The sequence below is a fragment of the Pseudoalteromonas sp. SR43-3 genome (assembly GCF_014163875.1).
GTDB lineage: Bacteria > Pseudomonadota > Gammaproteobacteria > Enterobacterales > Alteromonadaceae > Pseudoalteromonas > Pseudoalteromonas distincta.
This window is the reverse complement of the sequence record NZ_JACJEC010000011.1, coordinates 1-57,671: the sequence shown is the minus strand read 5'-3', so window position 1 is coordinate 57,671 and position 57,671 is coordinate 1. Positions and strand designations below refer to the sequence as shown.

Below are 57,671 nucleotides of genomic sequence, written 5' to 3'. Positions count from 1 at the left end.
AGATGAGCAAGGTGGTTACACTGAAAAAGCGGCACGCGTTCAGTTTTTATATGAAGGCGATGATTTTACTGCTTTATTAAACTATCACACACGTGACTTAGATGGCTCACCAATTGCCTTTCGTGCAAATGTAATTAAAGCGGGTACTAATGAGCTAGTAGATAACTACGAAAATGATGTTGTTTATCAAGATGCGGCATCTCGCTCTACTCAACAAGTAGAATCGGAAGGTGCAAGCTTAAAGCTTGAGTGGGAACTTAAAAACCACACAATCACTTCTATTTCTGCATGGGAAAGTGCTGAAATTTATTCTCGCGCTGACATCGACGGCGGTTATGGTGCTTCTTATATTCCAGATTTCATGGGACCCGGTTTTATCCCTTTCTCTTCAGAAAGTGCTGATGGCATTCCAGATCACGACCAGTTGACGCAAGAGCTACGTTTATCTAGTAACTTTGATGGTGACTTAAATTATCAAGTAGGTGTATTTTACTTTGATGAAGAGCTAACGATTGAAAACTTCAGCTACGATACATTCTCAACACCTAATGCTGGTGCTTTAAATGGTTATGTTCGCCAACAACAAGACACAACTGCATGGGCTGTATTTGGTTCTGTAGATTATACTTTTTCAGATGATTTAAAAGTAACAGCGGGCCTTCGTTATTCTGATGATGATAAAGATTTTGTAGCTGATCGTACACTTAGCCCAATTGGTGGCGGTGCATTACTTGTAGAGCGTGATGTTAGTGACGACCATGTTAGCTGGGATTTATCTGCAAACTATAAAGTAAACGATGATGTTAACTGGTACGGCCGTGTAGCAAACAGCTTCCGCGCACCTAGTTTACAAGGTCGTATTTTATTTGGTGATGACGTTACAACAGCTGAGTCAGAAACGGTAACATCGTACGAGACAGGTATTAAATCAGACGTGCTAGACGGCCAAGGCCGTGTAAATGCAACTGTATTTTACTACACGATGGACGACCAACAGCTTACTGCTGTAGGCGGTGGTGCTAACTTTAACCGTTTAGTTAATGCTGATAAAACGACTGGCTATGGTTTTGAGTTAGACTCGCAGTGGGTATTAAGCGATGAGTTTAATGCAACGTTTAACTTAAGCTACAATAAAACAGAAATTAAAGATAACGATTTAGCTGTCGCTGTTTGTGCTCAATGTACTGTAACTGACCCAATTAATGGTTCTGGTCTTGCTGTACTTGATGGTAATAGCTTACCGCATGCTCCTGAGTGGATCTCTAACTTTACGCTTCGCTACACTAAAGAACTTGCCGATGGTAATTTCTTCGCAAGCGGTGATATTTCTTATCGTAGTAAAATCAATATGTTCCTTTACGAATCAGTAGAGTTTGAAGGTAAAGAGCTTATTGAAACAGGTCTTCGTACAGGTTACACATGGTCTGAAGGCGATTACGAATACGAAGTTGCTGCGTTTGTTCGTAACTTATTTGACGAGCAACAAGTTATTGGCGCTGTAGATTTCAATAACAATACAGGTATTGTTAACGAAGAGCGTTATGTTGGTGCTGAATTTAAAGTTAACTTCTTCTAGAGATAACCTTAAATTATATTAATTTTTAAAAGCCTGCCTTGTGCAGGCTTTTATGTTTTTATAAAGCTGGTAAAGTAGCGTTAATTAATTTAAAGAGATAAAAAGATGGCTGGATTTTGGAATTACCGTGTAATTTTTTGTGAAGCAACGAAAGACGAAGCAGCGCAATATCAAATACATGAAGTAGAATATAACCTAAATGGTAAAGTAACTAACTGGTCAGAAACTGGCGCAGCCCCTTTTGGAACAACCTTAGATGAGTTGAAAGATGACTCTGAGCGTTTAAAAACTGCATTTGATAAACCAGTACTTAAAGTTGTACGTAAAACGCGTGGCTACGAGCTTGTTGATGTTGAAACGGGTGAGGAAGCAACGGGTGAGCCGCCAGCAGGCTTAACGCAATAACTGTATTTATATAAAAGGTGCTTAAGGCGCCTTTTTTATTGTTAAAATTTAGCACAAGTTAAATAAGGAATGAGGATGACTTTAAAAGCAATATTATTTGATATGGATGGCACATTAGTTGATTCAGAAAGCATGCACTTTGTATGCTGGAGTAAATTACTTAAACCCTACGGTGTTAGTTATTTAGAAAATGATTTTTGTCAGCGCTTTTCGGGACGGCCCACTTTAGAAGCCGCAATCGAAATTAAGCAAGAGCATAACTTATCGGTAAGTGCACAGTTTTTAGCAGATGAAAAATACCGTTTATTTGGTGAATATGTAGTAACACATTTACCGCCACTGATGCCATTTACAGAGCAAACATTGAAAGCTGTAAAAGCGAGTGGCTTAAAAATGGCGCTAGTAACAGGCAGTGCTAAAAGTGAAGCTATGCCAATACTGAAAGGCTTAGGGTTTTATGAGCTGTTTGATACGGTGGTTACAAAAGATGATGTAACTAATCCTAAACCTGCAGGGGATCCGTATTTACTGGCACTTGAGCAGATAAATATACAACCTGGCAATGCAATTGCTGTTGAGGATACTTACACAGGGGTAACAGCTGCTAATAATGCTTTGTTACGTGTGATAGCCATTGCCAATAGCCATACTAAAGATCACGACTTTAGCCAAGCTACCTATCAAATGAGCAACTTAGATGAGTTTTGGCAATGGGCGCAATCTCAACTATAGTTTAAGCCAACTTTTACGTGCTTGGATGCGCCAATGTTTACTATTAAACACCTGCTTTTAATTGTTATTGTACTTTTTACGCAATGCATAAGTGCAGCACAACCGTCTGTTTTACTGGCTAAAGTATATGACGAAACGAAGCATTATGATGTAAGTAAATATTTAGTCAGTGAAAAATATGATGGCGTAAGAGCTATCTGGACCGGCACGCAGTTTGTCACTCGTAAGGGTAATATTATGAATGCGCCAAGTTGGTTTACAGCGCCATTGCCAAATGTATGGCTTGATGGTGAGCTGTGGACTAAACGTGAGCACTTTTCTGCGCTTAGTGGCATAGTCAGAACTAAAAAACCTAATAATCATGATTGGCAAACTATTACTTATAAAGTATTTGATATGCCAGATAAAAATCTGCCTTTTAGCACTCGCTATAAAAACTATAATGAGCTTATTACTAGCCTAAACTCGCCGCACATTAGTGCTGTAGTTCAATATAGCTTTACAAATAATGAGCAGCTTACAGAGTATTTTGAGAACATAACTAAGCAGGGCGGCGAGGGCGTAATGCTTCATTTGGCCAGCGCGAAGCACAGCAATGGAAGAAGTAATGCATTACTAAAATTAAAACCTTATTTAGATGCAGAAGCGGTTGTAATTGCGCACTTACCAGGCAAAGGTAAATATCAAGGTATGTTAGGGGCATTAAGGGTAAAAACAGCGCAGGGACAGGTATTTTCTATTGGTACTGGGTTTAATGATGCACAGCGCTCCATACCACCGGAGATTGGTAGTACTGTAACGTACCGATTTCATGGCTTAACAAAAAATGGGTTACCGCGTTTTGCCAGTTTTTTACGGGTCAGAGATAGTTTATAACATTTATAAATTTTACAAAGTGTGCTAAATTGCGCGGCCTTTTTGGTAATGTGTGGTGAAGTATGTTTGTAGGTTTTGATTACGGTAGTTCTAATTGTGCTATGGGTGTAATGAGCGAGGGTAATGTTCAATTAGTACCGCTAGAGCAAGGAAAACATTACTTACCGTCTACACTTTACACTCATCACAGCGCGTTGGTTGTTGATTTTGTTGCTAAGCATTTACATGGCACAGCCCATGAGCATGACTTTTTAACGCAGCGCCAAGCATTATTAAATACCTTACCTCGTATTAAGTCAGACCTTGATTTACAACCTTCAGATGAAACCCTATTTATTGGTCGTGAAGCGATTAGCGAGTACGTGCAGTTTCCTGAAGAAGGCTATTTTGTTAAGTCTCCTAAATCATTTTTTGGTGCAACAGGTTTAAAGCAAGGTCAAATTAACTTTTTTGAAGATATCGCAACCGCGATGATCTTAAAAATTAAGCAACGCGCTGAGCTCTCTTTAGGTAAAACACTTACACAAACAGTAATTGGTCGCCCGGTAAACTTTCAAGCTGTGGGTGGCGAGCAATCAAATCAACAAGCGGTCGGTATTTTAGAGCGTGCTGCTAAACGTGCTGGTTTTAAAGACGTAGAGTTTTTATATGAGCCACTTGCTGCGGGTATCGACTACGAGAGTGATTTAACTCAGGATCAAAAAGTACTCGTTATTGATATTGGTGGTGGTACAAGTGACTGCTCATTTGTACAAATGGGCCCAAGCTTTAGAGGAAATAGCCAGCGCGATAGCGATTTTTTATCTCACAGTGGTAAACGTGTTGGCGGAAACGATTTAGATATTGCTTTGAGCTTTCATGGTTTAATGCCGTTATTGGGTTTAGGCAGTACGTTTAAATCAGGTCTACCTTTGCCTAATCAAGCGTTTTGGCAAGCGTGTAAAATTAACGATGTAAACTTACAAAGCCAATTTTATAGTGAAAGCCATACCCGAGAGCTAAACGCACAATTACGTGATGTAAGTGCACCTGAGCTTTATAAGCGCTTAATACATTTACAGCAAAACAAGCAAGGCCATCAGTTAGTGCAACAAGGTGAAGCGGCTAAAATAGCACTTTCGTCTGCTAGTGTGTTTGATTGTGATTTAAGCTTTTTAGATAGTGGGCTGAATAAAAATGTATCTGTAAGCGATTTAGCTGTTGCCGTTGAGAGTAGTATTAGCCAAATAGTTACTTTAGCAAAACAAGCAATCAGCGACGCTGCGACCACGCCAGACATTATTTACTTAACAGGCGGTAGTGCACAGTCACCATTGATTAAAGCGGCTTTAAGTGAGCACTTAGGCGATATAAAGATGGTTAACGGGGATCACTTTGGTAGTGTAACCGCTGGCCTGACTAAATGGGCCAGCATGCTTTATAAATAACCTAGATTACAATTGAGGTTTAAAGATCTATTTGTCGGGTTGCGAGGTATTTTTCGTAATCTGGCAATGTGCGTTCAAGCTCTACGTCCATAAGCGGTGAGCTTAATAACATATCTGCACTCACTTCATTACACGCCACCGGAATATTCCAAACAGCTGCTAAACGCAGCAGCGCTTTAACATCAGGGTCATGAGGCTGTGATGCTAATGGGTCCCAAAAAAATATTAAAACATGTATCTCATGTTCTGCTATTTTAGCGCCAAGTTGTTGATCGCCGCCCATAGGACCACTTAAAAGCTGAACTACATCAAGCCCCGTAGTTTTTTGAATTAAATGCCCCGTAGTACCTGTGCCATATAAAGTGTGCTTACTTAGTATTTCTTTGTGCTTTTCACACCATAATTTTAGTGCTGCTTTTTTACCATCGTGTGCCACTAAAGCAATATTTTTTTGTGCGGGAAGAGATTGTGTTTTTTGTTCCATGCTAATTCTTTTTATTGATGAACCTAAACTCGGAAGAATAAATCTCTTAACCAAAGTGCAGGTTAGTTAAAATAATAGATTGATAGCAAGGGCAATAAATACAATGCCAGTGATCCTATCAATCCAAAGTTGGCTATTTGGGTTACGTCTAAAAAACTGTGCAATTTTGTCGCCAAAATAAATATACGTGCAGTCAATCGGAAAAGCAAAAAGAGGGTAAAGTAAGCCAAAAAATGCGAGCTGAAAAGTAGCCGATGAAAGCGTTGGATCTACAAATTGTGGAATAAATGCAATAAAGAATAATGCTACTTTAGGGTTTAATACTTCAGTCATCATGGCCTGAAACATGACATTACTTTTTTTACTGGTACTTATATGCGGTTTATCGGTTTGCTTGTCATCAGGTGTCGGCTCTGGCTGCTTTAGCGTGCCTTTAATCATCATAAACCCTAAATAGCATAAGTATGCTGCGCCTGCATATTGCACTGCGGCATAGGCACTAGGGGAAGCTTTCAGTACTGCGCTTAGGCCTACAACAGCAAATAGCGTATGAACAACCCCACCTAATGCAAAACCAAAAGCACTTTGCATACCAGCACTTCGACCATTAGCAAATGTTTGCGCCATCAAAAATGCATTTGATGGCCCAGGCGCTACTGCCATTAAAAAACTGGCTAATAAAAATGAGACTAGAAAGTCAGGATTGATCATTGAGTACTTTTAGCCGGGTGTAAAGTATGTGCTTTTTTACTCATTAAAATAAGCCAAAGCGGAACTAGTAATAACAAGTGAAAAGCAATCAACCATGGTGTGCTTAGCCCTAAATATTGGGTTAAAACAACAAGTATACTTGCGCCACTCATTTGCATAGCACCGAGTAATGCAGAGGCTGTGCCTGCTTGTTTAGGAAAGCTAGACAGAGACATTCCTGCAGCAGAGCCTAAACTTAAAGCAAACCCTAATGCAGCAATTAAGATAGGTAGCATAAGCGCAAATGCTGTTTCTATATGACTCAAGGCTAGCATTAAAATGCCTGAGAAAACCAGTACACTCACACCGACACGCAAAGCACGTTGGCTATTTCGTTTAATGTAGGTAGGTAAAATAAAACTTGCGACAATACTTATTACGGCATTTAACGTAAACCAAAAAGTAAAGTCGGCTACGGTGCCGCCTAAATGTGTAATAAGCCAGCCTGGTGCGAGCGTTACATACACTAATATGGCTGACATTGAGACCATACAAATTAGGCTATTAAACAAAAATACCGGTGTTTTAATAATCGGTGTAAAGCGACGTAAATCTAAAATATGCCCCTGATAATGACTATCAGCAGGACGAGTTTCTCTAAAAAAGAATAGGGTAACAATAAGGCCCAAAATAGCAAACGCGGTTAAAAACATAAAGTTCATACGCCAGCCAAACTGTACGGTAAGCCAAGCCCCTAAAATAGGTGCCATTGCCGGAATAAAGCACACAATCCCGTTAAGGTAGGTAATCATTTGTCCGCTTCGTTCACTGCCATATTTATCACGCACTATCGCAAATGCGACAACAAATGTGGCACACGCTCCAAATCCCTGAAAAGCACGTGCTATTAGTAATATCTCAAAAGAAGGCGAGTAGTATGCGAGTAATGCAGAGCTTGCATATAAACTAATGCCCACTATAGCCACTGGCTTTCGGCCAAATTTATCAGCTAAAGGACCTGCAATTAATTGGCCTAAACCCACTGTTAGCATAAAAATAGCAACGGTTTGCTGTACTTGTTGTTCAGTAACTGCAAATTGTTCTGCAATAGTAGGAAAAGCGGGTAAGTAAATATCGATTGCCATAGGGCAAAATATAACGAGTAACGCTAAGATAAGTAACAAAGTCATATTAGGTTTAGCGGGCTGTGTTTGCATTGAGTCTCCTTTTGTCGAGTATTTTAGGTGGGCACTCATAAAAAAGAAAGGGCTTATGACCCCTGCATAGGTCGTCATTCTTACTTTTTGATTGGATTAAGCGAAAAAGCCAGCATAAATGCACTTTTTAAAACTGGTCTGATGTGTTAATTTAAAAAAGTAACTGTTGATGGAAAATAATAATGAGTAATAAATCTGCACTTGTACAAACATGGCATAAATTTAAGCGCCTACCTTTTGGGAATTGGCTTTTTACTAAAGCTGTTTGCTTTAAAGCGCCATATTTTGGTTCGATGAAACCTTACGTACTCGATTTGAGAGAGGGCCATTGTAGTGCGGTGGTTAAAAATCGTCGCAGCGTTCATAATCATATTGGAACTATTCATGCTATTGCGCAGTGTAACTTAGCTGAATTGTGTGCAGGTGTAATGGTTGATGCAACAGTGCCAGTTAAAACGCATCGTTGGATCCCAAAAGGGATGACAGTTAGGTATTTGGCTAAAGTAGATACAGATGTACGAGCAGTCGCTGAAATTGATTTACCACATAAGTGGATTGATAAAGAAGACTTAGTAGTACCGGTTAAACTGTATAATACCCGCAATGAGCTTGTTTTCACTGCAGATATTACTATGTACATTACTGAGAAAAATTAATTTACGTAAAGCTAATTTGACTTAGCTTTTATCAGCGGCTTGTTTATTTACAAATGATAAGTCGCTGCCATCTTCTTTCAATAATGCTTTAACTTCTTTTGCGGGTTTTAGTTCTTTCGAAATTAGTTCCGGCTCTTCTTTTTCAAAGCGTTGCTTTAAACTGCCTTCAATTACTGCGCCTGCATCAATACTCAATGTATCGTGAAATACATCGCCATGAACATGAGCGCCACTTTGTACTTTTACTTCACTGGCATTAATTGACCCAATAACTTTACCTTTAACAATAACGCTTTTAGCTTCAACAATACCTTCAACAACTCCCGCTGAGCCAATAACTAAATGCTCCACTTTTATGTCACCATCAATACGGCCATCAAGCTGTACTTCACCTTGGCTAACTAAAGTGCCTGTAAGGCGTACGTCTTCAGAAATAATAGACGGTGTGTGATTCACTCTTTTTAAATTAGAGCTAACTGTTTTTTGTTTTTTTCTACCAAACACGAGAAAGCGCCTTTGTTATTTTTAGAGGATTGACTTGTTTACCATTAAGTAATACTTCGTAGTGTAAATGCGTGCCTGTGCTTCGGCCGGTGCTGCCCATTAAACCGATTACATCATGTTTAGTGATTGATTGACCTTTCTTTACTTTAATTTTATTTAAGTGTCCAAATCGAGTCACTAAGCCATTTTTATGTTCAAGCTCAATAAAGTTACCATAACCACCATTACGACCGGCACGAAGCACTACAGCGTCTGCTGGAGCGAATATTTCGGTTTTATGCCAACCGGCTAAATCAATTCCTTTATGAAAGGCATGATTACTATTCATGGGATCTTTTCTAAGGCCAAAATTACTCGAAATATAGTATTTAGCTTTAGCTAAAGGCAGGGTATTTGGTAGCTCAGTTAAAAAGTTTTCTAAATTATTTAATATTAATAGCTTATCAACGATGGCTAAAAAGTGGCTCGGAATTTTTGTTTCGTTAAATATATCAAGTGGCCCACCTTGTGCAGTTGTCTGGGCGCTTAATATTAGGTGTTGCTCAAGCGCAGACTCAATTCCTGCGCCTTTAACCATAGCTAAAATGGCTTGGTGACGTTCACTAATTTGGTTATCTAAATAGGTAAAGCTTTGCTCATAATGATTATTTAAGTTGGCCACTCTTGTTGCGAATGTAATTGGAGCGATTAACTGTGCTTGTTTACCTTTTTGATTTTCATCGACTAATGGTTCATGAAATTCATTGCCATTTTCATTAATAGGTACATCAAGTTCTGTATCAAGCTTAATAACGTCTTTGCTAATTGAAGCAGGAAGGGATTCTATCATGCTTTGCAGTAGCGCCTGCTTTTGCTCAAGAATTGCAAGTTGCTCTAACTGCGTTGCTTGAAGGGCTTGTTGCTCACTGACTTTTTGTTGCCACAGCGTTTGCTCGGTTATTTGATTTTGTTTTATGTCAGAGATTTTATTTGTTTGTGTATAAACACGAAAGCTTGAAATACTCAGCCAAGTAAAAGTGACTAAAATAAGCAACGCTACAAGAAGTTGAAACCAAGAGGCTAAAACAACATGCTTAACTTCGCCATTTTGACGAATAAGTAGCTGACGAGCAGGGAAAAATTTATGATAAAAAGACTTTATAAATACTGACATGGCATATAAACACTGGCTATTAACCGAATTAAGATAGCAATTTGAGTTAAAAAAGCTAGAAAAAAATTGTAACTGTTCAAAAATTAATAAAAAAGGGCTGCTTTTAGTAAGCAGCCCTTTTAATAAATTCTTTAATATGCGTATTATTTTGCCGGCAGTACAGTACTCTCTACAGAGCCAAAACCTATACGTGCATAACCTTCTTTTTCACACCAGCCACGCATAATAACGTTATCGCCATCTTCTAAAAAGCTGCGTTGTTCGCCATTACTTAGCGTGATTTTTTCTTTACCGCCAAGAGAAAGCTCAAGTAATGAACCTGCTTCTTCGTGCGTTGGACCCGACTGAGTGCCCGAACCTAGCATGTCACCTGGCATAAAGTTACAGCCATTTACTGTGTGGTGAGTAACCATTTGTGCCACAGTCCAGTAAGAGTGCTTAAAGCTAGATGTTGATACGCGCGTTGGGTTATGGCCTTCGCTACGCATTTTTTGCGTTTGAATTCTAACATCCATTTGAATATCAAAAGCACCTTGGTCGCGATTCGCTTTTGATTCTAAATAGTCCATAGGCTGTGGATCGTTTTCATCACGTGTCCAGCTTGTTCTATAAGGCGCTAATGCTTCGGTTGTTACAATCCAAGGCGATACCGTTGAGGCAAAGTTTTTAGCTAAAAATGGACCAAGCGGTTGATATTCCCACGCTTGCAAGTCACGTGCTGACCAATCGTTAAATACACAAAAGCCAAATACATGGTTTTCAGCATTTTCGATAGCGATTGCATCGCCCAGTGCATTGCCTTTACCTAAGTAAATACCCAGCTCTAGTTCGTAATCAAGGCGTTTACAAGGACCGAATGATGGCACTTCTGCGTCTGGCGCTTTGGTTTGGCCTTTAGGGCGATGAAATGTTTGACCCGATACGTCAATAGATGAAGAGCGACCATGATAACCAATAGGTACCCATTTATAGTTAGGTAGTAATGGGTTATCAGGGCGAAATAAACGACCCACAGCAGTAGCATGATAAATAGAAGTGTAAAAGTCGGTGTAATCACCGATACGACAAGGCAAAGAATACTCTATATCAGACTGTGCAACCAATGTATCGATAAGCGCTTGTTGGTGCTCAGAGCCTGCTCTTAGTGCTTTTGAAAGCGCTAAACGAAGTGCTGACCAATACTGTTCCCCTAAACCCATAAATGTATTTAGGGTTGCTTCACTTGCTGCATCTGCGGCTGTTTTAGCGTCACCTGTTAAAACGTTTAATTTACTTAGTTTTGCTAAATCGATTACTTGGTCACCAATTGCAACACCACCACGAAAGGCCTCATCAGACCCTTTACGACGAAATTCTGCAAACGGTAAGTTTTGAATCGGGAAGTCGCAATTATCAACATTAGCTGATTCTACCCAGCTGGTTAAATTAATATCGTGGGTTTCGTTAATTAGGCTCATTACATTTCCTTTGGATTTTACTGTATGGCGACAAGGTATAGTTTATTTAATCATACTTGTACTTGGCGCCATACTTTTTAAATATTAAAACGACAAAAAGCAGCGAAGTTCGCTGCTTTTAATTTACTCAAATATTCTATAAAACGCCGCGACGCTCTTGGTCACGTTCGATTGATTCAAATAATGCTTGGAAGTTACCTTCACCAAAGCCACCATCATCAACGCGTTGGATCATTTCTATAAAGATTGGACCAAATAAGTTTTTAGAGAAAATTTGTAATAAATAACAATTTTCACTTTGGCTATCTACGAGTATCTGATGCTCACGAATTTTTTCTTTATCTTCAGCAACCCAAGGTACACGGTCAAAAATAGTATCGTAGTACTCTGGGATAATATCTAAAGTGGCAATTGTTGATTTATCAAGCTTATCAAGAGAGCTTACTAAGTCATCTGTTAAAAACGCTAAATGTTGAACGCCTGGGCCGTTGTACTCACCAAGGTATTCATCAATTTGGTTGTTATCGTTACCTTTACCTTCGTTTATTGGAATAGAGAAGGTGCCGCATGGCGATTTAAGTGCATACGAAATAAGCGCTGTTTTTTGACCTTTAATGTCAAAGTAGCGTACTTCAGTAAAACCAAATACGTCTTTATAAAAGTTAGCCCATTTTTCCATGGTGCCTTTATAAACGTTATTGGTTAAATGATCGATTCGGATAAAGCCTTTATCTTCTACAACATTTTGCGTTTCTAAGTCTTCAAAATCACTTTCGTAAATAGTGCCTTTGTCGCCAAATTGTTCAATAAAGTAAATTAGGCTGTCGCCAATACCATAGATCGCAGGGTAAGGCATATTTTTATGCGTTGAGTCGGTCGCTGGTTTTGCACCACGTTCTACAGCTGTTTCAAATGCTTTTTGCGCATTCTCAACACGCCAACCCATTGAACAAATAGCAGGGCCATGGCTTTTAGCAAATTCTGCAGAAAAACCTTCACGCTCGTTATTCAGTAAAAAGTGAATATCGTTTTGGTTGTAATAAACAATGTCTTTACCTTTGAATTTTTTAAGCTTAGAGAAGCCAAAATCAGTAAATACTTTATCCATATAATCAGCATCAGGTGTTGCGTACTCGGTAAACTCAATACCGACTAAACCCAAATAGTTATTTACTTCACTCATTATTATTACTCCCGCAATTAAGCACTGCGATTATGTGTTGTTGTCATATTGCAGTAGATAATCAACCAGATTTTTAATTTGGGGAAGAGGGGGGCGCTATTTAGTATATAGTGCATGTGTAAATTTTATAGGACGGTTATTATAAAGTTACGTGTTTGTAATACAGTTAAGTAAAATGGAGTTATATGGTATAAATTCAAGTGGGAGCATTTGTTTTTAAATCATTGTATTTAAATACTAAAAAGGAGGTTTAACCTGCGCTAAACCTCCTCTTACAATTAATAAGTAAAAGCCTTTTTGTATGTAATTGTTTACACTTTAAGAGCCGTTACCAAAGAACTTGTTCCGTTGTTCTATCCACATGTTAGTTTTAATTGCTGGAGCTGCTTGGTAATGGCGCTCAATGGTTTGATTTAGCACTCGCGTCGGTTGCTCAAAAGACAGCTTTTGTTGTGCGCCGCCCATACTTTTAATTTCATCTCTGGTCATAGCACGTCCTGCATAAAGCAGCGAATTTAAGTACCCTGGTACTGTTTCATAATTGTTATCTGTAAAAAGCAATACAGATTGATTGAGTGCCCAGCGACTATCGATTTCGCCATCCTCTTTTACGCCAGCAAGTTCTCCATCTATATAGACTTCAAACACCCCGTTGGTTGGTGCTGTATAAAATACAAAAGCTATACGATGCCAAGAGTCAGGTTGTGTATTGCCAAAATAGCCGCTATCGCTAGTTGCTTGTCCATAGCCGCCGCTTGGATCAATAAACATATCGGCATCATCATTAAGATAATCAGTTGTATTGGCTTGCATAATTGCACGGTAAATATCTTTACCTTCTGCGGGCCAGTATAAATCCATTACCAAGGTGTAGTCAGACACCATTCCTTCATTTGCAAAGTCACCATTTGCTGGTGTGTTTAAATCAATAAGTAAGCCTTCTGTTGGAGCGTGGCGAGAAAACGCCATAACACCTGAAGGACCATCACTTAAATCATCAATATTTAATTGAGTAGTGGTGCTATATTGTGTCTCTGCAGTGCCCCAATTTGTTTCATCTGGATCAAAGTAGCTAAGTACCGAAGGTCCAAAATCAGCTGCTAACGGGTTGTTAGTATCGTCAAAGTTCCATACGGTTACATTTGCTAAGTTGTTACATGAATAAAGTTCGGTGTCAGTGTCAAGGTGTAGGCACTGACTTGTTCTAGCACGTGCATATTTATCAAGTAGCCACCAAGCTTCAGCTATTGGTTCTACGTTTGAGAATGTAACACTATTAAAAAATAAATCAGGATTCAAAGCTGCTCCTTTAAATAGTGCAACTTCGTAATTATTAGTGGGTTGTATATCTTCAGGTTTAAGTAAAAACCAATCTGGTTGACTTGCAAACATCGTTGTTAAGTCGCTTCCCGATACTGTTACTTTATAAATAGAGTTAAACCCTGGCGTATTTGATGGCTGTCTTTCTACGTAAAAAGCTTTATGGAAGTCTTCTTGAGTAAGTGTGCCGGGTGTCCAGCGCTTTTGTACTAGTTCAGGGTTAAGTAATGCTGCGCTAATTGTGCTTGAATGTTTTGCGGCTAAGGCGGTTATTTCGGCTAGCTGCGCATCAGTTGGATAGTTTTCAGAAATAGCGATTTCAGTTTCTACATCGGGAGCATAACGCCCCATTATCTCATCTATAGCTAGTTTTGTTGCCTCATCGCGTCCATCAATTGTATCGGTTTCAATCGTTTTGTAATCAACAACTGGGGATGATTTATCAGCTAAATTAAAATTAAGTGTTAAGTCCGTAATACCTTTAGCGTAAAAGTCCGGTTGTAAAACAATAGCGCCGTTATCAAGGGTTGTGTAGCTTTCCCCACCGTGTGTATGGCCGCCAAGTACTAAGTCGATACCGGGTACGTTTGTTGCCATATCAGTATCTTGGCCTACACCTAAATGGCTCAACATAATCATGTAATCTACATCATCACTGTATTGGTTTACGATGCTTTGTGCGATTTGTTGCCATTGCCAGCTCATTTTAAACTGTTTAATAAAATCAGGGATCGGATCATCTTGAATAGGTTCATCTAGCTCATTCCATGGCACTGAGGTCATGCCAAACACACCAAGTGTAATACATCCTACTTGTACTTTTGCAAATCCTACGCCTGCAAAGTCTTGTAGTTGCTCTGCTTCATAACGAGTATTACTAGCAAGTACAATTGCATTCTCGTCTTGGGAATAACTTAGTAATTTTTCAGGGCCCCAAGCATAATCATGATTTCCAACGACTCGTAGGTCAAACTGCATTGCTTTAATAGCTTCTTCTGTCGCGGTACCTTGTGATAATTGCTCAGCAACGGTGCCTTTTTCATAGTCGTCACCACCGTTTGTAAATAAGGTGTGCGGAGTTTGGCTTGCTACTTGGTTGTAGTAGGCTTTGATCCGGCTGAAATATTGCTCTTCATAGCCAAAGCGAGCATGTAAATCTGCAACGTGAACAAACCTTACCGACTGCTCTGTTGCATTAGCGTCGCAAGTTGGGCCGATATTTGCAAAAGCTTCATTGCGCTGCATTTGTATTGCATATGTGCCCAGTGTTGTTACTTGAGCGCTAACAAATCCATCTAAAACTATTGAATTTGTAACAGTATCCCAATTAGCGCCCGATAGTTTTGCGATAAACAGTTGTCCGCCTAATGCATAGTCATCAGGGATTTTTATTGTAATGGTAATAGGTTTTTCAAGAGTAAGCGTGGAGGGCGTAAGCGCATGTAAATCAGAAATTATATTTTGTTGTATATTCGTCTCATCTAATAATGTTTTCTCGTAGGTAAGCTCTACATCACTAGAAATAGCACTGGAAGGTGCATTAAATATAAAATTGCCTTCGTCTAATGTAGCCTCTAAACCATTAGCGCTTGATAGTGTTAATTTGCTAGGTTCAGGCTCAACAGGATCGTTTGGATTAACCGTCACTTCATCACCGCTACCACAGGCAGTTAGAATAAAGCTAAGAAATATAAATATAATAACACGTGATATCGTTAACGATTGCATCTACGGATGTCCCTGAGTCTATTCAATAACCAATCAGGATATAATATCAGTTAACGGGGGCAGGGCAAAGTTGAATAAAAAATTCCTCCATAGAAGCTATGGAGGAATTGTCTTAGGTTATATTGCTACGTTTGAAATAAACAATAATTAAGAGACTTTCTCTTCTAAACCTTGTTTTTCCCATACTTTAGCTTTAAAAGTCATTAGTACTAAAACAACACCAACACCAATGCTAAATAATGCAATTTGTAAGTATAAGTTAGGAATATCATCAACATTATTCGGATCGAAATTACCAGCAAGTAAACCTGCGATGATGTTACCGATTGAGTAAGTTAATACAAACACACCCATCATTTGGCCAGTGTAACGTTTAGGCGATAACTTACTTACAGCACTTAATGCTACAGGGCTTAAACAAAGCTCACCCACTGTATGTAAAAAGTACGTAGTAACAAGCCAGTAAGGCGCAACTTTTAAGCCTTCAGCTGCGTAATGAGCCGCCATAAACATAACTAAAAAGCCTGATGCCATGATAATTAAGCCAATTGCACATTTAACGCTGTAGCTAGGTGATACTAAGCTTTTAGATAAGTTAATCCAAAGCGCTGCAAAAAATGGCGATAAAGCAATAATAAACAGTGAGTTTAATGATTGAAACCACGTTGTAGGGATTTCAAAAGTACCAATAAGACGGTCAGTATAGTCGCGAGCAAATAAGTTTAATGATGAACCAGCTTGTTCAAAGCCAGACCAAAAACATGCAGATGCAATACATACTAAAAATAGTGCCCACATTCTTTGTTTTTCTGCATCTGTTAAATTACCTGTAAAGTAAATAACTCCAAAATAAACAAAAAAGATAATAGTAAATACAATGGCTGTGTAACCTGCAACTACAGTTGGATTAATAACAATAGCGCCGGTCATTGCAGCCGTAGTAACTGCAGCAGCTGCAATTACAAATGCAGCAATACCGCCCCATGCACGTGAAGTACCTTTAGAGCCTAATGGATTAGCCGGTAAAGCACTGTGCTTTGGTAAGTTATTAAGTGTGAGTTTGTACTGTACTAAACCAATGGCCATACCTACAGCTGCCGCACCAAATGCCCAGTGCCAGCCTACGTTCTCCATAAAGTAACCACATACGTAGTAACCTATTAAAGAACCCATGTTAATACCCATGTAATAAATAGCGTAACCGCCATCACGACGCTCATCAGCATCGCTATATAATTGGCCTACCATTGCACTGATATTTGGTTTTAGTAAACCAGTACCTGTTGCTACAAATATTAACCCAACGAAGAAAGAATAATCATGTGGAATAGCCAAAATAATATGGCCAATCATAATAATTATGCCGCCATACCAAACTGCTTTTTGACCACCAAACAATCTATCAGCTAGCCAACCACCTGGTAAGCCTAAAAAGTATACTGCGCCTGTGTACAAACCATAGATTGCAGCAGCTGATGCAACAGTAAAGGCAAGGCCTTCTTCTTGTAAGCTTGCTGTCATGAATAATACGAGCATAGCTCGCATACCGTAATAACTCATTCGTTCCCACATTTCAGTGAAGAACAATGTCGAAAGTCCTTTAGGGTGGCCAAACCAACCACTATCTGGAGCTGAACTCATATTTACTTCCTAACTTTAAGAATTGTTGTAATGGCCTTATAATTTTTTGCTTTAGCTATTTTAGTATTTAGTCATACTAAAATGCTCGACCATCAGTTTATTATTTGTAGCTAAGATAATGATTTGCTATATGGTAGTAACACCAGAAGGTAAGAGACACACCCTTATCCTAGTTACAATTGAGCACAAGTATACATATACCTTAGTGCTAGGGGAAGTATTGCGCGGTGTATCACCTTATGCCAAGTTAGAACTCAGCATAAGGAACAATAGGGGTACCTGGGAACTCAAGCGTTCCATAAACAGGGTTAAAATAGTAACGTATGTAAAGTTGACCAAAGTTTGGTTCGTAAAAGTCAGAACGATCGATGGCTAAGTAGCCACCAAAGAACCAATTCGGCGTTATTCTATACTCAAAACTACCTTCAAGATTATATGAAACACCAGAACTTGTTTCACCTTCAAATACAGGGTCAACACCTGTTATTGATTCTCTATCATACGCAGCTATTTGCAAATCGCTATCGTTAGGGAAGAAATCAATAGATTGAGTTTTTGTTTGCGAGTACGAAACACCGGTTTTTAATCGATAAACAAAATCATCGCCCCAACGCGCGTCATAAGTGAGAGGCACGGATAGACCTACATAGTTTTGCGGACTGTAATAACCACCATGGCCCCATGTTTCTTCACTTAAATTATACTTGTATGCCCAATGTAATAAGCTAGCGCCTACGATAAATTCACGCTTTTGATTGCTTATTACACGGTAATAAGTACCGCCCATCATACGATAGCGTTGGTTGTCTTTTACATTTTGGCCTTTATAGAGGGTAAAGTCGGCGCTTGACCAAAAACCCCATTTTCCGCCTAAGTCGTGTGATACATTAGCTGTTAGGCCTGTAGAGCGTACGCCCCCCCAAACTTCACCTGTATTTACATCTTTTAAGCCCGCATAAGAAAGCACTGAATTTGTAACTGGGCGCTTTTCAAGTTCTAGGCTGTATCCAAAGTCGCCAAAACTGTCTGCGTAATTTACACCCCACACAAAGTCTTCAATTAAAAAGCCAAGTGGTGTAGTGCCTACATCTACACGCCAGTTTTCGTTTTGCCAACCAATACCTATATCTACACCACTTTCCTCTGGTGTCACTTCATCGACTGAACAAGTGAAAATACATAAAGCACCTTGTCCGTAGCGACTACCAGCGAACTGCTCATCAAAGCGAGTTGTTTGTGCGCTAATAGTAGTCGGGTCTACTTTAATAAAACCTTGGCCTTGCCAAAGTGGAAAGTAAGCTTCAATTGGTACTAAGCCCGCACCAAGTGTTGCTTCACTTTCGGTGCTTGTTTGTCCACTAAAGTTAACACCTATGGCAATGTATGCTTGGTTTTTGTTTTGCTCGTTTATTAGCTCACGTTTAGCACCGTTTACATACCATTGATCGTTTTCATCTATTTTTAAAAGCGCTCCGTAAAGCTCTTTTTCGTTTAAAGTACGATTAGGTGACAGGGTTTGTGCATACCAAGATTGTGCTTGTTCAGTTTCATTAAACTTACTGGCTACTTGAGCACCTAAATAGCGTAACTCTTGATCGTTTGGTGACTTCTCAATAAGTTGCTTAGCTAAATAAAGTGAATCCCCTGAGTAATTAAACTCATTAAGAGATGACATGAGTTGGCGTTGTAAATAACCCTCTTGCGATGTGGTTTGCGCTATCGCTTTTTGGGTAACTTCTTTTGCTTGAAAGTCATCTCCAAGTTCTATGTATGCATTAGCAATAGCGAGAAGTGCTTGAGGCTCAATTGTTTGACTACTTTGTACTTTTCGCTGATATAAGATAACGGCTGCTTCATATTGTTCTAGCGCTAAGTTTGCATTAATAAGGGCAGTTGTTGTTGCTGGAATATCTTTATATTTTTGATCAAGCTGATTGAGCTTAGCAATTAAGTCACTGCCGGTATAAAACTGGTTGAGGTAGTTATTTTGTAACTGCACATATTGAGCCGTTTCGTTTTCAGAAGCGCTCTCTGGTAACACGTAATCTTCAAACCAGCGTTCTATTTCAACTTGTTTACCTTGCTCTAGTATCCACTGGCCTTGTAAAAGGTGCCAATAAGGCGACAAAGATGAGTCAGATGAAAGGGCACTTGAAAGTAATTTAAGAGCATGTCGTTTTTCATCAATTTTGTACCAACTATTAGAAAGCTCAGCTAGCATTTCAGGTGTTAGCTCTCTCGCTTCTAAGTTACTTAAATGGTAGATGGCGACAGATTTATTTTTTAAATCAAGATATTGCTGGCTTTGTGTAAGAGACTCGTTAAGCAACAATTGCTGCTCTAAAGCAATAATGTCGGTATCTCGATTTTTAAAAGGAATATATTTAAGTGTATCCAAAGCACCTTCATAATCATTTATAGAGCGCAAAAATAAAGCATGGCTATATCTAATTTTGGGGTTTAGCGGGAACTGCCACAATACATTATTAAACAAATCACGTGCTTGTTGAGTCAGGCCTTTTTGTTGGTATATAAAAGCTAAATCGTAATATAACCAAGGTTGTTCAGGTGAAAGCGCAATAGCTTGCTTAAGTAGTTCTTCTGCTTTTTCTAGCTCTCCACCATTAGTATACTGGCTTGCTTTATCCCTTAGAGTATTACTGGTAGCTAGTGCATATGAGGGGTAGATTAAATCTCGTTGCTTTGCGTTTAATGAATTATAAAAGTTGCGAATTGATTTTTGGTTTTGATCTAGTTGCGCGATATTTAATAAGCCAAGTAAGGCATTTTCATACAAAGGATTGGTTTTTAGGGCTGCTTGATAGGCGGTAGCTGCTTGTGTGTAATTTCCTTGAGCTACTAATAATAGGCCTTTGTTATAAAGAAAAGCTTCTTGGTCATGATTTAATTGCTCAGCTAGATTTAGTTTTAATTGTGCTGTTTTAAAATCAGATTGCTCTATAGCATCTTCCATTTCAGACATATACAGCCAAAACTTCGCAACTGTCGCGAGCTCTTTAAGTCCTTCACGCTCATCAAAGTTAGGTGTATATTTTTGCGCGGTAAAAAAATAGTAATATGATTTTTTGTAGTCGCTTTTCGCTAAATACAAATACCCTAAGCTGCGCATAATTTCTTTATCGGTTGGCCGCCCTTTTAAAGCATTTAATAGTAGGGGCTCAGCTTCTTTTAATTTTTTATTATTAAGTAAACGATCGCCTTTGAGCCAAAGCTGATACGCGGGATCGGCAAGTAATGCTTTTCTTACTTTAAAATCTCGTTGGAAATCTTCATATTGTAACTTACCTTTACTACTAAATGGATACACAGAGAAGTAACGTTGGTATTGCTCAACTGTATTTTGAGTAAGATCCATACTCTTAAGAGCTGCAAGCCAAATAAACTCAACTTCATTAATAAAAGAAGGGCTAGTACCGTAATTACTTAAAATATCTATAGCTTTATTATTTGCTGGGTTTTTCCTCAGTAAATGGCGAGCATAAGGTATTTCTACTTGAGCGATATTAGAATAGCTTTTTAATAACTTTTCATAACCTTTTTTAACACTTTCCCATTGGTCGCTGTCTTGTCCGTACCAGCTTAAATGCTCAAGCTCGTAATTAAGTGTAGGGTAGGTGTTTTTAAATATTTTATTGTATATTTCACGGGCTTGTTCATAACGTCCAGCTCGAGAAAGTAGCCTAGCTTCATGAATTAAAGACTTATCTTTACCCTCAATACGAGAGAGTATTTTAAGCTTTTCAACGCACGGAGCCTGTTTGGTAAGCCCGTTATCTATTTTGCTTAATAACTGGTTGGCTTTCACTGATTCGCCATTGGCAAAATCATAACGCGCTACTGCGCACTGCGTTTCTATTCGGGCAGGGGCAATAGCGACTAGCTTTCGTAAGCTATCTTCAACTAGTTTTTTATTTTTCTGTGCTTCACCAATACCTATTTGGCTTAGTAACCAATCAACAGATTGCGTATCAATATCGTTGACTGTGTTAGCGCTTAATCCAGAGCTAAGTGCTAATGTGCAAGCGAGGGCAAACCTTAACGGCATTCAGTGCTCCATACCGGTTGTAGCGTCCCATCTGCTGTAATTGAAAAACGCTTATTTAAAGCACTTGTACCAAACAAGTTAAGCACGCTGTCGTAATAACGGGTCTGGGTAAATGATTTATCAATCATTAGTTTTTGCTGAATCGCCATTACCGTAGAATTATCGTTATTAGTCGCCAGTAAAGGTAATAAAGCTGAATTAAAGCCCAAAGGGCCTCTTTTTTCAGATTTTCCTGATTTAGCAAAGGTATTTAAAGGCACGTAACCACGTTTATTAATTGTTTCTATAAAAGGGTTGAATTGCGCTAATAGCTCTTTTTTATAAGGCGCGTTGTCTGCCATCATGCTTGCCCATAAATATACTCTAATAGCGTTGTAACTGCCCAAGTCGCTCGTTTTTTTATCATAGTAAAAGCCGTTATTTGCATCAAACATTACCCAGTCAGGGCTAACACCTTGCTTTGCTGTATCTAAAATTAGCTTTGCTGAGCCTTCGTGTAATTGATGCCAAGGCGAGTGTGGGTAGAGCTTTTTAAACTGCTGGTAAATAAATAATGGTGAGTAGCTCGGGTTTAACTTAAAACGTTCATTATCAAATTCAAAACCTGTAGGAGCGGGTAGTAATGATAAACCTAGGCCCGAGATATAAGCGGTTTCTTCACGCATTATTCGCTGTGCAATTACAGCTGCTAATATGCTGTAGCGGCGCTCATCCCAAAGAATAGCTGCTTGCGATAAGCTGTATGCTATCCATAAGTCAGAATCAGACGCAGGGTTTGAATCTAAAATTCCGCCAACATTTTGATTATTAACACCCCATTGCCATGCCGGTAAACGAGTGCTTAAATCACCTTCTGATAAATGTTCTTGCGTCCAATCAAGCACTAAGTCAAACATTGCTTTGTCATTTGCTACAACAGCAAAAAACAACGCATAAGATTGGCCTTCAGAGGTTGTGACTTTTTTCTCACTCCCCAAGTCAATAACGCGGCCATCTTGGCTTATAAAGTTACTTTTAAACGTTTGCCATGCATCCCATGGTTGGCATTGCTCTATTTGTGCACTGGCATTAAAGGTAAATAATGCAATCACGGTAAAAAATACATTAATGAGTGACTTCATTACTTATCTCCTTCAGCTAAGCGCTTGTATGTTAATGCTTGCAGTAATCGCCATATAATAAATGAGATCAGCAGTAGTGTTAAAATAGACAACAGTGCCAGTACAAATGGGTGATCCGATAAATGGAACCAAATTAGGGTATGCACAGGGATGTGACCAACAAAATATTGCTCATCAGTTTTAATAGTTTTAATACCTTGGGAGTTTATGACCGCAGCACTGCCTTTAATTTGCGCAAGCGCTTGTGAACTCATTAACGCATCATCTAGTAGAGTAAAGGCTTTTTGTGATGTTGCACTGAGCGATACTATTGATCGCTCTGAATCAAACGGTGATTGAAAGCCTGTAATAACGGCCATATCCCCGCTACTTTTAATACTTACTTCTACTTTATCTGTAGTTTGTTCATCATATGCACCATTGTATATAGCTTGTTTAATAGCGCGCTGATTGTTATCAAGCAAGATATTAGTTTGCGCATCTTCATCTAAGTTGTTAGCAATGCTATTAGGTTTGGCGATTACTAAGATGTCTTTATCATCTAAGTGGGCATCTTCATTTAAGTGAGCAACGCTTATTCTATGAGCGGGGTAACCTGTGATAGCACCAAAGTGGCCTGTTAAATTAAACAATACAGATAGCGCTTTAGATGATGGAACTTCATCTATCAATACTAAAGTTTGTTGTAAGTCTGCGTATTTAGTAAATGGGAATCCGCTGTTTGCAAATACATTTAAATCAGGCAGAGCTATGTAATGGTCAAACCCACTTACATCAATGTTGGAGTTTCCATCAATTACGCCGTATTCGCCACCAGGTGGAGCAACGGCACATTCGCCCTTCTTAAGTACTGCAAACCTAAAGTCAAAATTTAACTCATTTCGGCTGGCAAGATTAATACCATCTAATGAAAAGTCTTCAGTGCTTTGCGTCGTGTCTGTATTAGCGATTAAAGGCAGCAAGGTTTTTGCGGTAGTTAACGATGTGTCTTTTTTATCAAGTAAAAAACCACTTATAAACTCTTGGTTTATTAACATGTTTAAACGTGAATTTAAGGTTTCGCTCTCTGGCGTATTACGGTATTGCAAAGTAATAGGAATGCCTTTTTCACGCCAAGTAAATAAATCAGGTGCAAAACGAACATTTAGTTTTATAGGACCATTGTTAAGACCCTCAGCCTGTAACTGAGTTGGATAGTCAATAAGCTCGTCAAAGTGCACGGGACGATCGTTTCTAAGCCATCTTGGCGCATCATAAGCTTTACGCAGTGGGAGTTTGGTAATTGCTTCGATACTTGCACTTCGGCCAGTCATAATCTTATGACCAAACACAAGACCAGTAACCGCTGTTTTTAAGTCTTTTTCGTCACGCCCCAAAATTAGCAGCATTTTATTGTATCTGTGAATAGGGCTTGAAATTAGCTCGACGGTTGGCTTTTCAACATCTGGATAATCTTTTAAAAAATCAGGTTTTGAGTCATTAGTAATAAACACCACACTGTGCTGCTCTGGTGCTTTATTTAAAACTACTGGAAAGTTAGCGCCACGCCAGTCTGCTTGTGCGCCAAACCAACTAGATAAAGTGGCTGCCGCTTCTATAGCTTGTGTATTAGGTGTGCTTGCAAATACAAAAGGTAAGTTTAATTTGTTGTAATCTTTAGCATCAAAAAATGGTTCTGGTAAATATTCAAGGCGGCTATCAATTGCTAACTGTTTTTGATCAATCTTTATGTGGCTTGATTTGTTTATTTCAGTCCAAATTGAGCGGCTAAAGTAATCTTGGCATCGTAAATCATAGTAACCAACTAGTTCAAAGCGAATTTGGTTGTAGTCTTGAATGTATTTAGCATTTAGGTCAAGGCTATGACTTACCGTATTTTTTACAACACTTAGCTGTTCATTAATAGGTAATACTGTTACTAAGTTATCGTTAAAATAAACTTTTAAGTGCGATACATTAGCCAGTAATGAAGGTGAGTTAGTGTACGAAAAGTTAAGCTTTAAATTAGTGCTTAATTTATCAATTCTATTTGTGAAATCGACACGAGAATTATTATTCACGCCGTCGAGTTTATAGTCATTGAATCCTAATTTTTCAAAGCTAAGGCGTAAACTAGAAACCTGGGCACTCTCAGGGTAGCCATTTACAAACAGGGTTTTGTCGTGCATAGGCTCGATAGCGAGCACTTTATATGCGCTACTAATAAGTAACAATGTTAGAAATGTATTAAGTAACTTTTTAATCATAATTATTATGCACTATCGGTTTTTTTGGAGTAAATGAATTTATGTAAATGACAATATTAGTCATTAACTTAATAACTGGTTGTAACGCTCTTGGAGCATGAAATAGTAAATTACTAAAGCCCCGTAAACTGGTTTTTTGTACTTCTTTGAAGCTATACGATGGACGGTCATGTCTAAAGTTATTTTGCCAATCTAGCCAAGCATCTGCTCTTGAAAAGGTACATTGTATAAAAGCTCTCTGTTTTTCGAGAGATAAGTCTTTAAGTGTAAGGCCAATTTGTTTTTTGCGGGTATTACATACATACGTTGTAAACGAAAATTGCTTATTACCACGACTCATTAACAATTCAATTTTATCGTTAACACGACATAAATGCGCGTGTTCTGTCTCTATGCCCACGCCGTTATCTGAATAATCCGTTATTTTTACTTTCAAAGTATGACCATTCGCTAAACGAACGCCGGCAGGAAAGTTTGCCTTTATACGATGCGAGTGCCTCACTTGACGAGCTTCAGCTGCAACAGCAACGGCAGCACCTAAAATTATAATATTATAAAAAGCCCAACCCATACTTATTATAAGTACGCCAATCTGGCTTGGGTCACCTAAAAATAGACGTAATACACCCACTAATATACCGAGTAAATTAATAAGTAAGAGAATTAAATACGGTTTAGAAATACCCCAGTCGTAATGCTCTTCATCATTTAAACCGCCTTTTTCGGTTACGTTAAACTTACCCTTATTAGGATTAAATAAAGCAACGGTGGTTGGTTTTAATATGTACCAAGCAAGTACTGACTCATACACTTCACCCCAAAAGGAGTAACGGTATTTACCTTGGATACGTGAGTTAGTCGCTTTTATTTGAATTAATGTCGGCACTACATAAATAAAAATAGCTAAAAATGGGGCATAAATTATGTATGCATTAAAATATATTAGCGCTAAAGGGGCTGTTAAAAATACAATACGAGGAATACCTGATAAAAAGTGCAGCATTGCGTTTATGTAGCATAATCGTTGAGGAATGCTTAAACCCTTACCCATTAATGGATTATCAAGCCTAAATATCTGCGCCATACCACGCGCCCAGCGAATGCGTTGACCTATATGCGCTGACAGGCTATCGGTTGCAAGACCTGCTGCCTGTGGAATATTTATATAAGCAGTTTTATAACCAGCGCGCTGCATACGAAGTGCTGTGTGAGCATCCTCCGTTACTGTTTCAAACGCAAAACCGCCAATATCATCAAGCGCAGCTCGTTTTAATACGGCGCAAGAACCACAAAAGAAGGTCGCATCCCACATGTCGTTACCGTCTTGAATAAGCCCATAAAACAACATGTTTTCGTTAGGAATTTGACTATGGTTGTTAAGGTTTCGCTCAAACGGATCTGCAGAGAAAAAGTGATGCGGTGTTTGCACCAAGCATACTTTACTGTCTTTTAAAAACTGCCCCATCGTCATTTGTAAGAACGAGCGAGCAGGAACGTGGTCACAATCAAAAATTGCGATATATTCGCCATCGGTATAACGCATAGCGCTATTCATATTGCCGGCTTTAGCATGATTGTTATCCGAACGAGCTAAATAGCCCACTCCAATTTCCTCTGCAAATTCCTTAAACTCTGGGCGCTTACCATCATCTAATATATAAACATTTAATTTATCTGCAGGCCAATCGATGCTTAGAGCAGCTAGAGTAGTGGGCCTTACAACGCTTAACGGCTCATTATAAGTTGGAATATATACATCTACTGTTGGCCATAAGTCAGTGTTTTTTGGTAAAGGAACCGGTTTTCGCTCAAGCGGGTTAATTGTTTGGAAAAAACCTAAAATCAGTACAAGCCAGGCATACGTTTCAGCAAGTAATAAGCCACCACCTAGTGCAAGTGCAAGTGGATCATCCCAATTTAAAGTCTCAGTGTAACGCCACCACAAGTAACGAGAAGACGTAGTTACTGACAGGGTAATCATTACAATGGTTGCCATTTGGCCTTTTACTCGTTTAAGCGCATACGCAACTAGTAAAATAAAGCTTATAAAAACGGCTTGAGCTTCCAAGCTAAAAGGAATTGTAATAAATATTGCTAATAAAAATAGAATAAACGCGAGAATGACGTATTTGACTAGTTTATTTTGCCATACACGCGCATCCGCCATGGTTTTAAACGCACTTTTTTTAGGGCCTTTTTTGTTTTTTGATAGTAGGCGCTTTAATAATCTACCTAGCTTTAAATCAAACCAACGTAATTGCCTTAAAAGGTAGCTAACACCATCATAAAAATAATTAACAGCATCTTCTTTTACAGAACTAGATTTAAGCTGGTTTTTAAAAAACACTAAAAAAACACTTTGTATAATAAAGCGTAATATATTTGAGTAAATGTAGGCTCGGTAAGGCAACCTTAAATGAGGGTAGTAGTCATAAAGAGTATATTCAAAGCTGATTTTGTGCTTTTTAATATTTATAAACAGTGAGCTTAAAAGCGTAATAAAAGGCATTAAAAAAGCTTCAATAACATTTACTTTATGTTGATTAAAGTAGCTATGAAACTTAAATAAAATGTACCGGACTAACTTATCAGTAAATAAAATGCTCAGCAGCAAGTATAAAGTGCTGTGAATAGGACGCTGATAAAATAATGTAATGCTCATTTTATAAGGTCGCTTTACTAACTAGCCAACCAGCTAGTGTTTCAAAGTCATCGTTTGCGACACTATATGGCGCGCAATTAAGCGCTACATTTCTGTATGCGGTTGACTCTTTAATAACTTCGTCACTGTTGATAAAAAACGGAGCCATAAGGGGGAGCGTAGATTGCCAAAGAGAAAACAAGTCAAATTCTAGCGTAGATGCAGAATTATAGCGGTTAACTAAAAAGTAATGCTTCCAATCAGTATCTGAATTTTTGAGTGTTTGTAGGCGTCTATAAATTAAGCTGTGACAAATAGCGTCGCAATTAACCAGTTCAATTACAATATCGTTTTTTTCTAACGGATAGTGGGGAAGGTTAATATGTGCAGGGCAGTCAAAAATTACCCACGCTTCTTGGCTATAATTTAGGTTTTTGCATCTATTTACCATTTTAGTGGTGTTATCGATGCTAGTATCAGTGCTGTCACCATATGGTAAAAATATAATGCCATCGTCATCTTGATGAAAATGCACAAGTGCATCTTCAAAGCTCGCTTCATTACTCCAGCCTTTGGTATACTTCCATGGCAAGCCAAAATGTAAACCTAGGTCACTTTTTGCATCTAGATCGATTGCAATAACGTCAACATCAGACTTTTTTAGCACGCACGCTAAATTTGCAACCACAGAGGTAGTTCCTAAACCGCCTTTGATACCTTTAACGAAAACTCTTTGCAACGGATGTTTTACCTATCTTTAATTGAACTAACTTATGTGTTTAGTTCGTTGTTTATTTCTTTAAGTAATGCGTACTTATTAATTGTATTATTATTTTGCTGCTTGTTTACAATTTCTATGTAGTCATCACTCTTTCCACCAAAACGTAGTGCAAGGTTTTCTATGTCACTTGATGTTAACGTTTGTGAGTTTTTAGGCGTCAAGTTATTCATTCTTACCTTTACGGTTACTTTAATTATTTTGATTAAAAGTGGACAATATTTGGCTATTATATATAGAATAACGGTTAAAACTAGTAAAAAAGTATTTTTTATAGGGCGTTTTAAGTGCATAACTTTAACATAACGGGATTAGAGCCTGCTGCAAAAGAGTTAAAATCGGCTTCAAGTTATGCTGTTTTAGCCCCTTTAGACAATTTTGTAATCGAATTGGCGTTACATTCAATTAACCAAAGCTTGGTTAATGATATATATATAGTTTCCCAAGAGGTTGAATCATTTTTTGATTCTTCTTTTTCTGCATCGTTAAATTATGCTTATAAGCATAATAGAGTACACCCTTTTTCGTTGGCCTCAGAAACACAGAATCATTCTATAGAGAAAATTAATTCAGGTATTATAAAAGAAATCAGTGCTTATAAACGCCTAAACAAAGCGCTTATTTTTGTTCATTTTCATACAGCACAGTTAAGCAGTACTGACGAGAAAAGCTTAGAGCTGATGATGAGGCAGTACAACGATTTTGTTCGTAGTACGGGAGCTACATTATTATTTTTAATTTCGGGACCTGATATTGCAAATTATCGCTTTTTATTTAGACGATTAAACAATGTATTTGATGGGCTGGTATTTGTTGATAACGACTCTGCGGTTCGAGTACTTGAATATGATTATTGGCGTCACAGTAGGGGGGTTATTGCTGGTGAACATTACCAATTATTATTAAGTGGTAATCAGTTTGTTGTTCAAACTGGAACGGCAAGCGAAAGTAAAACACTTAAACAGTCAGAGTTTGCCGATGAAGACGATGTTTGGCTTGTGCCAAGTGCTGTGCCCGAAGGTACTAAGTTACCGATGCATTATAAAAGCGTAAAAGATAATAATGATTTATTTAATAAAGGCCCAAAAGTAGAAGCAGCCACCTTAATTTTTGCAGTAACGCGTTACACCGATTTGGCGCTATTGGGTAAGCAGTGTTTTGAACTTAGAAAAAACTGCGGACGATGGTTAAAGCTTGTTATTCAAAATGTTGATGGTGTTATTCGCCATCAAGATGAGTGCTTATTTTTAACCTTGGGTGTAAATCTAATTTTGTATAGCTTTTCAGAGCCTTCGCGTTTGCTTTCACAAGTGCAATCTATTCAAGGTTTTAAGTTTTCAAGGCCTTTACCTTCCTCAGTTGAGGATGTTTTGAAATACACTGAAAATACCTTTTCGAAAGGATATTTACCTTTCATCGAGTTTACGAAACAAGTAGAAATTCATAGTGACTCAGCCGTTAATTTAGGTGTTAGTGGTGTGCTAGTGAAACTTGAGCTACTACCAAGAATTGACCCTATTCATCCTTTGCATTTATTTCATATTAAGCGCGAAGGTGATGTATTTAGCATTGCAGATAATACAGTTTATTTATATTTGCATGCTTGTAGAGAAAATGACGTTGATAATGCAATTAAGCATTTGTTTAAATTAAAAACGAGTGATTTTTTTGTACAGCAAAATATAATTTCTGACCACTTTTACATTCAACAAGAATGTAAACAGTTAAGGCGATTTTATAAAGGTAAGAGTGTTGTAGATTTCTCGCAAAAACTTGCTGAGAATGATAGCTATAAATTTGCACCTGATATAGCAAACAGCGTTACTGAAAATATTAACACCCCAGAATTTTCTAGTAAAAGCCGCCCAGATGCTAAGCCTTTTATAATGAAACTAAGAGATAACTTATGAGTATGAATCAGCTTTTAATTACCGTGTTTCTTGCAATGGTGCTTGGCGCGGTGCTTTGTATGCTAGGCAAATACATTTTATCTCAAATAACAAAATATTATTATAAGCTTACTTTTAAACATGAAGTACTAGAGCCTTATACACCAAATACAGTAAAAAAGGATAAGCAGTGAAATTATCAGGTTTAGGGGTTTGGAACCTTTATTTTTTAGTTAAGTTTGCTCTGTTTTATTACGGTGCAATTGATTTTAACGTACTAACTAATGCCGCTTTTGCTGCATTGCTTGCGATTAAATTTAAACAGCCATTAATAGAGAAGGCAAAACATATAGTAGGTGCTGTGTTTGCTGTGGTGTTACTTTATCAAGACTCATGGTTGCCACCAATAAACAGGTTGACCAAACAAGCAGGTAACGTTCAAGATTTTAGTTTTGGTTACTTTATCGAGCTATTAACCCGAGTTATTAGCGTTGATATGTTGTTGGCTTTGTTCGTAATTAGTGTGTGTTTTTGGTATACATCGCAATGGATACGCTTTACCACCGTGACTATTGTTGGGCTGTTAGTTGTAGGGTGGCAAGGAGATAACTCTCAATCACAATTCGTTAATAATGTGGCTAACCCTGAACCGGTTACTCAAAATCAAAGTAATCCTCAAACACAAGTGATCACTCAGGCAGCGCAATCTCCCGATCAAAAGCTCGCTGATTTTTACCAACAACAAAGCTTACTAATGAGCCACTTTCCAAACCAAGTGAATGGTGAGCTGTTTGATGTAATTATTTTGAACATATGCTCAATGGCTGTTGCTGATTTAAATGCTATTGGTGTAAGTGTTACTGATATGTATAAAGACTTTGATGTGGTGTTTTCAGACTTTAACTCGGCTACGTCATACAGCGGACCCGCTGCGGTAAGGCTGCTGCGCGCTAGTTGTGGGCAAACGAGTCAAACAGCATTATTTAAAGAGGCACCTGAACAATGTCACTTGTTTAAAAACCTAGAGAAACTAGGTTATCAAAACAATGTTGTGATGAATCACGACGGACATTTTGATGAGTTTAAAGGTTTAATAAATAAGTACGGTGGCCTAGATAGTACGCCATTTAATATAGATTCAATGCCAGTGGCGCTACGAGGTTTTGATAATAGTCCTATTTACTCAGATGAAGCTGTGCTGGATGGTTGGTTAGAGCAAGCTGAAGATTGTAAGCCGTGTGCGATGTACTACAACACCACAAGTTTACATGATGGTAATCAGCTAGAGAATCAACCAAGGGTTAATAGTAAAGAGACATACCCAATCAGACATAAAAACTTGTTTGCTGATATTAACCAATTTGTAAAAAAGCTAGAAAAACGTGGTCGCAACGTTATGTTAATGATAGTGCCTGAACACGGCGCTAATTTAAAAGGTGACAAAGTACAGTTTGCAGGTTTACGTGAAATCCCAAGCCCTGCAATTGTGTCGGTACCTGTAGCAATTAAATTTATAGGCCCAGACGTACAAAACTACTCGCAAATTGTGGTTGATGATTCAACAAGTTACTTTGCGCTTTCAGAGCTGGTAAGCAAGGCGCTGCAAACTGATGTATTTGGTGGGAATAATAGTGTTGCTAATTTGCTTGAAAACCTACCCACAGCACCTAAGGTTGCTGAAAACGAAGGCACAATAATGATGTATGTTAACCAAAGACCATTTATACAATTAGATGGTGGTGATTGGTCTGCTTACCCACAAGGTAAGTAGTCACATAATAAAATTTAACAAATAGCACTGGTATAGTTAAATATCCGTGCTGTTTTCTTCGTTTAATTGCATTTCAACTTATCGCTTTAGTAGCCTATTTTGTCCAAAAATGTTTACAATAAGCTACCTTCTCAAAGCGACTTAGCGTATTATTCGGCTAATATAGTTTTTCCTTCTTTGAGGATGTATGCGTCTAGATATTCACTGTGCTGATCGAATTGGTATTGCTCAAGAAATCCTTAATATATTAGTTAACTACAGCGTTGATTTAAAAGGAATCGAAGTCGATTCTGTAAATTGTCGTATGTACGTTAGTTTTCCCGAAATAGAATTTGAACAATTTCAAAAAATTATGCCATCGATACGTTTAATCGACGGCGTACATGACGTGCGTACCACTGCGTTTTTACCATCTGAGCGTGAACACAACGAATTAAATACTTTGCTACGTGCATTGCCTGATGGCGTTATCTCTATTGATGCTAAAGGTTGGGTACGCTTATGCAACGATGCAGCATGTAAGGACTTACAGTTAATTGAAAAAGAAGTTATTGGTGCAAATATTAATAACTTACTTAAAGGGTTTAACTTTACGCGTTGGCTAGAAGGTAAAGAAGTGCTTGGGCAAACCACGCGCGTTGAAGTGGCGGGTGAAGATTTTATTGCAGACATTTTACCAATTGCAGTCCCTCAAGGTAGTGAAGGTGATGTGCTTGCGGGTGCGGTTATTAACATTAAATCGCAAAGCCGCTTAGGGCAGCAGGTCAGTGCATTTAGACGCTACGGGCAAGAAAGCTTTGCTACTATTCATAACTTTAGTACGGCAATGCGCCGAGTTGTGCGCGAAGCACGCAAAATGGCGCAACTAGAAGCCCCTATTTTGATTACTGGCGAAACTGGCACTGGTAAAGAGTTATTAGCTCGCGCGTGTCATTACGCATCTAATCGCTCTGTTAAGCCTTTTATTGCGCTATCGTGTGCTTCACTTCCTGATGATGTTGCTGAGTCTGAATTATTTGGTTATGCCGGGTACGAAGAAAACGCAGCGCCAAAGCGTGGTGTATTAGAGCAAGCTGATGGTGGAACTGTATTTTTAGATGAAGTTGGCGAAATGTCGACTCAACTACAAACTAAGTTACTGCGTTTTTTACAAGATGGTACGTTTAGAAAAGTAGGCGATGAGAACGAAGTTAAAGTAAATGTTCGTATTGTAGCTGCTACTCAAAAAGACTTACCTGCAATGGTACAAGAAGGGGTTTTTAGAGAAGACTTATATTACCGTATAAACGTGCTTACTTTAGAAATAGCACCACTAAGAGATAGAAAAGCAGATGTAGGGCCACTTGCAGAGCATTTTATTCAAAAATATGCACAGCAAAATGGTCATGCAATTCCTGTTTTATCACAAGAGTGTTTAAGCTTCTTACAAGAGTATCCGTGGCCTGGAAATGTTCGTCAGCTGGAAAATGCCATTTACCGTGCAGTGTCGTTACTAGATGATAGCGAGCTTCGCGTAGAGCATTTGCAGTTACCAACTTTTACCCATGATTTAGGGTATTTAGAGTCTGATTTTGAGGGCTCACTAGATCAAGCTGTTAAGCGCTTTGAAGCGACTTTACTTCGTAAACTTTACCCCGCTTACCCAAGCTCGCGTCAGTTAGCTAAGCGATTGGGCCTAAGTCACACCGCTGTAGCTAATAAGTTACGTGATTACGGGATTAACCGAAAAACAGTAAAAGTGTAATTGGCCTAAATAAATTAAAATATGGGGACTAATTTTTAGTGCCCATATTTTTTGTTACCCCATCAATTGCAATCGTCTCAATACCTTCTTCGTTAAAGTTCATTACGATACTGGCGTTATTACGAGTGAAAAAATAGCTACGGCCATTTAGCTCAATAACATAGTCACCTTTTACCGGATCGCTAAACTGCTGCTTTTTTAAAGTGACTGTATGTTCGCCAATTTGCCATTCAAACTCTTCAATAAACCCGTTATTAAATTCTTGAACCCATACTTGGCTGTCATCTTTTGAAAGCGTGATAGCGACAGAATAAGAGCTAGGAATTTGCTCCATATTGTAACTTTTAGATCCAATAGTGAATTTCTCAGCTTTTTGCTGCCATTCAAAACCAAATTTAAATTCTTTAACTACACCGGTAGGGTAAGTTACTGAGCCTTTACCTGGTAACGAGAAATCGGCAAAAGCATTGTAGCTAGGGACTAATAGGGCCAGTGCAGCGATAATTTTTAGTTTTGATTTCATTAGCTATCTTTTTTATTGTAATAATGATTTAAGATTAAAGTAGAATATTCGTCTTCGCAAGGGGCTATGCTACACTCGAATAAATTTAACTGGTAAGACCTTTATTGTGAACTTATATATTCGACTTTTATTATTATTTTTCAAAATTAAACGCAATAAGCAATATCAAAATCTACTTGATACAGTAGATATTGATTACAAAGCTTTGCCGACTGATTGTGATATTAATCTACATTTAACGAACTCACGCTATCTTGCGATGATGGATTTATCTCGCACGTGGATGACGGAGCGTGTTGGCTTACTAAAGCAAATAATGAAGCGTCGTTGGTTTCCGATTGTTAACGCAACTGCTATTACTTATATCCGCGATATTAAACCTATGCAGCGATATACAATAAGTACTAAGTTAGTTGGCTGGGATCATAAATATTTTTATATTGAGCAAAAGTTTCACTCAGAGCGAGGCTTACATGCTATTGCTTATGTACGCGGTGTATTTAAAAGTAAAAAGGGTATTATAAGTATTGAAGAAATGCTTGAAGTTGCTGGTTTTGATGGGCAAACACCTATATTGCCAAGTGAAGTAATGCACTGGAAAGAAATGTTAGAGCAGAAAAAGTTAAGTAACCTGCCAAATCGCTAATACCCTACAAATGAGAAAAAAGGCCTTTCGGCCTTTTAACACACATTGTAATTGGGTAACTATGTACTACTTCATATATGCTTTAAAAGCTGTACCTAACACCAAACATAGCCACAACAGGGTCAAGCTCAACAGTTGATGTAAGCGATTTTGCACCATTAGCATAAACAGTGGCATCGGTATCAATATCCATAATTGATACCATAGCGTGTAAACCCCAGTTTTTATCAATTTTATAGTTAGCACCTACCTGAGCCATAAAGCCAAACGAATCATCTAACTTTACTTCTACATCGTCTGTTCCTAGTGTTGCTTTAAGTGCTTGAGAGGGTTGCTCATCAAAAAATGTAGTGTAGTTTATGCCTACGCCTATAAAAGGTCTTAGCGCATAGCTTGTATCTAAAAAGTGGTATTGTGCAACCAATGACGGTGGAAGTTGTTTTATATCTGCAATTTTGTTGCCTGCTAAGCCGCCTGCGCCATTTACATCGTGTGAAAACGGTGTTGCTGCTATCAGCTCTAACACCCATTGATCGTTAAATGCATAATCTACGGTGATACCTAGTTGAGTATCTGAATCACCTTTAAGGCCTAGCGTAGGTGCTTCATTAATCGCTGAGCTATTGTTATCAGGGTTTACGTTAATAGCACCAACATTTACGCTAAAGTTAGCGTGTGCAGCTGGAGAGAGTGCTAATAAAGAGGTTAATAATGCGATGCTAATTTGAGTTTTCATGTTGTTCTCCAAGAACTACTGTTTAATTAGCGCTATTATTACCGAGCAATAAACATGAAAACCTGTTCTAGATCAAAGTTTAAAAAGCATTTGAAGCTTATAAAATGTTTTATTGATTTAGATTAATTTTAGTGTCGTTATGCTTTTGTAAAGATTGACATATTTATTTAATTAACAGTCACATGAATATAAGGCAGGCACTGCTTTGTCATAATCTCGTGTTTCACCAAGGGTCTTAATAAACAAGAAAATATGTTTTTAGCAGGGTTCAAAAAATAATTAAAACAGCCGACACTTAAAAAAGTATTGGAAGACTTAAATGCGATTGAGTCGGTTTGTATAATTAAATATAAACCGAGTACTTTATAAGGCATAAAATACTCGGTGCACTGACTTTAGTTATCAATAGTTATTCTAAATAACGTTTAGCTTTGTTTTCTTTGACACTTTTAAGATCGACTAATACCAATCCATCAATACAATTATTAAAATCGGGATCAATGCTAAAGCTTAAAAATTGTACACCGCCAGGGTTGCAAAGCTCAGTATATTGTTTAAATAAAGTAGGGACTTGAGCGCCCATATTAGCTAACACATGTTTTAACTCTACAAAATCTTCTTTAACATCGTTTCCATTAAAAAGAATATTGCATTGAGTTAGCTGTTGCTCAGTTAATTTAAGCTCATTATTAGGCGTAGCTAGTTCTATACTGCTTTTATAATAATGTTGATAGTAATAAACGAGCATGGCTTTGGCTTGCTCAGGTAGAGCGTTGGACACGCTTACAGCCCCAAATAAATATCTATACTGTGGGTAGTTTTTTATAAAAGCACCAATACCGTACCATAAATAGTCAAGACTCTTACGTCCCCAATACTTAGGTTGTACAAAACTTCGACCAAGCTCAATACCTTGGTGCAGATAGGGCGTCATAGCGTCGGTGTAAGAAAATAAACTATCGGTATATAAACCTTCACGTCCATGTTTTTGTATTATCTGTTGTGCGCAGGCTAATCGATAAGCACCTACTAGCTCTAGTTGCATAGGGTCCCACAGTACAAGGTGTTGGTAATCCATATCGTATTTATCTATATCACGACGCTTACCGCTTCCTTCACCTACTGCTCTAAATGCAATTTCTCTGAGGCGTCCTAGCTCTCTAAAAATAGGGGAACTACCTACATATTGATATAGATGAATGTGCATGCCATCGTGTGTTTTACCCAGAAGCTGACATTGCTCAATTGCTCTTTTTAGTTCTTTTCTACACTCGGGCACAGCAATAGGTGTTTGTGTTTTTAGCGGCAGTGTTTTTTTAGTTGTAAGCCTATAAAGCTGTTTACGGATGAGGTTTACAACTTCTTTATCTTTAAGGTTTTCTATTAAGTAGGACTCAGGAGGGATAGAGGCGCCAATCTCAAACTCTAAAGATTTTTGGCGCTGCTTAAACATTTCTGTCACTAATAATAAACTTGCCAAAGGTTTATAAATCATTGATGTACCATAAAAAAGCGGACTATTTTTGGCTTTAATAAAAATAGGTAAAATTGGGCAGTTGGCTTTTTTTGCCATACGTAAAAAACCGCTATTCCATTTGCAATCCTTAATACCGGTTGGTCCTAGGCGCGACACTTCCCCTGCAGGAAATATAAGTAAGGCACCTCCACCTTTTAAATGGTTTTGTATATTACTAAGCTCTTGCTTTTTACTCATACCAGATAAGTTATCAACAGGGAGTAAAAGAGAGTGCATTGCGCTGACCGACATTAACATGCGGTTTGCGACTACTTTTAAATCTTGCCTTACTGTAGAGAGTACTTTGATAAGTGCTAAAGCATCTAATGAACCAATAGGGTGGTTAGCAACAATAACAAGTTTACCCTCGTTAGGAATATGTTCTATCTGCTTAGGTTTATAGCGCGTATCAAAATTGAGTTCATCAAGTACTTGCTCAACAAATTCTAATCCTTGTAGGTGAGGGTACGTATTACCAAAGGTGATAAACTCTTGTTCATGCAATAAGTAACCTAAGCCCTTTTTTACTAAACCTTTTACTTTTGGAGAGTTCTCTAGTTGTGGTAAGTTTGCTGCAATTACTTTATCAACACTTATCATATTAACCTCATATTCCGTTTGGTCTATTCGCTATACATGTAAGATTAAAAAAAGGGTGTGACAGTTACTTTGCAGTAGTGTGACTTTTTAAAGTACTAAATTATAAACTGTGAATTGCTAGGAGAATTTATGTCGGTATTGGTGGCTATAACGGGGCGCAACAACGAAAAGCTAATAACGAAGTTACAAGAGCGATTACCAAATACATTGATAGAGCAATGGCCTGATTGCAAAAACGCAAATAATGTGGATTTTGTACTTGCGTGGAATGCTCCTGAGTCTCTGTGGCCGCAGCTGCCTAACTTAAAAGCTGTGTCGTCATTTGGTGCAGGCGTAGATAGTATAAATCTAACATTATTACCTGAACATGTCGAAGTAGTACGTATTGTGGACATGCAATTAGCTGAAGATATGGCGGAATATGTACTTACACATGTCTTAGCTCAAAAATTACGCTTAAAAGAGTATTACACTAAACAAACACAGCAAACATGGAAGCCAAAACGAGCTTTTAGTAATAAACATGTTGGTATACTTGGATTTGGCGAATTAGGTAAAGCATGTGCGCAAAAACTTGTAACTAATGGTTTTAAAGTAAGTGCCTGGGCGCAAAGTAATAAAAACACGACTAATGTCGAGGTTTATTATGGTGATGAAGGACTTAGCGATATGCTTTCTGACGTTGACTACCTTGTATGTCTATTACCCCTTACGCAGGCAACGAAGGGTATTATTAATCACTCAATGCTCGCTAAGCTACCTTCACATGCTGTTGTTATTAATGTAGCACGTGGTGCTCATGTGGTTGAGCAAGATTTATTAAATGCATTAAATAACGATAGCTTACGCGCTGCTACCTTGGATGTTTTTGACCAAGAACCTTTAACGCAGAACCATCCTTACTGGGGAAACCCCAAAATAACACTTACACCACATTGTGCAGCGCTATCTGATTTAAATAGCGTTATAGACCAAATAGCCGATAATATTGAACGTTTGAATAAGGGCTTAGCACTCAATAATTCAGTGGATAGAACTAAAGGTTATTAGCTGATAGCTAATTAGTTTAAAAAACAGCTTGTTAACATTTGTAATTTTCATTAGTGTAAAAGATATTCTCACTAATAAAAATATAAAGAGGGTGTTATGAAATCCAGTCAAAGTGGGGCTAAATTAAGCCTCGTTGTTATTTCAATTATCGTGCTAGGTGTTTCAGCTTGGTTTAATCAGGCTAACGCTGAAGATAGCCCATCTAAAACACAAACCCAAAGTGAATTAACAATAGCAGATTAACCTAGCTTATTAGGTATTTTCGGTTTTCGTCTTTCTTCTCGTTTCTCTCAACAGTACATGCACAGCACTATTATTGTAGTGGTGCTTTAGTGGCGCTTAATACTGTCCTGATCTAACGTGTTTCTAATATTTTAAAAATTCGCAACAAAAAAGCCCAGCAATGCTGGGCTATTAAATATTCTAAGGAAAAGTTGTTAACTTTGGGTTACATTAAACTGCCCGAATGTATAAACTTTAAACAAGTAAAAAGTGTTGATCAACACTAAACTCATATTTGAAATAACGCTCGACGACATAAGATCTAGGCTAAATGATAAGAACAATAAACCACATGCACTAATGGCGGCAACGCGCAGCAGTGTTATCTGGTTAATAAAGAATGCACCTAAACCTAGTGCAAGTAGTGTAGTATTTAAAAGCCAATCTAGCTCGTTTAGCATGGTCGTTTCAATAGTTCAGTTGTTGAAAAAAGGAGCGCCATTATGTTGATCTTTTGCACACCTTTCAACCAAGTAATTTTAAATTTTCAGATTAGTTTTTTTAATGCTAAAAGTAACTGCCAATTGCCGAAAACAAACCATTGTCAGCAATTACTTGATACTTTTGACAGCTCTGTGGTTTTTGTAAATCACTGCATAAATAAAGGGATTCACGGCTAGAATCATAGTTGGGGTGCAAGTTGGAATCAATTAAAGTAGCTCCGTAACCTAAAAGTCCAGGCCAGTAAACACTTTCACTTACCATCCCTAATTTTTTATAGGTGAGCAAGGTTGGTTTTGGAAAAGCTAAAATTATTACAATAACAATGGCCAGAGATATAAATAGCCCCTTTTTTGACTTTGTTTTTTGGCTAGTGCCATTGTTTATATTTGTTTTTTCCTCTGCGGGTATAGAGCGCTGAGTAGGGCGTTGCGGCTTTCTTTTTTGCGCTGTTTTTTTTCTTGTTGGTGCTTTACCTAGCAACGACTGTTTATTTGGGGTTTTAGACATAAAGCAAATCTGGCCTTTTTTCCGTAGGTCTCTATAATTAAATGAGCAAATTTATATACTAAGCTAATTATTATGATAACTTAAAGTTAGCTTATAGCCTACGAGGAATAAAGATGAATACGCAGCTATCAATTTTAATTGTAGATGACGTTAGCACAGTGCGTAGTTTTTTGAGCCAAACGCTCATGCACTTAGGGATAGATAACGTAAAGGAAGCATCTACTGCCTCACAATGTATTAGTGAGTGCCAGGCTGCAAATTATAATATCATTTTTTTAGACATAGAACTGCCGGACGGCGATGGCAAAGATTTGATTGCACAAATCAATGAATTAAGCCCTGAGACAAATGTTGTAATGGTATCTGCACATTCAGGCATTGAAAATGTTAAGGATGCAATTGATAAAGGCGCTAAAGGGTTTGTAGTGAAACCGTTTACACCTAAAAAAATAGCAGCAATGCTTAAGAAATTTTATCCAGACTTGGAAAATGTATGACACCAATCTGTTTAAATATTTATGTCGACTGTTATTAAAGTACGAGATTAAATTTTAGATAAAAAAAAAACCGGCAAAAGCCGGTTTTTTATATTCTATCAAAAACAAATTATAGAGCTTTAATCTTAGCTGCTATACGGCTCTTATGACGAGCTGCTTTGTTTTTGTGAATTAGACCCTTAGTTGCGTAACGGTCTAGGATAGGTGTAGCAACAGAAAAAGCTTGCTGTGCAGCTTCTTTATCGCCCGCTTCAATAGCAACAATTACTTTTTTGAAGTAAGTGCGCATCATTGAACGACGGCTTGCGTTGTGCTGACGGTTTTTTTCGCTTGTGATAGCGCGTTTTTTTGCAGACTTGATGTTAGCCAAGGTTTGCTCCTAACAATCTTAAAATAAAGCTTAAATTAAAGGCCGTGGAATATGCCTGTTTCTATCATGGATGTCAATTTAAATTTAACAATCCAAGAAAAACTGCACCATATAACGAGCATCAATTTGCCGCTTTAGCAGTTAATATAGACATTGTAACAAAGCACAGACCCCCAGCCTAGTGCTTTAAAGCGATTTATAAAAAAGACTGTGGCATAATCGCCTATCTTGAGGATTTTTGAGTAGGTTTAAGGTGTCAAAAGGTTTATTTCGCTCTGGTATGATTGTTAGTTGTATGACTATGATATCGCGTATTTTAGGGCTCGTTCGAGATGCTGTCGTTGCCAATTTATTAGGCGCAAGTGCAGCGGCTGATGTTTTTTTATTTGCTAACCGTATTCCTAATTTTTTACGCCGTTTATTTGCAGAAGGTGCCTTCGCACAAGCATTCGTGCCTGTGCTAAGTGAAATTAAAGAACAGCAAGGAGACGACAAAGTCAGACTTTTTGTTGCACAAGCAGCAGGCACATTAGGAACCATTTTGCTAATTGTCACTATTATAGGTGTTGTTGCTTCCCCTGTTATTGCAGCATTATTTGGTACCGGTTGGTTTATAGATTGGTGGCAAGGCGGACCTAATGCCGAAAAATTTGAACTTGCAAGTTCACTACTTAAACTTACATTCCCTTATTTATTTTTTGTAAGCTTAGTTGCACTTAGTGGTGCGGTTATGAATGTGTATAACCGTTTCGCTGTTGCTGCATTTACACCAGTTTTGCTTAATGTTTCTATTATTACGTGTGCAATTTTTTTACATGATAAATTTTCAGTAGGTGCTTATGCACTTGCCATAGGTGTATTTGTCGGTGGTGTAGTGCAGCTACTATTTCAACTACCGTTCTTGTATCGCGCTAAAATGTTGGCGCGTCCGCGCTGGGCATGGCAAGACGAAAACGTAAAAAAAGTACGAAAACTTATGCTACCGGCTTTGTTTGGTGTCTCTATTAGTCAAATTAATCTGTTGCTCGATACCATGATTGCGTCATTACTGATGACGGGCTCAATTGCATGGCTTTATTATTCAGACCGCTTAATTGAATTTCCGCTGGGATTATTTGGTATTGGTATTGCGACAGTTATTTTACCGGCGCTCTCTAGGTTACATAGCAGTAAAAAAAGTAGTGACTTTCAGCATACTCTCGACTGGGGGGTGCGTTTTGTTATATTTTTAGGCCTACCAGCAATGATAGGTCTAATGATCATCAGCCCGCTTATTATCACCGTATTGTTCGACCACGGTGCGTTTAAAGAAGACAGTATTGATCATGTCAAAGCTGTAAGCTTAGGCGTAGTCGCATATTCGGTCGGACTTGTAAGCTTTATGCTAATAAAAGTACTCGCTCCTGGCTTTTATGCTCGTCAAGATACAAAAACACCGGTGCGTATTGGTATTATTACCTTAGTACTTAATATGGTGTTTAACATTATGCTGGCTCCTTTCATTGGTTATTTAGGGTTGGCACTTGCTACTTCGTTATCGGCTAGCTGCAATGCATTTTTATTATACAGACAGCTTAAAAAAGAAAATGTATACCAGTTCTCATCAATGAGTATGCGTTTTACACTTAAATGTGTTGTTGCAAGTATTGTTATGGGAGCTGTCACATGGTTTGTGAGCAGTTACTATTATTGGGCTACATGGGCCTTTACACAGCAAGTAATATTATTAGTAGCGCTAGTGGCTTTGGCAGGTATTAGCTACTTTGCAATGCTATTTGTGATGGGTGTTAGACTAAATACGATAAAAAGTGTAGCAATTACTGAATCAAACTAAAAAAAAGATTATAATCGGCAACTCTGCGGCTTTAATCATTTTTTAGCCGTAATTAATAGCTCGCTAAACAAGGCATTAGGTGGCATGGAGTTAATTAGAGGTATACACAATATTCGCCCACACCATTTTGGTTGTGTGTTAACTATTGGTAATTTTGACGGCGTTCATTTAGGCCACGCAGAAGTATTAAAAGGTTTACTTAGCGATGCTAAAGCGCATAGTTTGCCTAGCACTGTAATGCTGTTTGAACCCCAGCCACAAGAGTTTTTTGCTAAAAACAATGCCCCTGCACGGTTAACGCGCTTACGAGATAAGTTACGTTTATTGAGTGATTTAGGTATTGAGCGAGTTATTTGCATTAGCTTTAATCAGCAATTTGCAAACATGCATGCTGAGCAATTCGTTAATGAGATTTTGATTAAAAAGTTAGGTGTTAAAGCACTTACTGTTGGTGATGATTTTAAGTTTGGAAAGCAACGCCAAGGTAACTTTCACTTACTTGCTAGCATGGGTAAGCAAGCGGGCATGGATGTAAAAAGCACCGCGAGCTTTCGTCAATTAAATGCTAGAGTAAGCAGCACTTTAATACGAGATGCTTTAGCATCCGGTGACTTAGCGAGTGCTAAAATAATGCTTGGTCACGATTATGCTATTTCTGGGCGTGTTATACATGGTTGGAAAAGAGGACGTGAACTCGGTTTTAGAACGGCAAATATAGCCCTAAAACGCCAAGTGTGTCCTGTCAACGGAGTGTTTGCAGTGCAAGCAACGATTGCAGGAAAACAGATTTTTGGAGTTGCAAATGTAGGCAATAAGCCGACATTTAATGGAACTCGTGCATTATTAGAAGTTCACCTTTTTGATTTTGCACAGGATATTTACGGACAATTTATGCATGTGGAGTTAATAGAAAAACTTCGCGATGAGAAAAAATTCGAGACATTAACACAATTAACGGCGCAAATAGCAACTGATGTTGCTGCCGCTAAGCAGTGTTTTGGTTTAAATCAGGTAGCCGATAGAGACGGAATGTAGGATAAATGAGCGACTATAAACATACTTTGAACTTACCGGAAACACCGTTTCCAATGCGTGGCAATTTGGCACAACGTGAACCAAAAATGCTTAAAGCATGGTATGAGGACGACCTTTATGGTCAAATTCGCAGCGCTAAGAAAGGTAAAAAAACCTTTATTTTGCATGACGGCCCTCCGTATGCAAATGGCGATATCCATTTAGGCCACTCAGTTAATAAAATATTAAAAGATATTATTGTTAAGTCTAAAACATTATCTGACTTTGATTCACCATTAGTTCCAGGTTGGGATTGTCATGGTTTACCAATCGAGTTAATGGTTGAAAAAAAAGTAGGCAAGCCGGGTGTAAAAGTTACTGCGAGTGAGTTTCGTGAAAAATGCCGTGCATACGCTAAAAAACAAGTTGAAGGTCAAAAAGTTGATTTTAAACGTTTAGGCGTATTTGCAGATTGGGATAAGCCATATTTAACAATGAACTTTGACTTTGAAGCGAATGCAATTCGTGTACTTGGTCGAATTATTGAAAAAGGTCATTTGCATAAAGGCGCCAAGCCTGTGCATTGGTGTACAGACTGTGGCTCTGCATTAGCAGAAGCAGAAGTTGAATACCAAGATAAGCAGTCACCAGCAATCGATGTGCGTTTTATATTTGTTGATCAAGATGCTGTTGTTAGTGCATTTGATTTGGCTGATGGTCATAAAGGCGAAGGCAGTGTTGGTACTGTTATTTGGACAACAACACCGTGGACGCTTCCTGCAAACCGCGCTGTGGCTGTGCATGCCGATTTAGAGTATGCGTTAGTACAGGTTGAAGATGAAGGCGTACAACAACGTCTAATTTTAGGTTCTGAGCTTGTTAAAGATGCTATGGACCGTTTTGGTTTTAATCACTTTCACGTACTAGGGTATGTAAAAGGTGCAGCGCTTGAAAACTTGCAAGTAGCCCATCCTTTTTATGATTTTAATGTACCAGTGATTGTTGCAGAACACGTAACTACTGATTCAGGTACTGGTGTTGTACATACCGCCCCAGGCCATGGTCAAGAAGATTTCGTGGCTGGTTTAAATTACAACCTTGAAGTGGCTAACCCTGTTGGTGCAAATGGTGTTTATTTACCAGATACCGAACTTTTTGCAGGTCAGCATGTATTTAAGGCGAATGCGAGCGTAATTGAAGTGTTAAAAGAGCGTGGTGCGCTTATGCATCACCATGCGCTTACGCATAGTTACCCACATTGCTGGCGTCATAAAACACCAATCATTTTCCGTGCTACACCACAATGGTTTGTAAGTATGGATCAGGCTAACTTACGTCAAGATTCTCTTGCTGAGATTAAAAACACGCAGTGGTTACCAGAGTGGGGCGAAAGCCGTATTTCTAACATGGTTGAAAGCCGCCCAGATTGGTGTATTTCTCGCCAGCGTACTTGGGGCGTTCCTATTGCATTGTTCGTTGATAAAGACACCGGTGCGCTTCACCCAAATACTCAAGAGCTAATTGCTCAAGCAGCAGAGCTTGTTGAAAAGTCTGGTATACAAGCATGGTACGATTTAGAACCAGCTACTTTACTTGGTGAAGAAGACGCCAAGCAATACATGAAAGTGCAAGATACGCTAGATGTATGGTTTGACTCAGGTGTGTCACACGCTTGTGTAGTAGATGCACGTGAAGACTTGGTTGGTCCAGCTGACTTATACCTTGAAGGTTCTGATCAGCACCGTGGTTGGTTTATGTCATCAATGATGACATCAGTTGCTATTAATGGTCATGCACCATATAAGCAAGTGCTTACGCATGGTTTTACCGTTGATGAAAACGGCCGTAAAATGTCTAAGTCACTAGGTAATGTTATCTCTCCGCAAAATGTGATGAATAAACTAGGTGCTGACATTTTACGCTTATGGGTTGCTTCTACCGATTACACGGCAGAAATGACTGTGTCGGATGAAATATTTAAACGCTCAGCCGATCGTTACCGCCGTATTCGTAACACCAGCCGTTACTTGCTTGCTAACCTAAATGGTTTTAACCCAGAAACAGATCAAGTAGCTGTTGATGATATGGTTGAGCTTGATAAGTGGATTGTTGGCCGCGCAGCTCAGTTGCAAGACGAGATTTTAGCCGCATACGACAGCTACCAAATGCTATTAGTAACGCAAAAGCTAATGAACTTCTGTACGGGTGAGCTTGGCTCGTTCTATTTAGATGTTATAAAAGATCGTCAATATACAGCTAAGAGTGATAGCCATGCACGTCGTTCTTGTCAAACTGCGCTTTATCATATCGCAGAAGCAATGACGCGTTGGATGGCACCTATTATGAGCTTTACCGCACAAGAAATTTGGGAAGCGTTACCGGGTGAGCGTAGTGACTACGTATTTACATCAGTTTGGTACGATGGCTTACAAGCGCCAACAAATAGCCAATTTAGTAACGATGATTGGTTAGAGATTTTAACTGTACGTGACGAAGTAAACCGCTTATTAGAAGCTGCACGTAAAGAAGAAGTAATTGGTGCAACACTTCAAGCAACGGTGAATTTATTTACGGGTAAAGAGCTTGCCGCTAAATTAAACGCGCTTGGTGATGAACTGCGTTTTGTATTGTTAACATCGGCCGTAAATGTTTCTGAAGTTGATAGCCAGCCTGCAGATACACAAGCTACCGAGATTGAAGGTTTGTTCATTAGCGTTGCTGCAACAGATGCTGCTAAATGTGAGCGTTGTTGGCATTACAGCGAAGATGTAGGTGTTGAGCCTGCTCATCCTGAAATTTGTGGTCGTTGTGTAAGTAATGTTGACGGCGAAGGTGAAAAGCGTCAATTCGCTTAGGAGTTATTCTTAGTGAGCAAACTAGCCCAAAAAAGTGGTTTAGTGTGGCTTTGGTTGAGTCTATTACTTTTAGTAATAGACTTTGCCAGTAAAACACTTGTTGTAGGGACTATGGCTTATCAAGAGTCTATAAACTTACTCCCTGTTTTTAGTATTACTTATGTACATAACTATGGTGCTGCTTATAGCTTTTTAAGTGAAGCGGGTGGTTGGCAGCGTTGGTTTTTAAGTGCAATTGCCGTTGCTATTAGTGCTTTGCTTGTATGGTGGCTAAAACGCTTACCTGCTACAAATAAAGTACTATGCGGTGCTTATGCATTGGTACTTGCTGGCGCTATTGGTAATTTATACGATCGTATTGCGTATGGTTATGTAATCGACTTTATTCACGTTTTTTATAAAGACTCACATTTTCCTGTATTCAATATTGCCGATTGCGCTATTTGTATTGGCGCAGCATTATTGTTATTTGACGCCTTCACCGGCGAGAGTCCAAAGGAGCATAAAGCATGAGCCAAGCTGTAATTGGTGAAAACTCGCAAGTTATTTTCCATTTTTCTATTAAATTAGAAGATGGCTCTGCCGCTGATTCTACCAAGGTACACAACAAACCTGCTAAATTAACAATGGGTGATGGCAGCTTAACGGCAAACTTCGAAAAGTGTTTATTAGGTTTAACTGCAGGCGAAAGTAAAACGTTTGAATTAGAACCTGAAGATGCTTTTGGTCAACCAAACCCAGATAATATTTACTACGTTGACCGTAGTAAGTTTGGTCCAGAAACACCAGCTAAGGTAGGTGCAATTATTGCGTTTACTCAACCTGATGGCACTGAGCTTCCTGGTTTAGTTCGCGAAGTGCAAGGTGAGTCGGTAACGATTGATTTTAATCACCCTTTATCTGGCCAGCGTTTAACCTTTGAAGTTGATATTATTGAGGTGGAAGGTTAATGGAAATATTACTAGCTAATCCTCGCGGCTTTTGCGCTGGTGTTGACCGTGCTATTAGTATTGTTGAGCGCGCTTTAGATATTTTTGAAAAGCCAATTTATGTTCGCCACGAAGTAGTACATAACCGCTATGTGGTTGATGGACTAAAAAGCCGTGGTGCGGTATTTGTTGAAGAGCTTGATCAAGTACCTGACGACAGTATTGTTATTTTTAGCGCACATGGCGTATCGCAAGCGGTTCGCAGCGAGGCTAAACGTCGTGATTTAAAAGTATTTGATGCAACGTGTCCGCTTGTAACTAAAGTGCATATGGAAGTTACACGTGCGAGTCGCAAAGGTATTGAGTGTATTTTAATTGGACATCATGGTCACCCTGAAGTAGAGGGAACAATGGGACAATATGATAACTCAGACGGTGGTATTTATCTTGTTGAAACCGTTGATGATGTTGTTGCGCTTAATGTAAAAAATGCTGAAAATCTTTTTTACTGTAGTCAAACGACTTTATCAGTTGATGATACTGCTGATGTTATTGATGCACTACGCAATAAGTTTCCATCAATTGACGGACCTCGTAAAGATGATATTTGTTATGCAACGCAAAATCGTCAGGATGCTGTTCGTGACTTAGCTGACAAAGTTGATGTGCTATTAGTTGTTGGCGCTAAAAACAGCTCTAACTCTAATCGCTTACGTGAACTTGCAGATAAAATGGGCACTGTTGCTTATTTAATTGATGATGCAACTGATGTGCAAGAGCAGTGGGTTTCAGGTTCTAAATCAGTGGGTGTAACTGCGGGTGCATCTGCGCCAGAAGTACTTGTACAACAAGTTATAAGCCGATTAAAAGATCTTGGTGGTACGCAGGTTGTTGAAAACCCAGGCGAAGAAGAGAATATCGTATTTGCTGTTCCTGTAGAGCTACGTTAATTTAAAATTTAGATTATAGGAGAGTCGTTATGAGCAAGTCACTAAAAAATGATGGTTTGCTTTTTTCGGCTCTTTTTAATGAGCGAGGCGTATTAGCTTCGCTTATCGTTTCTCAAGTTATTGCTATTGTTTTAGCCTTTGCACCCAATGTAGAAGGAGATATTTGGCTTCGACTTGGGATCATCAGTTTGTTTATGCATTTAATTGTTTTAGTCGGTACCTCTTCTTTATACTTTTGTAGATTTTTCTTACAAACGCGCACTCAAACTTTTCAATTAAGTTTGTTTTTTATCTTTTTTTTATTATCTACATGCATTTTTAGTATTTTATTTTCCCATTTTGCTTTTGATATAGATGATACAGATAACTTAATTTATTTCACACTTCGCAATTGCATTATAGTGGCTTTGCTGGCGGCTTTATTCGTCCAATTTTTATTAATTCATTTTGAGAAAGAGCAGCAAACTAAAGCGCTTTCTCGAGCTGAGCTTGATGCCTTGCAAGCTAGAATACGTCCTCATTTTTTATATAATAGTTTAAACACCGCTGCAGAGCTTACTCATCATGATGCCGATGCGGCAGAGCAGGCTATTTTAGCATTAGCCGCCTTATCGCAGGCTGCAATGCACTCAGGAAAAAATGTATCTCTTGACGATGAAATAACGCTGAGTAAGCAATATATAGCACTTGAAACATGGCGTTTCGGTAATCGCTTAAGCGTTGATTGGCAAATACCTAATGAACTACCTGCATTGAGCATTCCTTGTTTAACCCTGCAGCCATTAATTGAAAATGCAGTATGCCACGGTGTTGAAACAAGTGAGCATGGTGCAGAAATAAAAGTAGAGCTACATATTACTACCGGCTATATAACCATGATTGTTTCTAACCCTATAACAATTTCTAATGCTCAAACTAGGCCTAATAACGGCATGGCGCTTGAAAATATTCGCCAGCGATTAAATATTTATTATAAAAATAAAGCGCAGCTAACAATTACTAATAAAAATGATGTGTTTAGGGTCAAGGTCGTTATTCCTAAGCTAATTGAGGGCAGTGTATGAACGTACTCATTGTTGATGATGAACCTCTTGCGAGATCGCGCTTAATTCGTTTGTTGGCACATGATAAAAGCATAGTTGTACAAGGCGAGGCAAGTAATGGTAATGAAGCCCTAGTACTGGCTAAAAAGCAAACGCCGGATTTGATTTTTTTAGATGTTGATATGCCTGGTATGAATGGTTTACAAGTTGCTAATGAGCTCAATAGTTTAACTCTACCTCCTGCTATTGTTTTTATAACTGCTCACCCTGAGCATGCCTTCGATGCTTTACAATTAAGCGCTGCAGGTTATTTAGTTAAACCTATTTCAGAGCAATCATTGCAAAAGGTGCTTAAGCAAGTCGGGCGCTTAAATAAAGTACATATTCAAAAACAACAAAATGTAAAAATCTCTTATCAGCTAGCTGGTACTCTACGCAGTGTTGATATAAATGATGTTTTGTATTTTAGTGCCGAAGAAAAGTATACCAAAATGATATTCTGTGGTGGAGAAGCTTTACTTGAACAAAGTCTAAAACAATTAGAGTTACAATTTCCTACACATATTTTGCGAATTCATCGCAATACATTGGTTAATAAACAAAAAGTAATTGCTTTGCATTCAAAAGCGAATGGCAATCATATGATTGAGCTACAAGGGTGCAGTGAGTTATTGCCAGTGAGCCGCCGTGAGCTTAAATTAGTAAAAAATTCGCTTTAGGCTTACCTTGCAATTAACCTCCCCTTGATTTAAATACATTTGAGTCTTAATTATCAACGGTGTTATTGAATAAACAGGTTTAATTAACCGTTTATCAACAAATATAACCGCTTGTCTTAGTCCTCATTGATTCCTCAAATAAATAACATAAACTTAAAATCAGATAATTTTTATTTGGTTTTATTATGCAATCACCTCACGTAAAAGTGCAAAGAGGCTTCACTCTGATTGAAGTGCTAATTGCATTTATTATTCTTAGTTTTGGCCTTTTAGGCGCAGTTGCTTTGCAAGCAAAAGCAAAGCAAGCAAGCTTTGATTCTATGCAGCGTGCTGCTGCAGTTGCTCTGGGAAATGACATTATTCAACGTATTCGTGCTAATGACACACCTCAGTTAGTAGCACATTATAAGAAAGACTTTACGAGTAAAACTCCCATAAGCTCATCAACAACATGCTTTGGTGGCTCATGCAGTGCTGAGCAAATTGCTTTACTTGATCTTGAACAGTGGAAACGTGCAATACAGGCCAGAAATAATACTGGCTCGTTAGATGATGCAAGTGTGTGTATAAACCCGGTTGCCGTGGCAGATACTGGAGGCAAAGGGTTTAACATTGAAGTAATTATATCATGGCAAGGGCGACAAGAGTTTAAAGCAAATACAGTTACAGGAAAAGTAACTTGTGGTGATGAAGCTAACAATAAACGCCGTTTAGTGGTTTTAACCAGTTATATATATGTGAGGAGTTAGCATGAAGCAAAAAGGGTTTACTCTTGTAGAGGTTATGATTTCGCTATTTATTGGTGGTTTGATTTTAGGTGGTGTCATGTTCACTTTTATTAGTATGAAAGTCACCACAAAAGACACTATGAGCATAGGTGAACTCCAAGAGTCTGGCCGCTTAGCCATTAATATTATGCAGCGCGATATAGAGCAAGTGGGTTTTTGGGGAACTTATTACGATGATTCATTTACTGCAGCAAACACAACGGTTACCGCGACGGGGGTAGCAGGTGATTGCTTAGAGGGAGCTAATAATGGCAGCTTTCCAGATTTAATCAGTAGTAGTAATTTTCGCACTATTTATGCAAAAACTACTAAGATCAAAGATAACCTGAATTGCATAAACGATGGCATTATTCCTGCTGATGATAAAGAGACCGATATTCTTCAACTAAAGTTTTTACAAGGTGACCCTCAATATGATGCTGTTGCTGGTACTAATACTACTAGCGATAAAATAAATTATTTTATCGCAGAACAAGAACAAGCACGCTTTGTAACTGGCAAATATACCCCGACAAATATCAATGCAACTATTTGGCCATATAGCCATCATGTTTATTATATTAAAGAAGAAGAATATGTAGTAAATAATAAAAAAATAAAAGTTCCCGCATTAAGACGAAAACGATTAGTAAATGGAAAAATGACCTCTGAAACGATAATGGAAGGGGTCGAAAATATGCGTTTTTTATTTGGATTGGACACTAATAGCGACAGTCGAGTTGATACTTATAAAAGTGCCAGCACAATTACTGCCGCTGAATGGGAAAACCGCAAAGGTATGTTAACGGTGCAAGTTTTTCTATTAATCCGTGCACTTCAACCAGACCCAGGAATAAAACTTAAAAACCAAAAATATTTTTTAGGTGAGGGAGCTGGAAAGCGAGAATTAAATTTTGATGATAACTATAGAAGAACAGTTTTTACAACAACTATTCGTTTAAGTAATGTTGGGGGTAATCTATGGAGAATCTAAAGTTGTTACCAAGTAAGCAACAAGGTGTGGTGCTTTTAACAGCATTAATTATGGTGATAGCAGTTACCGGTATTGCAGTTACTCTTATGAGTAGTAGTACGATTGATATTAAAATTACTAATGCAGCGCAAGAGCGAGAAGTTGCAGAAAATCAATTGATTGGCGAGGTGCTAAGAGTTATTGCGTCAGAAGCTAAAAAAGGTGCTGATAGTGACTTTTTTCTTACTCCAGATGAGATCGCTACAGATTCGGGGAAGCTTGATGGTGATGGTAATAAAATCACTATACCAGAGAAGGACATTACAGAGCCTGGACACGAAATGAAAAGCATAATGACGAACTTAAATAATGGTTTATTAGAACTTAATTGCCCTCGTAGTTATAGTTTTACAGCGGGTGTTTCATGCAACATGGTTCAAGTATCTACTACGATAGAATATGGCTCTAAAAGTAAGCACCAGTTAACTATAGTAACTGGTATAGCTCAAGAGATGGCCAGTACGGGTAAGGGGATTTAAGATGAAATTTAAACTTTATATAGCACTCGCTATATTATTTACATCAGCAATTAATATGCATGTATACGCTGAGGATATTGAGCTTTACGTAAATAAAGATGCTAATTCAGATGAAAAACCGCGAGTACTGTTAATTTTTGATACCTCTGGAAGTATGGCTTGGTCCTCAAGTACAGGAAATGAGTGTAACGATAGGTCAGGTAATCGAATATTATGCTCTGATAGTAGGCTTGAGGCTGCTCAGTCAGCTATGAGTCAATTGGTTGAAGTTAATAAAGATTCTATCGACTTTGGCTTGATGCGGTTTAATGGAACCGATGGTGGCTATGTTTTAAATAGAATAGGGAGTCCTCCTGAATCAATAAAATCATCAATCAATAATCTCCCAGCCGATGGTGGAACACCGTTAGCTGAAACACTATGGGAGGCTTATTTATATATAACAGGACAAAGTGTGTACTATGGCGAGCAAGTTAGTGAATCAGAGAGGGATACTATTGTTGAAAATAAAAGTATTATTGGTACGCAGTGCATAGAATTGAAGGGAAACGGGCGTTGTAAGAAGTGGCAAAATGTATATAACTACACTTATATCTCCCCTTTTGCTGATAGCGTAGCTGAAGCTAAACGTTGTGATAATTCCATCAATATTATTTATATGACTGACGGCGATCCCTCACCTAAATATGTATATAGCCGTAATTGGTGGGGGCAGTATTATCTAAGCTTAAGTTCTTCTAGTGATAATGACAGCGACGAATCAATAAGCACAGAACATAATAAATTTTTTGGTCGAGAGTTAACTCAAGAAGATTATATTGGTAGGGAGCTTGATGAAAATGACTTTCTTCATGATAACTACTTACACCAATTGGCTAAAATTATTCATGGAACAGACGACACTGTTGTCGATTTGTACCCATCTAGCCCTGAGATAAATGAAACGGGTCGTTTATATACCATTGGATTTGGTTCAGGAATGAGCGCCGAAGGGCAATATCTGTTAAAACGGGCTGCTGAATTAGGCGGGGGGAAAAACATACCTGCAACAACCCCTGAAAAATTGACAGAAGCCTTAAATCAAGCTGTTTCGGATATTAGGAGTGAAAATAGTACATTTACCTCCCCATCTGTTGCAAGTAATAATGTTGATCAAACACGAAGCGGAGATGCTATTTATTTAGCTATGTTTTATCCCGATAAATCCACTCGTTGGCGTGGCAATTTAAAAAAGTTAAAAGTATCTGGTAATACTATTATAGATGCTAAAAATAATATTGCACTTGATGATGATGGGTTAATAAATACAGATGCGGCTACATTCTGGGATGAAGATAAGTCAGCAGATGGAAACTCAGTAAAAGACGGGGGTGTAAATGCTATGTTATCAGAATTGGCGGTGGGAGATATTACGAAGCGTCAAATAATTACTGATATAGGAGATTTTACTTTTTGTGTCGATTGCGACGAAAGCGTAAGCAGCTATCTGGGGCTTAAATACATGGAAGAAAGCGATAATGTACCTTACTTTTCCGATAACGTCAGTAAAGTTAAAGTCAGAGAGGTTGAAGATCTTATAAATTGGGCTCGTGGTGAAGATGTCGATGACAAAAATTCGTCGTCATCAGTTCGCAATGATATTTTTGGTGACCCATTACATTCAAAACCCGTGGCTATTGATTATGGTGACAATGATATTCGTATTCTAATTGGCACTAATGCTGGTTTTTTGCATATGTTTAAAGATGATGATGCTAATAATAAAGTTAGTGAAAGTTGGGCGTTTATACCTTCTGCACTCTTTAACATTCTTAAACCACTTAGAGATGAGGAGTCAGGAAAAAAATATGGTATTGATGGGCCTATTGGCGTTTATTTCAATAATAAGAGCCTTAATGGTGAAGGTTTAAATGATGGAACTATTAACGCAACTAAAGGTGACCAAGTCTGGGCTGCTGTAGGTATGCGCAGAGGCGGTCGTAATTATTATGGTTTGGATATTACAAAGCCAGACTCTCCAAGTTTAATGTGGACTATTAAAGGCGGTGAAGGGGAATTTAAAAACCTTGGCCAAACGTGGTCTAAACCTCAAGTTGCTTATATAAAATCAAAAGAGAATACACCCCTTTTAATATTTGGGGCTGGTTATGATACCAATAAAGATTCGAATGATCCCGATAAAGCTAATATAAAAACTGAGGACGAAGTTGGCCGCGGCATTTATATCGTTAATGCAAAAACAGGTAAAAAAGTTTGGGCTTTAACACCTAGTGAAAACGCCTTTAAAGGAAAATATAGTATTGCTGGCGATGTAACGTTATTGGATTCTAATTATGATGGCTATACAGACCGGATATATGCGGCAGATACTGGTGGAGGTATTTGGCGTATTGATATATCAGATGAAGGCAAATTTAGTCATTTTCAGTTAGCCGATCTTGGTAATGATGCAGATAGACGTTTTTTTTACAAGCCTGTGGTGGCGAGAACTATGTTTAGTAAAGTAACTATTAAAGATGGTGTAGTCACTCGATTAGATACACCTTATGATGCTATTGTGATTGGTAGTGGAAATCGTTCAAATCCGAACGGAGCGGGCACAGCTGACGAATTATTTATGATTAGAGATGAAAATACGGTTACTAAATTATTCGAATCTGCGCCTAAAGCTATAACGCATAGTATGTTAATGGAGATAAATGATGATGAATTTGGCAGCGCTTTAAATAGTGTAACTGAGTTTGTAAAATTAGAAGATAAACTTGCGAATGATTTTGTTGGGTGGCGTTATAAACTCGCTACTGGTGAAAAGTCGTTAGCTGCGGCAACCGTTGTTGGTGGTGTTGCTTATTTTACATCTTTTACTCCGACGTTGGATTCATCAATTAAAAATCAATGTTCATTAAGTGGAGGAGGGGGCTCTCTTTACGCATTTCATTTGCACTACGGTACTAAAGTTTATGACGATCTGAAATTTGCTACAAGTACAGAGGTGCCAGATACGCCCCAACTTTATTTTGGTTCTTCATGTGCAGATAGTGATGATAACGGAAAATGCGATGATGATCCTGATGAGGAAGTAAAAAGTCAGTTTTATTTAATTGGTCCGGGCATCAAAGGTGAAAATGCTGAAAACCCGCTCCAACCACTTGAAATTACAGGCCCAGGATTAAAAGTTGTAGATGATAAAATACAACTTGTTAATGACAAAGCATTAGGGTTTGGTTTTAAAACTCAGCAAACTTATATATATAAGCATGAAGAGAATGATGAAAATATACAGAATGAAGACGATTAAGGAGGCTTAAATGATAAAAAAACAACGTGGTTTTACCTTAATTGAGCTGATGATAGCCGTTGCTATCGTCGGCATACTTGCAGCAATTGCGCTGCCTAATTATACAGAATATGTAAAACGTGCCTCACGTGCAGAGGCAGTTGCAGCATTATTAGATGCAGCAAACAAGGAAGAGCAGTATTTTGTTGATAATAGGGAATATACAGAGAAATTTACAGATTTAGGGTTGCAAGACAAAACCGAGAATAAACATTTTGAATTAACGATTAAAGTGACCGATAAAAATGCTTTTACAATCACTGCTAAACCCGTGGCAGGGCCGGTAAAAGGAGATGGTGATTGCACCGAGCTATCTATAACTGATATAGGTACTAAAGGCGCGCAAGGGGCAAAAACAAACGAAGGAAAGGATGTTAACTACTGTTGGGGAAGATAACTAGAGTTACTTTTTCTGGCATTTATCAGTTGATTTAATACGAATTCTACCCGTTTGACTTACAGATAAAGCCAATCCTTTGAGATTGGCTTTATCGCTATTAGGGCAATATATAAAAGTACCATTTTGAAAACCATTCAAAGAACCATCAGGACGAAACGTAATTGCGCTGCGAGGGTATTTAAGACTGTCAGCTTCATGGATCTCCTCAAAAGTACTTAAGAGGAGTTCATCATCATCTAACGAGGTTGATTTATCTTTGTCGATAAAGAGTGACATTTGGCCATTCCACTCGTCCTTTGTACATTGACTGTCTTTTAGTGCACAAAGCGTGACGTAAGTAGTATTTTCAATGGCATATAAACGGCCATAATTTATATTTCGGTGTAGGAGGTTTACGTGGTTATCTAAGCGGTTTTTAGCTAAAAAATCTGGGTAAAACCACATAGATAATTGGCTGATAATACTGACAACAGCCATAGATACCATTAATTCGAGAAGTGTTACTCCCTTACTTTTTGATATTGATAATCTCATCCTTGAAGACCTGAGTTAATAAATGATTAACTCAGTCTAGTAAATGATACAAATATGACAAGATATAATTGTACGTTTTTTAATCACACTTTTCAGTGGTGTCACCAAGGTAAAAAGCAGTACCAGATACTGATACATTCAGCGCTTTATTGTTTTCGTTGTCATTATTGGGGCAGTATACAAAGCCCGTAAAGCTACCTGAGCCAGCTAAACTTGTCGTAATACGACCGCTAGTATTAAACCGAAGGCTATTATTACCAGAGAATTTTATTCTATCGCTAGACGGAGTTTCTGACATTACACGTAATAGACTATCATTTGCGCTTTTATAACTTCCGTCATTATCAGTATCTATAAATAAAATAACGGTATTAGTTGATGCCCATTCACTTTGGCATGTGAGACTTGAGCTACTACTTGTAACTGTATTGGGAGCAGGGCATACAATGACTATTTCATCCGTACTTGCAGCTTGAGCACGGGCGTAGCTAATATTTCTTTTTAATTCCAACAAAAAGTTCTCAGCTCTATTTTCTTCTAGCATATCGCTACTATTCCAAATTGCAATTGATGCAATGATCCCAACGATAGCAACGGTTACCATGAGTTCTAAAAGGGTGAACCCGTTTTGTTTGTTTTTCATATTAATCTCATTTACTGCTAGTCATTTAAGTATAGCTATTTTTATATAATAAATTATACCACGATCGGTTGTTTTATCACCGTAATTCAATCGCTTTGTTTGCTATGAACATCATGATTGTCTAAAATCGAGGCAACTGAAGCTTTCAAAAGTAATTAATATGAAAAAAATAGAAGCAATTATCAAACCTTTTAAGTTAGACGATGTGCGTGAAGCGTTGTCTGATGTAGGTATTACGGGGATGACGGTAAGCGAAGTTAAAGGCTTTGGACGTCAAAAAGGTCACACAGAGCTATATCGTGGCGCAGAGTATATGGTCGATTTTTTACCTAAAGTAAAACTTGATATTGTATTGACTGATGAAGATGTAGACCGTGCAATTGAAGTTATTGTAAAAACGGCGCAAACAGGAAAAATCGGTGATGGTAAAATATTTGTCACAGATGTTGAGCGTGTAATACGTATTCGTACTGCAGAGGAAGATGAAGAAGCGATTTAAGCTTGTTTTTCTATGTAGTTAAAAGGCGCTTTAGTAAGCTGTCTCTTATACACAAATCCCTGCTAAGAAATTAGCGGGGATTTTTTTGAACTAAATCTCAATGTCATGATCAGATCTTCAAATCTTGTTTGAGGGCACATTATGATTAACGAACATACT

General features: G+C 38.3%; 50 protein-coding genes (1 of these 50 running past the window's edge). 27 read left to right on the top strand and 23 right to left on the bottom strand.

Annotated features, from left to right (window positions below):
• The 5 genes from H5088_RS13280 to yegD all read left to right on the top strand — a co-directional run.
• On the top strand, positions 1 to 1,576 hold the 3' portion of the coding sequence (locus H5088_RS13280; protein WP_182724978.1) for a TonB-dependent receptor. 689 nt of this gene lie to the left of the window's left edge; only the last 1,576 of its 2,265 coding nucleotides appear in the window; its start codon lies off the left edge, out of view; the stop codon is at positions 1,574 to 1,576.
• Positions 1,577 to 1,681: 105 nt separating this feature from the next.
• Positions 1,682 to 1,981 (top strand): hypothetical protein, encoded by a 300-nt coding sequence (locus tag H5088_RS13275; protein ID WP_002958185.1) that lies wholly within the window; start codon positions 1,682 to 1,684, stop codon positions 1,979 to 1,981.
• A 75-nt stretch (positions 1,982 to 2,056) separates the two neighbouring features.
• Positions 2,057 to 2,713: an HAD family phosphatase gene (locus H5088_RS13270; RefSeq protein WP_182753210.1), complete on the top strand. Its 657-nt coding sequence runs from the start codon at positions 2,057 to 2,059 to the stop codon at positions 2,711 to 2,713.
• Positions 2,714 to 2,746: 33 nt separating this feature from the next.
• Positions 2,747 to 3,589 carry a DNA ligase gene (locus H5088_RS13265; protein WP_182753208.1) on the top strand — a complete coding sequence of 281 codons (843 nt, stop codon included), beginning with the start codon at positions 2,747 to 2,749 and terminating at the stop codon, positions 3,587 to 3,589.
• 62 nt (positions 3,590 to 3,651) lie between these two features.
• On the top strand, positions 3,652 to 5,016 hold the full coding sequence (gene yegD / locus H5088_RS13260; protein ID WP_182753206.1) for a molecular chaperone: 1,365 nt from the start codon (positions 3,652 to 3,654) through the stop codon (positions 5,014 to 5,016).
• A gap of 19 nt (positions 5,017 to 5,035) precedes the next feature.
• Here yegD and H5088_RS13255 read toward each other — a convergent pair whose 3' ends face one another.
• From H5088_RS13255 to H5088_RS13245, 3 genes are all read right to left on the bottom strand, one after another.
• Entirely contained in the window at positions 5,036 to 5,500 is a 465-nt protein-coding gene (locus H5088_RS13255; protein WP_002958191.1) for a methylglyoxal synthase, read from the bottom strand.
• Positions 5,501 to 5,566: 66 nt separating this feature from the next.
• Positions 5,567 to 6,211: a LysE family translocator gene (locus tag H5088_RS13250; RefSeq protein ID WP_024589445.1), complete on the bottom strand. Its 645-nt coding sequence runs from the start codon at positions 6,209 to 6,211 to the stop codon at positions 5,567 to 5,569.
• Positions 6,208 to 7,407 carry a multidrug effflux MFS transporter gene (locus H5088_RS13245; protein WP_024598245.1) on the bottom strand — a complete coding sequence of 400 codons (1,200 nt, stop codon included), beginning with the start codon at positions 7,405 to 7,407 and terminating at the stop codon, positions 6,208 to 6,210. Before H5088_RS13245 ends, H5088_RS13250 begins: the two co-directional genes overlap by 4 nt.
• Before the next feature lie 182 nt (positions 7,408 to 7,589).
• Here H5088_RS13245 and H5088_RS13240 point away from each other — a divergent pair, with 182 nt between their 5' ends.
• Positions 7,590 to 8,063 carry a hotdog fold domain-containing protein gene (locus H5088_RS13240; protein ID WP_024595671.1) on the top strand — a complete coding sequence of 158 codons (474 nt, stop codon included), beginning with the start codon at positions 7,590 to 7,592 and terminating at the stop codon, positions 8,061 to 8,063.
• A 21-nt stretch (positions 8,064 to 8,084) separates the two neighbouring features.
• Here H5088_RS13240 and H5088_RS13235 read toward each other — a convergent pair whose 3' ends face one another.
• The 12 genes from H5088_RS13235 to bcsR form a co-directional block, all read right to left on the bottom strand.
• Positions 8,085 to 8,567 carry a polymer-forming cytoskeletal protein gene (locus tag H5088_RS13235; protein ID WP_002958196.1) on the bottom strand — a complete coding sequence of 161 codons (483 nt, stop codon included), beginning with the start codon at positions 8,565 to 8,567 and terminating at the stop codon, positions 8,085 to 8,087.
• The gene (locus H5088_RS13230) at positions 8,557 to 9,720 is read right to left on the bottom strand and encodes a M23 family metallopeptidase (RefSeq protein ID WP_039487126.1); all 1,164 of its coding nucleotides are present in this window, start codon (positions 9,718 to 9,720) and stop codon (positions 8,557 to 8,559) included. Before H5088_RS13230 ends, H5088_RS13235 begins: the two co-directional genes overlap by 11 nt.
• A 143-nt stretch (positions 9,721 to 9,863) precedes the next feature.
• Positions 9,864 to 11,177, bottom strand: a complete 1,314-nt coding sequence (gene fahA / locus H5088_RS13225; protein ID WP_182753204.1) for a fumarylacetoacetase — start codon at positions 11,175 to 11,177, stop codon at positions 9,864 to 9,866.
• Between the two features lie 136 nt (positions 11,178 to 11,313).
• Positions 11,314 to 12,360, bottom strand: a complete 1,047-nt coding sequence (gene hppD, locus H5088_RS13220; protein WP_002958202.1) for a 4-hydroxyphenylpyruvate dioxygenase — start codon at positions 12,358 to 12,360, stop codon at positions 11,314 to 11,316.
• A gap of 318 nt (positions 12,361 to 12,678) precedes the next feature.
• Entirely contained in the window at positions 12,679 to 15,408 is a 2,730-nt protein-coding gene (locus H5088_RS13215) for a metallophosphoesterase (protein ID WP_182753202.1), read from the bottom strand.
• Between the two features lie 147 nt (positions 15,409 to 15,555).
• Positions 15,556 to 17,049, bottom strand: coding sequence for a peptide MFS transporter (locus H5088_RS13210; protein WP_182724982.1), 1,494 nt, complete (start codon positions 17,047 to 17,049; stop codon positions 15,556 to 15,558).
• A gap of 247 nt (positions 17,050 to 17,296) precedes the next feature.
• On the bottom strand, positions 17,297 to 21,115 hold the full coding sequence (locus H5088_RS13205) for a cellulose synthase subunit BcsC-related outer membrane protein (RefSeq protein ID WP_182753199.1): 3,819 nt from the start codon (positions 21,113 to 21,115) through the stop codon (positions 17,297 to 17,299).
• Complete coding sequence (gene bcsZ / locus H5088_RS13200) at positions 21,106 to 22,236, bottom strand: cellulose synthase complex periplasmic endoglucanase BcsZ (protein ID WP_182753197.1); 1,131 nt, start codon at positions 22,234 to 22,236, stop codon at positions 21,106 to 21,108. The genes H5088_RS13205 and bcsZ overlap by 10 nt, the downstream gene beginning before the upstream one ends.
• Positions 22,236 to 24,482 carry a cellulose biosynthesis cyclic di-GMP-binding regulatory protein BcsB gene (bcsB, locus tag H5088_RS13195; RefSeq protein ID WP_182753195.1) on the bottom strand — a complete coding sequence of 749 codons (2,247 nt, stop codon included), beginning with the start codon at positions 24,480 to 24,482 and terminating at the stop codon, positions 22,236 to 22,238. Before bcsB ends, bcsZ begins: the two co-directional genes overlap by 1 nt.
• Positions 24,475 to 27,144, bottom strand: coding sequence for a UDP-forming cellulose synthase catalytic subunit (bcsA, locus tag H5088_RS13190; RefSeq protein WP_182753193.1), 2,670 nt, complete (start codon positions 27,142 to 27,144; stop codon positions 24,475 to 24,477). Before bcsA ends, bcsB begins: the two co-directional genes overlap by 8 nt.
• A gap of 1 nt (position 27,145) precedes the next feature.
• A complete protein-coding gene (gene bcsQ / locus H5088_RS13185) occupies positions 27,146 to 27,862 on the bottom strand; it encodes a cellulose biosynthesis protein BcsQ (protein WP_024596635.1) in 717 nt (238 codons plus the stop codon).
• 32 nt (positions 27,863 to 27,894) lie between these two features.
• Positions 27,895 to 28,074: a BcsR/BcsP family cellulose biosynthesis protein gene (gene bcsR, locus H5088_RS13180; RefSeq protein ID WP_002958211.1), complete on the bottom strand. Its 180-nt coding sequence runs from the start codon at positions 28,072 to 28,074 to the stop codon at positions 27,895 to 27,897.
• A gap of 114 nt (positions 28,075 to 28,188) precedes the next feature.
• On the opposite strand from bcsR, the gene bcsE reads away from it, so the two are divergent.
• From bcsE to tyrR, 3 genes are all read left to right on the top strand, one after another.
• Positions 28,189 to 29,811: a cellulose biosynthesis protein BcsE gene (bcsE, locus tag H5088_RS13175; protein ID WP_182753191.1), complete on the top strand. Its 1,623-nt coding sequence runs from the start codon at positions 28,189 to 28,191 to the stop codon at positions 29,809 to 29,811.
• A 169-nt stretch (positions 29,812 to 29,980) separates the two neighbouring features.
• Complete coding sequence (bcsG, locus tag H5088_RS13170) at positions 29,981 to 31,561, top strand: cellulose biosynthesis protein BcsG (RefSeq protein ID WP_149603015.1); 1,581 nt, start codon at positions 29,981 to 29,983, stop codon at positions 31,559 to 31,561.
• 187 nt (positions 31,562 to 31,748) lie between these two features.
• The gene (tyrR, locus tag H5088_RS13165; protein WP_002958215.1) at positions 31,749 to 33,305 is read left to right on the top strand and encodes a transcriptional regulator TyrR; all 1,557 of its coding nucleotides are present in this window, start codon (positions 31,749 to 31,751) and stop codon (positions 33,303 to 33,305) included.
• Between the two features lie 28 nt (positions 33,306 to 33,333).
• Here the strand turns inward: tyrR and H5088_RS13160 are convergent, their stop codons facing one another.
• Entirely contained in the window at positions 33,334 to 33,828 is a 495-nt protein-coding gene (locus tag H5088_RS13160; RefSeq protein WP_024596632.1) for a hypothetical protein, read from the bottom strand.
• 106 nt (positions 33,829 to 33,934) lie between these two features.
• On the opposite strand from H5088_RS13160, the gene H5088_RS13155 reads away from it, so the two are divergent.
• Positions 33,935 to 34,474, top strand: a complete 540-nt coding sequence (locus H5088_RS13155; protein ID WP_024596631.1) for a thioesterase family protein — start codon at positions 33,935 to 33,937, stop codon at positions 34,472 to 34,474.
• Positions 34,475 to 34,556: 82 nt separating this feature from the next.
• Here the strand turns inward: H5088_RS13155 and H5088_RS13150 are convergent, their stop codons facing one another.
• Both H5088_RS13150 and H5088_RS13145 read right to left on the bottom strand, forming a co-directional pair.
• Positions 34,557 to 35,210: an OmpW family protein gene (locus H5088_RS13150; RefSeq protein ID WP_182720532.1), complete on the bottom strand. Its 654-nt coding sequence runs from the start codon at positions 35,208 to 35,210 to the stop codon at positions 34,557 to 34,559.
• A gap of 409 nt (positions 35,211 to 35,619) precedes the next feature.
• Positions 35,620 to 37,326 (bottom strand): lysophospholipid acyltransferase family protein, encoded by a 1,707-nt coding sequence (locus H5088_RS13145; RefSeq protein ID WP_182737353.1) that lies wholly within the window; start codon positions 37,324 to 37,326, stop codon positions 35,620 to 35,622.
• Positions 37,327 to 37,455: 129 nt separating this feature from the next.
• On the opposite strand from H5088_RS13145, the gene H5088_RS13140 reads away from it, so the two are divergent.
• Positions 37,456 to 38,376, top strand: a complete 921-nt coding sequence (locus tag H5088_RS13140; protein WP_182753189.1) for a glyoxylate/hydroxypyruvate reductase A — start codon at positions 37,456 to 37,458, stop codon at positions 38,374 to 38,376.
• A 96-nt stretch (positions 38,377 to 38,472) separates the two neighbouring features.
• The gene (locus tag H5088_RS13135; RefSeq protein ID WP_002958221.1) at positions 38,473 to 38,619 is read left to right on the top strand and encodes a hypothetical protein; all 147 of its coding nucleotides are present in this window, start codon (positions 38,473 to 38,475) and stop codon (positions 38,617 to 38,619) included.
• A gap of 194 nt (positions 38,620 to 38,813) precedes the next feature.
• On the opposite strand, the gene H5088_RS13130 is transcribed toward H5088_RS13135, so the two are convergent.
• Together H5088_RS13130 and H5088_RS13125 are read right to left on the bottom strand one after the other, a co-directional pair.
• Entirely contained in the window at positions 38,814 to 39,059 is a 246-nt protein-coding gene (locus tag H5088_RS13130) for a hypothetical protein (protein WP_002958222.1), read from the bottom strand.
• A gap of 106 nt (positions 39,060 to 39,165) precedes the next feature.
• A complete protein-coding gene (locus tag H5088_RS13125; RefSeq protein ID WP_024603734.1) occupies positions 39,166 to 39,609 on the bottom strand; it encodes a hypothetical protein in 444 nt (147 codons plus the stop codon).
• A gap of 113 nt (positions 39,610 to 39,722) precedes the next feature.
• Here H5088_RS13125 and H5088_RS13120 point away from each other — a divergent pair, with 113 nt between their 5' ends.
• Entirely contained in the window at positions 39,723 to 40,106 is a 384-nt protein-coding gene (locus tag H5088_RS13120) for a response regulator (RefSeq protein ID WP_002958224.1), read from the top strand.
• Positions 40,107 to 40,215: 109 nt separating this feature from the next.
• Here H5088_RS13120 and rpsT read toward each other — a convergent pair whose 3' ends face one another.
• Positions 40,216 to 40,476, bottom strand: coding sequence for a 30S ribosomal protein S20 (gene rpsT / locus H5088_RS13115; protein ID WP_002958225.1), 261 nt, complete (start codon positions 40,474 to 40,476; stop codon positions 40,216 to 40,218).
• A gap of 295 nt (positions 40,477 to 40,771) precedes the next feature.
• On the opposite strand from rpsT, the gene murJ reads away from it, so the two are divergent.
• The 13 genes from murJ (at position 40,772) to H5088_RS13050 (ending at position 55,833) form a co-directional block, all read left to right on the top strand.
• Complete coding sequence (gene murJ / locus H5088_RS13110; RefSeq protein WP_404936293.1) at positions 40,772 to 42,310, top strand: murein biosynthesis integral membrane protein MurJ; 1,539 nt, start codon at positions 40,772 to 40,774, stop codon at positions 42,308 to 42,310.
• A gap of 84 nt (positions 42,311 to 42,394) precedes the next feature.
• Entirely contained in the window at positions 42,395 to 43,345 is a 951-nt protein-coding gene (gene ribF, locus H5088_RS13105; RefSeq protein WP_024596625.1) for a bifunctional riboflavin kinase/FAD synthetase, read from the top strand.
• A 5-nt stretch (positions 43,346 to 43,350) separates the two neighbouring features.
• On the top strand, positions 43,351 to 46,179 hold the full coding sequence (gene ileS, locus H5088_RS13100) for an isoleucine--tRNA ligase (protein WP_182753187.1): 2,829 nt from the start codon (positions 43,351 to 43,353) through the stop codon (positions 46,177 to 46,179).
• A 12-nt stretch (positions 46,180 to 46,191) separates the two neighbouring features.
• Positions 46,192 to 46,692 (top strand): signal peptidase II, encoded by a 501-nt coding sequence (lspA, locus tag H5088_RS13095; protein WP_002958230.1) that lies wholly within the window; start codon positions 46,192 to 46,194, stop codon positions 46,690 to 46,692.
• Positions 46,689 to 47,129, top strand: coding sequence for an FKBP-type peptidyl-prolyl cis-trans isomerase (gene fkpB, locus H5088_RS13090; protein WP_002958231.1), 441 nt, complete (start codon positions 46,689 to 46,691; stop codon positions 47,127 to 47,129). The genes lspA and fkpB overlap by 4 nt, the downstream gene beginning before the upstream one ends.
• On the top strand, positions 47,129 to 48,058 hold the full coding sequence (ispH, locus tag H5088_RS13085) for a 4-hydroxy-3-methylbut-2-enyl diphosphate reductase (protein WP_002958232.1): 930 nt from the start codon (positions 47,129 to 47,131) through the stop codon (positions 48,056 to 48,058). The genes fkpB and ispH overlap by 1 nt, the downstream gene beginning before the upstream one ends.
• A gap of 29 nt (positions 48,059 to 48,087) precedes the next feature.
• Complete coding sequence (locus H5088_RS13080) at positions 48,088 to 49,122, top strand: sensor histidine kinase (protein WP_002958233.1); 1,035 nt, start codon at positions 48,088 to 48,090, stop codon at positions 49,120 to 49,122.
• Positions 49,119 to 49,820: a LytTR family DNA-binding domain-containing protein gene (locus H5088_RS13075; protein WP_024596571.1), complete on the top strand. Its 702-nt coding sequence runs from the start codon at positions 49,119 to 49,121 to the stop codon at positions 49,818 to 49,820. Before H5088_RS13080 ends, H5088_RS13075 begins: the two co-directional genes overlap by 4 nt.
• A 185-nt stretch (positions 49,821 to 50,005) precedes the next feature.
• Positions 50,006 to 50,569 carry a type IV pilus modification protein PilV gene (pilV, locus tag H5088_RS13070; protein WP_182753185.1) on the top strand — a complete coding sequence of 188 codons (564 nt, stop codon included), beginning with the start codon at positions 50,006 to 50,008 and terminating at the stop codon, positions 50,567 to 50,569.
• 1 nt (position 50,570) lies between these two features.
• Complete coding sequence (locus H5088_RS13065; RefSeq protein WP_182753182.1) at positions 50,571 to 51,581, top strand: PilW family protein; 1,011 nt, start codon at positions 50,571 to 50,573, stop codon at positions 51,579 to 51,581.
• Entirely contained in the window at positions 51,569 to 52,099 is a 531-nt protein-coding gene (locus tag H5088_RS13060) for a type IV fimbrial biogenesis protein PilX (RefSeq protein WP_033021816.1), read from the top strand. The genes H5088_RS13065 and H5088_RS13060 overlap by 13 nt, the downstream gene beginning before the upstream one ends.
• Before the next feature lies 1 nt (position 52,100).
• Positions 52,101 to 55,397 (top strand): PilC/PilY family type IV pilus protein, encoded by a 3,297-nt coding sequence (locus H5088_RS13055; protein ID WP_182753180.1) that lies wholly within the window; start codon positions 52,101 to 52,103, stop codon positions 55,395 to 55,397.
• 10 nt (positions 55,398 to 55,407) lie between these two features.
• On the top strand, positions 55,408 to 55,833 hold the full coding sequence (locus H5088_RS13050) for a type IV pilin protein (RefSeq protein ID WP_220488875.1): 426 nt from the start codon (positions 55,408 to 55,410) through the stop codon (positions 55,831 to 55,833).
• A gap of 6 nt (positions 55,834 to 55,839) precedes the next feature.
• Here H5088_RS13050 and H5088_RS13045 read toward each other — a convergent pair whose 3' ends face one another.
• Positions 55,840 to 56,370, bottom strand: a complete 531-nt coding sequence (locus tag H5088_RS13045) for a GspH/FimT family pseudopilin (RefSeq protein WP_182753178.1) — start codon at positions 56,368 to 56,370, stop codon at positions 55,840 to 55,842.
• A gap of 79 nt (positions 56,371 to 56,449) precedes the next feature.
• Positions 56,450 to 57,013, bottom strand: a complete 564-nt coding sequence (locus H5088_RS13040; RefSeq protein WP_024603774.1) for a GspH/FimT family pseudopilin — start codon at positions 57,011 to 57,013, stop codon at positions 56,450 to 56,452.
• 160 nt (positions 57,014 to 57,173) lie between these two features.
• On the opposite strand from H5088_RS13040, the gene glnB reads away from it, so the two are divergent.
• Entirely contained in the window at positions 57,174 to 57,512 is a 339-nt protein-coding gene (glnB, locus tag H5088_RS13035; protein ID WP_002962211.1) for a nitrogen regulatory protein P-II, read from the top strand.
• The last annotated feature ends 159 nt before the right edge of the window (positions 57,513 to 57,671 follow it).

Excerpts from the sequence above, each read along its gene's own strand:
- fkpB (WP_002958231.1), top strand. The coding sequence starts at position 46,689 with ATGAGCCAAGCTGTAATTGGTGAAAACTCGCAAGTTATTTTCCATTTT.
- H5088_RS13075 (WP_024596571.1), top strand. The coding sequence starts at position 49,119 with ATGAACGTACTCATTGTTGATGATGAACCTCTTGCGAGATCGCGCTTA.
- H5088_RS13160 (WP_024596632.1), bottom strand. The coding sequence starts at position 33,828 with ATGAAATCAAAACTAAAAATTATCGCTGCACTGGCCCTATTAGTCCCT.
- H5088_RS13215 (WP_182753202.1), bottom strand. The coding sequence starts at position 15,408 with ATGCAATCGTTAACGATATCACGTGTTATTATATTTATATTTCTTAGC.
- H5088_RS13265 (WP_182753208.1), top strand. The coding sequence starts at position 2,747 with ATGTTTACTATTAAACACCTGCTTTTAATTGTTATTGTACTTTTTACG.
- H5088_RS13060 (WP_033021816.1), top strand. The coding sequence starts at position 51,569 with ATGGAGAATCTAAAGTTGTTACCAAGTAAGCAACAAGGTGTGGTGCTT.
- H5088_RS13055 (WP_182753180.1), top strand. The coding sequence starts at position 52,101 with ATGAAATTTAAACTTTATATAGCACTCGCTATATTATTTACATCAGCA.
- H5088_RS13040 (WP_024603774.1), bottom strand. The coding sequence starts at position 57,013 with ATGAAAAACAAACAAAACGGGTTCACCCTTTTAGAACTCATGGTAACC.
- bcsZ (WP_182753197.1), bottom strand. The coding sequence starts at position 22,236 with ATGAAGTCACTCATTAATGTATTTTTTACCGTGATTGCATTATTTACC.
- H5088_RS13230 (WP_039487126.1), bottom strand. The coding sequence starts at position 9,720 with ATGTCAGTATTTATAAAGTCTTTTTATCATAAATTTTTCCCTGCTCGT.
- bcsA (WP_182753193.1), bottom strand. The coding sequence starts at position 27,144 with ATGAGCATTACATTATTTTATCAGCGTCCTATTCACAGCACTTTATAC.
- glnB (WP_002962211.1), top strand. The coding sequence starts at position 57,174 with ATGAAAAAAATAGAAGCAATTATCAAACCTTTTAAGTTAGACGATGTG.
- H5088_RS13255 (WP_002958191.1), bottom strand. The coding sequence starts at position 5,500 with ATGGAACAAAAAACACAATCTCTTCCCGCACAAAAAAATATTGCTTTA.
- H5088_RS13240 (WP_024595671.1), top strand. The coding sequence starts at position 7,590 with ATGAGTAATAAATCTGCACTTGTACAAACATGGCATAAATTTAAGCGC.
- yegD (WP_182753206.1), top strand. The coding sequence starts at position 3,652 with ATGTTTGTAGGTTTTGATTACGGTAGTTCTAATTGTGCTATGGGTGTA.
- H5088_RS13125 (WP_024603734.1), bottom strand. The coding sequence starts at position 39,609 with ATGTCTAAAACCCCAAATAAACAGTCGTTGCTAGGTAAAGCACCAACA.
- murJ (WP_404936293.1), top strand. The coding sequence starts at position 40,772 with ATGACTATGATATCGCGTATTTTAGGGCTCGTTCGAGATGCTGTCGTT.
- H5088_RS13065 (WP_182753182.1), top strand. The coding sequence starts at position 50,571 with ATGAAGCAAAAAGGGTTTACTCTTGTAGAGGTTATGATTTCGCTATTT.
- H5088_RS13210 (WP_182724982.1), bottom strand. The coding sequence starts at position 17,049 with ATGAGTTCAGCTCCAGATAGTGGTTGGTTTGGCCACCCTAAAGGACTT.
- H5088_RS13275 (WP_002958185.1), top strand. The coding sequence starts at position 1,682 with ATGGCTGGATTTTGGAATTACCGTGTAATTTTTTGTGAAGCAACGAAA.
- ileS (WP_182753187.1), top strand. The coding sequence starts at position 43,351 with ATGAGCGACTATAAACATACTTTGAACTTACCGGAAACACCGTTTCCA.
- H5088_RS13145 (WP_182737353.1), bottom strand. The coding sequence starts at position 37,326 with ATGATAAGTGTTGATAAAGTAATTGCAGCAAACTTACCACAACTAGAG.
- ribF (WP_024596625.1), top strand. The coding sequence starts at position 42,395 with ATGGAGTTAATTAGAGGTATACACAATATTCGCCCACACCATTTTGGT.
- bcsR (WP_002958211.1), bottom strand. The coding sequence starts at position 28,074 with ATGAATAACTTGACGCCTAAAAACTCACAAACGTTAACATCAAGTGAC.
- bcsB (WP_182753195.1), bottom strand. The coding sequence starts at position 24,482 with ATGATTAAAAAGTTACTTAATACATTTCTAACATTGTTACTTATTAGT.
- H5088_RS13205 (WP_182753199.1), bottom strand. The coding sequence starts at position 21,115 with ATGCCGTTAAGGTTTGCCCTCGCTTGCACATTAGCACTTAGCTCTGGA.
- H5088_RS13050 (WP_220488875.1), top strand. The coding sequence starts at position 55,408 with ATGATAAAAAAACAACGTGGTTTTACCTTAATTGAGCTGATGATAGCC.
- H5088_RS13120 (WP_002958224.1), top strand. The coding sequence starts at position 39,723 with ATGAATACGCAGCTATCAATTTTAATTGTAGATGACGTTAGCACAGTG.
- pilV (WP_182753185.1), top strand. The coding sequence starts at position 50,006 with ATGCAATCACCTCACGTAAAAGTGCAAAGAGGCTTCACTCTGATTGAA.
- ispH (WP_002958232.1), top strand. The coding sequence starts at position 47,129 with ATGGAAATATTACTAGCTAATCCTCGCGGCTTTTGCGCTGGTGTTGAC.
- fahA (WP_182753204.1), bottom strand. The coding sequence starts at position 11,177 with ATGAGCCTAATTAACGAAACCCACGATATTAATTTAACCAGCTGGGTA.
- H5088_RS13245 (WP_024598245.1), bottom strand. The coding sequence starts at position 7,407 with ATGCAAACACAGCCCGCTAAACCTAATATGACTTTGTTACTTATCTTA.
- hppD (WP_002958202.1), bottom strand. The coding sequence starts at position 12,360 with ATGAGTGAAGTAAATAACTATTTGGGTTTAGTCGGTATTGAGTTTACC.
- H5088_RS13130 (WP_002958222.1), bottom strand. The coding sequence starts at position 39,059 with ATGCTAAACGAGCTAGATTGGCTTTTAAATACTACACTACTTGCACTA.
- tyrR (WP_002958215.1), top strand. The coding sequence starts at position 31,749 with ATGCGTCTAGATATTCACTGTGCTGATCGAATTGGTATTGCTCAAGAA.
- H5088_RS13135 (WP_002958221.1), top strand. The coding sequence starts at position 38,473 with ATGAAATCCAGTCAAAGTGGGGCTAAATTAAGCCTCGTTGTTATTTCA.
- H5088_RS13080 (WP_002958233.1), top strand. The coding sequence starts at position 48,088 with ATGAGCAAGTCACTAAAAAATGATGGTTTGCTTTTTTCGGCTCTTTTT.
- H5088_RS13045 (WP_182753178.1), bottom strand. The coding sequence starts at position 56,370 with ATGAGATTATCAATATCAAAAAGTAAGGGAGTAACACTTCTCGAATTA.
- H5088_RS13140 (WP_182753189.1), top strand. The coding sequence starts at position 37,456 with ATGTCGGTATTGGTGGCTATAACGGGGCGCAACAACGAAAAGCTAATA.
- H5088_RS13250 (WP_024589445.1), bottom strand. The coding sequence starts at position 6,211 with ATGATCAATCCTGACTTTCTAGTCTCATTTTTATTAGCCAGTTTTTTA.
- H5088_RS13150 (WP_182720532.1), bottom strand. The coding sequence starts at position 35,210 with ATGAAAACTCAAATTAGCATCGCATTATTAACCTCTTTATTAGCACTC.
- H5088_RS13270 (WP_182753210.1), top strand. The coding sequence starts at position 2,057 with ATGACTTTAAAAGCAATATTATTTGATATGGATGGCACATTAGTTGAT.